The 57,671-nt window shown below is 42.5% G+C and carries 47 protein-coding genes; 11 read left to right on the top strand and 36 right to left on the bottom strand.

All coding sequences use genetic code 11. The annotated features are described in order from the left end of the window. From DW005_RS06395 to aroC, 6 genes are all read right to left on the bottom strand, one after another. Positions 1–246 (bottom strand): hypothetical protein (locus DW005_RS06395; protein WP_207658732.1); only part of this gene is annotated, 246 nt, incomplete at its 3' end. Positions 247–281: 35 nt separating this feature from the next. Beyond that, positions 282–761, bottom strand: coding sequence for a hypothetical protein (locus DW005_RS06400; protein ID WP_117478632.1), 480 nt, complete (start codon positions 759–761; stop codon positions 282–284). Positions 762–782: 21 nt separating this feature from the next. After that, positions 783–3,875 (bottom strand): DNRLRE domain-containing protein, encoded by a 3,093-nt coding sequence (locus DW005_RS06405; RefSeq protein WP_117478633.1) that lies wholly within the window; start codon positions 3,873–3,875, stop codon positions 783–785. 128 nt (positions 3,876–4,003) lie between these two features. Further along, positions 4,004–4,522, bottom strand: coding sequence for an ADP-ribosylglycohydrolase family protein (locus tag DW005_RS06410; RefSeq protein ID WP_117478634.1), 519 nt, complete (start codon positions 4,520–4,522; stop codon positions 4,004–4,006). Between the two features lie 149 nt (positions 4,523–4,671). Then, positions 4,672–5,298, bottom strand: coding sequence for an HAD family hydrolase (locus DW005_RS06415; protein WP_117478635.1), 627 nt, complete (start codon positions 5,296–5,298; stop codon positions 4,672–4,674). Between the two features lie 369 nt (positions 5,299–5,667). Beyond that, positions 5,668–6,774, bottom strand: coding sequence for a chorismate synthase (aroC, locus tag DW005_RS06420; protein WP_117478636.1), 1,107 nt, complete (start codon positions 6,772–6,774; stop codon positions 5,668–5,670). 91 nt (positions 6,775–6,865) lie between these two features. Here aroC and DW005_RS06425 point away from each other — a divergent pair, with 91 nt between their 5' ends. Both DW005_RS06425 and DW005_RS06430 read left to right on the top strand, forming a co-directional pair. Next, positions 6,866–7,735, top strand: a complete 870-nt coding sequence (locus DW005_RS06425; protein WP_117478637.1) for a chemotaxis protein CheX — start codon at positions 6,866–6,868, stop codon at positions 7,733–7,735. 18 nt (positions 7,736–7,753) lie between these two features. After that, entirely contained in the window at positions 7,754–8,113 is a 360-nt protein-coding gene (locus DW005_RS06430; protein ID WP_022376396.1) for a response regulator, read from the top strand. 213 nt (positions 8,114–8,326) lie between these two features. Here the strand turns inward: DW005_RS06430 and DW005_RS06435 are convergent, their stop codons facing one another. The 8 genes from DW005_RS06435 to DW005_RS06470 form a co-directional block, all read right to left on the bottom strand. Then, positions 8,327–9,094, bottom strand: a complete 768-nt coding sequence (locus DW005_RS06435) for a hypothetical protein (RefSeq protein ID WP_117478638.1) — start codon at positions 9,092–9,094, stop codon at positions 8,327–8,329. Between the two features lie 32 nt (positions 9,095–9,126). Then, positions 9,127–10,332 (bottom strand): homoserine dehydrogenase, encoded by a 1,206-nt coding sequence (locus tag DW005_RS06440; RefSeq protein WP_117478639.1) that lies wholly within the window; start codon positions 10,330–10,332, stop codon positions 9,127–9,129. 28 nt (positions 10,333–10,360) lie between these two features. Beyond that, positions 10,361–10,837: a chemotaxis protein CheW gene (locus DW005_RS06445; RefSeq protein WP_117478640.1), complete on the bottom strand. Its 477-nt coding sequence runs from the start codon at positions 10,835–10,837 to the stop codon at positions 10,361–10,363. 13 nt (positions 10,838–10,850) lie between these two features. Continuing rightward, positions 10,851–11,955, bottom strand: a protein-coding gene (prfB, locus tag DW005_RS06450; RefSeq protein ID WP_117478641.1) for a peptide chain release factor 2 whose coding sequence is annotated in 2 segments (ribosomal slippage) — positions 10,851–11,879 and positions 11,881–11,955 — 1,104 coding nt in all. Because the reading frame shifts where the segments join, the coding sequence is not laid out codon by codon here. 46 nt (positions 11,956–12,001) lie between these two features. Continuing rightward, positions 12,002–14,551 (bottom strand): preprotein translocase subunit SecA, encoded by a 2,550-nt coding sequence (secA, locus tag DW005_RS06455; RefSeq protein WP_117478642.1) that lies wholly within the window; start codon positions 14,549–14,551, stop codon positions 12,002–12,004. A 530-nt stretch (positions 14,552–15,081) separates the two neighbouring features. After that, positions 15,082–15,609, bottom strand: coding sequence for a ribosome-associated translation inhibitor RaiA (gene raiA, locus DW005_RS06460; protein WP_022376390.1), 528 nt, complete (start codon positions 15,607–15,609; stop codon positions 15,082–15,084). Positions 15,610–15,949: 340 nt separating this feature from the next. Beyond that, positions 15,950–17,440, bottom strand: coding sequence for an SH3 domain-containing C40 family peptidase (locus DW005_RS06465; RefSeq protein ID WP_181974962.1), 1,491 nt, complete (start codon positions 17,438–17,440; stop codon positions 15,950–15,952). Positions 17,441–17,643: 203 nt separating this feature from the next. Next, positions 17,644–18,021 carry a RidA family protein gene (locus DW005_RS06470; protein ID WP_022376388.1) on the bottom strand — a complete coding sequence of 126 codons (378 nt, stop codon included), beginning with the start codon at positions 18,019–18,021 and terminating at the stop codon, positions 17,644–17,646. Between the two features lie 127 nt (positions 18,022–18,148). Here DW005_RS06470 and DW005_RS06475 point away from each other — a divergent pair, with 127 nt between their 5' ends. Together DW005_RS06475 and DW005_RS06480 are read left to right on the top strand one after the other, a co-directional pair. Then, positions 18,149–18,868 carry an acyl-ACP thioesterase domain-containing protein gene (locus DW005_RS06475; RefSeq protein WP_022376387.1) on the top strand — a complete coding sequence of 240 codons (720 nt, stop codon included), beginning with the start codon at positions 18,149–18,151 and terminating at the stop codon, positions 18,866–18,868. A 1-nt stretch (position 18,869) separates the two neighbouring features. Continuing rightward, positions 18,870–19,712, top strand: coding sequence for a S1-like domain-containing RNA-binding protein (locus tag DW005_RS06480; protein ID WP_117478643.1), 843 nt, complete (start codon positions 18,870–18,872; stop codon positions 19,710–19,712). A 10-nt stretch (positions 19,713–19,722) separates the two neighbouring features. Here DW005_RS06480 and DW005_RS06485 read toward each other — a convergent pair whose 3' ends face one another. The 10 genes from DW005_RS06485 to DW005_RS06530 form a co-directional block, all read right to left on the bottom strand. Then, the gene (locus DW005_RS06485) at positions 19,723–20,136 is read right to left on the bottom strand and encodes a flagellar protein (protein WP_117478644.1); all 414 of its coding nucleotides are present in this window, start codon (positions 20,134–20,136) and stop codon (positions 19,723–19,725) included. 14 nt (positions 20,137–20,150) lie between these two features. After that, the gene (locus DW005_RS06490) at positions 20,151–20,879 is read right to left on the bottom strand and encodes a ComF family protein (protein WP_117478645.1); all 729 of its coding nucleotides are present in this window, start codon (positions 20,877–20,879) and stop codon (positions 20,151–20,153) included. Between the two features lie 60 nt (positions 20,880–20,939). Next, the gene (locus tag DW005_RS06495) at positions 20,940–23,183 is read right to left on the bottom strand and encodes an ATP-dependent RecD-like DNA helicase (RefSeq protein WP_117478646.1); all 2,244 of its coding nucleotides are present in this window, start codon (positions 23,181–23,183) and stop codon (positions 20,940–20,942) included. A gap of 78 nt (positions 23,184–23,261) precedes the next feature. Then, positions 23,262–23,606 carry a rod-binding protein gene (locus DW005_RS06500; RefSeq protein WP_022376382.1) on the bottom strand — a complete coding sequence of 115 codons (345 nt, stop codon included), beginning with the start codon at positions 23,604–23,606 and terminating at the stop codon, positions 23,262–23,264. A gap of 22 nt (positions 23,607–23,628) precedes the next feature. Further along, a complete protein-coding gene (locus tag DW005_RS06505; RefSeq protein ID WP_117478647.1) occupies positions 23,629–24,438 on the bottom strand; it encodes a flagellar hook-basal body protein in 810 nt (269 codons plus the stop codon). 24 nt (positions 24,439–24,462) lie between these two features. Further along, positions 24,463–25,239 carry a flagellar basal-body rod protein FlgF gene (gene flgF, locus DW005_RS06510; RefSeq protein ID WP_117478648.1) on the bottom strand — a complete coding sequence of 259 codons (777 nt, stop codon included), beginning with the start codon at positions 25,237–25,239 and terminating at the stop codon, positions 24,463–24,465. Between the two features lie 41 nt (positions 25,240–25,280). Then, positions 25,281–26,282, bottom strand: a complete 1,002-nt coding sequence (locus DW005_RS06515) for a rod shape-determining protein (RefSeq protein WP_022376379.1) — start codon at positions 26,280–26,282, stop codon at positions 25,281–25,283. Positions 26,283–26,423: 141 nt separating this feature from the next. Beyond that, positions 26,424–27,827, bottom strand: a complete 1,404-nt coding sequence (gene scfB / locus DW005_RS06520) for a thioether cross-link-forming SCIFF peptide maturase (RefSeq protein ID WP_117478649.1) — start codon at positions 27,825–27,827, stop codon at positions 26,424–26,426. Positions 27,828–27,945: 118 nt separating this feature from the next. Then, complete coding sequence (gene scfA / locus DW005_RS06525) at positions 27,946–28,086, bottom strand: six-cysteine ranthipeptide SCIFF (protein WP_022376377.1); 141 nt, start codon at positions 28,084–28,086, stop codon at positions 27,946–27,948. A gap of 657 nt (positions 28,087–28,743) precedes the next feature. Continuing rightward, positions 28,744–29,115, bottom strand: coding sequence for a TIGR04086 family membrane protein (locus DW005_RS06530; protein WP_022376376.1), 372 nt, complete (start codon positions 29,113–29,115; stop codon positions 28,744–28,746). A gap of 302 nt (positions 29,116–29,417) precedes the next feature. On the opposite strand from DW005_RS06530, the gene DW005_RS06535 reads away from it, so the two are divergent. Further along, complete coding sequence (locus DW005_RS06535; protein ID WP_117478650.1) at positions 29,418–30,263, top strand: PHP domain-containing protein; 846 nt, start codon at positions 29,418–29,420, stop codon at positions 30,261–30,263. Here DW005_RS06535 and thiE read toward each other — a convergent pair. From thiE to DW005_RS06560, 5 genes are read right to left on the bottom strand one after another with little or no spacing between them, the layout of a single operon-like run. Then, entirely contained in the window at positions 30,238–30,867 is a 630-nt protein-coding gene (gene thiE, locus DW005_RS06540; protein ID WP_022376374.1) for a thiamine phosphate synthase, read from the bottom strand. The genes DW005_RS06535 and thiE overlap by 26 nt on opposite strands. Before the next feature lies 1 nt (position 30,868). Next, positions 30,869–32,014, bottom strand: coding sequence for a hypothetical protein (locus tag DW005_RS06545; RefSeq protein ID WP_022376373.1), 1,146 nt, complete (start codon positions 32,012–32,014; stop codon positions 30,869–30,871). Between the two features lie 12 nt (positions 32,015–32,026). Further along, positions 32,027–32,791, bottom strand: coding sequence for a hypothetical protein (locus DW005_RS06550; protein WP_117478651.1), 765 nt, complete (start codon positions 32,789–32,791; stop codon positions 32,027–32,029). Between the two features lie 20 nt (positions 32,792–32,811). Then, positions 32,812–34,008, bottom strand: a complete 1,197-nt coding sequence (locus DW005_RS06555) for a DUF5716 family protein (protein ID WP_117478652.1) — start codon at positions 34,006–34,008, stop codon at positions 32,812–32,814. A 29-nt stretch (positions 34,009–34,037) separates the two neighbouring features. Beyond that, complete coding sequence (locus DW005_RS06560) at positions 34,038–37,580, bottom strand: DUF5717 family protein (RefSeq protein ID WP_117478653.1); 3,543 nt, start codon at positions 37,578–37,580, stop codon at positions 34,038–34,040. 140 nt (positions 37,581–37,720) lie between these two features. Here DW005_RS06560 and DW005_RS06565 point away from each other — a divergent pair, with 140 nt between their 5' ends. Beyond that, positions 37,721–38,815 carry a histidinol-phosphate transaminase gene (locus DW005_RS06565; protein WP_022376369.1) on the top strand — a complete coding sequence of 365 codons (1,095 nt, stop codon included), beginning with the start codon at positions 37,721–37,723 and terminating at the stop codon, positions 38,813–38,815. Between the two features lie 476 nt (positions 38,816–39,291). On the opposite strand, the gene DW005_RS06570 is transcribed toward DW005_RS06565, so the two are convergent. From DW005_RS06570 to recJ, 3 genes are all read right to left on the bottom strand, one after another. Continuing rightward, positions 39,292–40,566 carry an adenylosuccinate synthase gene (locus DW005_RS06570; protein ID WP_117478654.1) on the bottom strand — a complete coding sequence of 425 codons (1,275 nt, stop codon included), beginning with the start codon at positions 40,564–40,566 and terminating at the stop codon, positions 39,292–39,294. Between the two features lie 211 nt (positions 40,567–40,777). Beyond that, on the bottom strand, positions 40,778–41,731 hold the full coding sequence (locus DW005_RS06575) for a glycosyltransferase family 2 protein (protein WP_117478655.1): 954 nt from the start codon (positions 41,729–41,731) through the stop codon (positions 40,778–40,780). Positions 41,732–41,742: 11 nt separating this feature from the next. Then, a complete protein-coding gene (gene recJ, locus DW005_RS06580; protein WP_117478656.1) occupies positions 41,743–43,500 on the bottom strand; it encodes a single-stranded-DNA-specific exonuclease RecJ in 1,758 nt (585 codons plus the stop codon). A 192-nt stretch (positions 43,501–43,692) separates the two neighbouring features. Here recJ and DW005_RS06585 point away from each other — a divergent pair, with 192 nt between their 5' ends. Next, positions 43,693–43,887 (top strand): hypothetical protein, encoded by a 195-nt coding sequence (locus DW005_RS06585; protein ID WP_117478657.1) that lies wholly within the window; start codon positions 43,693–43,695, stop codon positions 43,885–43,887. Between the two features lie 402 nt (positions 43,888–44,289). Further along, positions 44,290–45,243 carry a 50S ribosomal protein L11 methyltransferase gene (gene prmA, locus DW005_RS06590; protein ID WP_117478658.1) on the top strand — a complete coding sequence of 318 codons (954 nt, stop codon included), beginning with the start codon at positions 44,290–44,292 and terminating at the stop codon, positions 45,241–45,243. Positions 45,244–45,314: 71 nt separating this feature from the next. Here the strand turns inward: prmA and DW005_RS06595 are convergent, their stop codons facing one another. The 4 genes from DW005_RS06595 to DW005_RS06610 all read right to left on the bottom strand — a co-directional run bounded on the left by DW005_RS06595 (position 45,315) and on the right by DW005_RS06610 (position 55,543). Then, positions 45,315–47,720, bottom strand: a complete 2,406-nt coding sequence (locus DW005_RS06595; RefSeq protein ID WP_117478659.1) for an endo-1,4-beta-xylanase — start codon at positions 47,718–47,720, stop codon at positions 45,315–45,317. A 193-nt stretch (positions 47,721–47,913) separates the two neighbouring features. Then, positions 47,914–50,277, bottom strand: a complete 2,364-nt coding sequence (locus DW005_RS06600; protein ID WP_181974963.1) for an endo-1,4-beta-xylanase — start codon at positions 50,275–50,277, stop codon at positions 47,914–47,916. A 169-nt stretch (positions 50,278–50,446) separates the two neighbouring features. Continuing rightward, on the bottom strand, positions 50,447–52,921 hold the full coding sequence (locus DW005_RS06605) for an Ig-like domain-containing protein (protein ID WP_117478661.1): 2,475 nt from the start codon (positions 52,919–52,921) through the stop codon (positions 50,447–50,449). 90 nt (positions 52,922–53,011) lie between these two features. Beyond that, complete coding sequence (locus tag DW005_RS06610; protein ID WP_117478662.1) at positions 53,012–55,543, bottom strand: Ig-like domain-containing protein; 2,532 nt, start codon at positions 55,541–55,543, stop codon at positions 53,012–53,014. A gap of 232 nt (positions 55,544–55,775) precedes the next feature. Here DW005_RS06610 and DW005_RS06615 point away from each other — a divergent pair, with 232 nt between their 5' ends. Genes DW005_RS06615 through sigH form a run of 3 tightly spaced genes read left to right on the top strand, consistent with a single transcriptional unit; the run spans position 55,776 to position 57,626 of the window. Continuing rightward, on the top strand, positions 55,776–56,216 hold the full coding sequence (locus DW005_RS06615; protein ID WP_117478663.1) for a ribonuclease III domain-containing protein: 441 nt from the start codon (positions 55,776–55,778) through the stop codon (positions 56,214–56,216). 19 nt (positions 56,217–56,235) lie between these two features. Beyond that, positions 56,236–57,000: a 23S rRNA (guanosine(2251)-2'-O)-methyltransferase RlmB gene (gene rlmB / locus DW005_RS06620; RefSeq protein ID WP_117478664.1), complete on the top strand. Its 765-nt coding sequence runs from the start codon at positions 56,236–56,238 to the stop codon at positions 56,998–57,000. 14 nt (positions 57,001–57,014) lie between these two features. Continuing rightward, positions 57,015–57,626, top strand: a complete 612-nt coding sequence (gene sigH, locus DW005_RS06625; protein WP_117478665.1) for an RNA polymerase sporulation sigma factor SigH — start codon at positions 57,015–57,017, stop codon at positions 57,624–57,626. Positions 57,627–57,671: the final 45 nt, after the last annotated feature.

Consider the following 57,671-nt stretch of genomic DNA (forward strand, 5'->3'; position numbering starts at 1 on the left):
AAGGTCGGTACGGGAAAGCATGAGCCGCCCGCTTGGCGTGTCGACACCGTCCGGGTTCTCTGCCTCTAACGGGGAACCGGCAAGATAGTTCTCATAGACGCCACGGAAAGTATCTCCATAGGCTGCCTCCACTGCTGTCTGATAAGTTTCTCCGGCAGCTTTACTGATGGTGCTGCAGGAGAAAACTGCCACGCCACACAAAACTGCTGTTGTAATTCCGTGAATCACTGCTCTTAAGTCTCTCATAAATTTAAACTCCTCTTCTTCCTGTTATGTCTTTTTTATTTCGGAACCTCGGCCGTTTCTGCCGCCTGCAGTTCCTCTTTCTTTACCACATCGGACCACTTCCGATTGTCCGAGGCTTTTCCTTTTGCCCGAATCAGTTCCATCGCTTTTTTTCCGGTCTGTACCGACAGTTTTTCCGCCTTTTCCAAATCTTCTAAGCGGTAGCCTTCTTTCTGCATCTGGTACTTTATATTTTCATCGATTGTAAAAAACTCTTTTTCCAGCTGTTTGTTTGTCTTTTCCCAGTCGTTTGTCTTCTTCTGTATTCTGGCTACTTCTTCTTTGTCGGTTTCATACAAGGTGGCATATACGTCTGCCACCTGTCGGTCATCTTTGGAAAGGGACCGGTAAATCTTATCCCCCTGCCCCTTTGTAGAGGGCTCTTTTCTCTGCAGTAAAAATAATCCGGCGAAAACGCATAAAATTACTGCAGCTGCCACAAATATTATCTTTTTCCCATATTGCTTTTGTTTCATTGTTTTCTCCCTCCCTGTCTCTTATGACTGCTCTGTCATGGTATAAGCAATCTCCGTCTTACCATCTTTTTTTGCCTCTACCGGAATGGACTGATACGTTTCACAAGATTCACCACGCTCCAGACTTCCGGTTAATTTCCAGACCATTACACCTTTTTTCGGCTGGTATTTTAATAACGTGACGCCCTCCACGCCTTCTTTTAAATCATCTTCCTCAGCAAAAGAAGATGCGTTTTGAATCTCCAGTTCCTTTGGATTTACGGAAATCGTAACGACTTTACTTTGTCCTTTTTTTAAGTTTCCGGCGTTGATTTGCAATTCATAATGACTGCCCTGTCTGACTTCCATCTGTTTTTTGGTCGTCTGCACTTTGACGGTGTACTGTTCAACCACATCCAGTACACCAAAGCCTGTCATTTCACCACCAATGCTGTAAAGCTCATTGCCACAGGCCGCTAAAACAGACTCCTGTTTCTTCAGATTCATGGCAGATACTTCGCTCCACTCATCCAGATAAGCGTCGTATACATAAACGTCTTTTGTCTCACTTTCTTTTACCAGATAAATTTTACCGCGAATCACTACCGGTGCCGCAAAACGGTCAGAAACCGTATACGGACACACCGTTCCCGGCTCTTCCCATGTATTTTCTTCCGGCAGATACTCTTCAAAAAATAAACTTGATTCTTTCTCTTTCAAAACAAACACACGATTATCTACGGCTGCCGCTCCAAGAATCGTACTGGTTCCCGGCATAACGGTTGTTTCCCATGTATCTGTATTCATATCATAAACATCCACCCGGTCTGTAGCTCCTGCTTTTGAAAAAGCATATACTTTCTTGTCGCAAACGGCTGTGGAAAGATTCGTTCTTCCCTCTTTCATGGCTGCCTTTTTCTGCCACTGCTTACTCTCTGTATGATATACATAGACATTTTTCAATGCTTTCGCATCTGTCTTTGTGCTTGTCTGTCCACCGATTACGTAAATATCTTTGCTATCTGCAATCATGGCTGCCTTGCAGATACCGGAGACATTTCCCGGATAATCCGGCAAACTCTCCCATGTTTTCTTTTCCGTATCAAATGCAGCAAAGGAGGAAAGTGAGCCGGTTTCATTCTCACCGCCAAGTACATATAATTTCTCACCTGCTGTTACAACCGATGCATTTTTACGTGATTTCTCCATCGGTGTCTGATAAACCCATTCCGACTGACTTGCCGTGTTGTAAACCATACGTGAGGATTCTCCGGTCAGCGTTTTATTTTCTCTTGCCGTAACGGTAAATCCAAGTGTTTTTCTAACTGTATCATTTGTATACAGATACTCATAACTTGTGCCGGTCACAATCGTTTCTCCGATTTTTCTGCTTCCATCGTAAATACAGACAACATATTCTTTGGCATGTTCGACCGGCTGCCATGTCAGTGTATAACTATCCTGTCCTTTTATCCCTGTCACTTCCGGAATGGCAAAACGTTTTTTCAAATGCAGCGTATAACTGCCGGTTGCTTTGTTTTTTGCACTAACCTTTATGTAGCGTCTTTTGTTGTAACTGCCCACAAAGGAAAAGTTTTTGTTCGTTCCGGTATTATCCGCATAGCCAACCCGCTCTTTACTCTCATCATACATGGTTGCCTGCGTATCCATGGCAGAATCGGTATATACCTCATACGCAATGCCCGGTTTCGTGTCAAAGTAGAAATAGTTTTCCTGACCTTCTTTGATAATGTCTCTGGTAATTGGCTCATTTTCCTTTAACTGAACAGCTCCATCAAATCCTACTACTTCATAATTCACGGTAAAATACGGATTTCTGTCTAATTCCGCCTGATATGTGCAATTTGTGTTTTCTGCAACCAGAGTGGCACCATAATTATTCTCCCCCTGATGCCATCCTTTCACAAGCGCCGTCACATCCAGTGAATAACTTCCTTTTTTCTGGATGCCGATCTTGGCTGCTGCCTCTGCCTCATAAGCCGGACGGTTGTTGAACGTCAGTTTTTTCGCAGACCATTTATCTTTTACTTTGTGCACAGAAATATCAAATGTTTTTCCTGCTCCCATTTTTAATGTCTTTTTATTTTTGATATGTAACGCTGCACTTCGTATCTGTGCATTCGGCTTTTTCAAATCCGCTATCGCTGACATCTGAACAAATCCAATACATTTATTCGCCTGTAAAAGCAGTGATTTATCATAGGTAAATGTTCCGTTTGGTGCTCCGCTGTAGGCTGCTCCTACTTTTACATTTCTGCTGTGTTTGTCTGTCAGATAACTGGTTCGCATCTCCATTGGGAATTTTCTCTTTTTACTGTTCCACCATTTCTTTGACGGCGTCACGGTAAGAGTCTTTTTCTTCTTGTTATATTTGACTTTTACTTTAGAAGTAGAAACTCCGTTTGCATCGGTCACAATTGTATGCAGACGCTGGTATTTTTTCTTGCCCTTTTTCGTTTTGAAATATACCTGATTTCCCTTTACCTTGATTTTCATTTTTCCTGCATTGATTTTGAACGTCCACTTCTTTGCCTTCTGCTTTTTCGACACGGTAATGACTTCCTGCACACGTTCCGGGAAAATGTTATAGGTGATGCTTGTGTTTTTTAACACTTTGGAGTAAGAAACAATATTTTGGTTTAATACATCGGTTTGTTTGGATTTCTTGGGATTGCTGATTTTACCATTCACCGCTTTCATCTTTTTCCCATTCAATGACCAGGATAAGCAAGCAGAGCCTCGTTTTAAGGAAATCATTGACTTTTTATTCGCCTTTTTGGACACTTTAATCGATAAATCTGTAGATTTTGTTTTATATTGTTTCTTTCCTGATTTCACAAGTGTCGTATTAATTTCTTTCCAGACACCTTTCTTTTTATAGTGAACCGGCATCGAATACGCGACTGCCGTAAAACTTCCATCGGATAACGCAAACTGTTTAAGGAACCGGTTTCTCTTATTGATTAGCTCCTTGGTAATCTTCGCATTGACTGATACGGTATCCGCTTTTACCTCTTTCCATGCCGCCCCCGGTAAATGCACTCCCGATAGCAGCAGTGCCGCCGCGGCCGCTCCGCCAACAATTTGTTTGCATTTTCTTTCTGTTATTTTCATAATTAAACTCTCCTCTCTATTTATTCGTTCATTTTTTTATTATAATAGAGAAAAGTTTATTTGAAAAGGAACAGTAGCTCCATTTTCAGGAACTACCGGTAATGTTTTTGTATGATTTTGTCGAAAAATTACATTTTTTCTGCAAGTTCCATAATCCACTCTTTTTTCGGAATAACTGCGAGCCAATCCTTTGGAAGATCGTCCATCCCATAATAAAGTGCTGCCGGAAGTATCCGCATCAGCGAGCCATTTCCATTATCAAACTCTCCCTTTTCTCCACACAATAGCGGTTCTGTTCCTCTGCCGTAATTCATAATTGCTTTGCAGGTAGAGATACCACAATCAAAATTTTCCTGATACGGTATGTAATCGCCATATAAAATCCAATTACTAAATTTGTCCATCAACCGTTTGTAATCTGGCTGTTGTGTTTCTATCTCTCCCAACCACTCCATCGTTGCAACTGCCATACTGGAATCATCTGACCATGTACCGGCCGGCTGATTATGTGTTCCGTATCCTATCATGTCCGTTACCGGAGTTTCTTTCAATTCGTCACGGGACACAAACTCCACCGGAACTCCCAGGGCATCTCCGATGACCAAGCCCATTATGGAGGCTGCATATTTCTTTTTTAATTGGTTCATTTTATATCACCCCTATCAACACAATAAGTCCTGCCACCGCAAAAGCAAGAACCAAATACATTATGGTAGCCAGTCCTCGTTTTATCAAAATTTTCTTCCACGGGTCAGTATAGTTGACGCCTTCCATTCCTTCAATAAGCCATATTTTACTATGTCCTACCCATAAGCACTTTCACAATTTCACCTATATTCTCTATGATATAATCTGGTTTTTCATATTCTTTTTCAACGCTCTGATACTTTGCAAATCCCTGACGTACCCAGATCGTTTTCATACCGAGCTGCCTTGCCGGAACAATATCATTTTCAAGTCTGTCTCCGACCATTATTGCATTTTGTGGATTACAGCCAGCCTGCTCAAGCGCCAACCTAAAGATTCTCAAATCCGGCTTTTCATACCCCGCTTCTGCGGAAGCTGTGACAACATCAAAATAATGCAAAACTCCCCAATTATGTAATCTCTTTTTTGTCCCCGCTAATTGATTTGCAATAATGCCCAATTTATATTTGCCTGACAAAGCTTTTAGCACATCTTCTATTCCTAAATAAAACTTTTCTAAACTACTGTCCCATTCCGGCAAAGTGACTCCGTAAGCCTGTGCCGCCTGTTTTATCGGTGTAGGACTTACTTTTGCCGCCTGATGCACTTTTTCCATAAATTCATCACGTTCCAAGCCCTTCGCACTTATCACGTAACTGCATCTGCTTTCATAAACATCCGATTCATCAACCAGTGTTGAACCAACATCTAAAAAAACCCATTTTATCTCACTCATTCATACCCGCCTCCTATTCCTCGGACTATTATTTCATAAATCCACCAGATAATTGACTGAAAATTCAAATTTCGTTCTAACAGTCAACCTTTTTCGCTGTCTCCGTTGACTGCTTTTAAGCTTTTTCTTGACTAGGTCACCCTTTTTCGCTGTCTTCGTTGACTGCTTTTAAGCTTTTTCTCAACTAGGTCAACCTTTTCGCCCTTTTTCGTTGACTTGAATCCACAATATTGAAAAACCAGTCAACCATGATGTATGATTGGGATGACTTATTTGACAAAAACTTGTTTTTAGGTCAACTTTCTCGCAAATATCGTTGACTTATTTTACGTCTTTTGAAATAGCAGTCATCACATCCCCAAATTCTACTTACTCGCCTTTATAAAATTCACGAATCTTATCCATGCGTGCGGTCATTCCGACGAAAAGCCGATCAACAAGCGTAATGGCTGCCATGGATTCTACCACAACAACCGCACGAGGCATAATCACCGGGTCATGGCGGCCCTTAATCTCGATTTGTACATTTTCACCATCACGGTTTACGGTTTCCTGCGGCTGGAAAATCGAAGGCGTTGGCTTGAATGCAGCGCGAAGTACAATATCATCACCATCGCTCATACCACCTAAAATTCCACCGGCAAAATTCGTATGTTTTTTCACCTTGCCGTCCGCTCCCATATAGAAACCGTCATTATTTTCGGAACCACATTTATCAGCAACGGCAAAACCGGCACCGATTTCAACACCTTTTACCGCACCAATGGAGAAAATCGCTGCGGACAGCATAGCATCCAACTTGCCAAAAACCGGCTCTCCGATTCCTGCCGGCATGCCGCTGATTACACATTCAATCATACCGCCTACGGAATCATGCGCCTCCATTTTTTCTGCCAGATAATCTTCAGCAAGAGAAGACTTTTCCAAATCCGGCATGCGCAGCGGACTCTTTTCAATGTTCTCCAAAGACATCTTTTCTTCCTCGCATACAAATGGTCCAATCTGCTTTGTGTAAGCAGTTACGGTAACTCCAAGCTCGCTTAAAATTTTCATGGCAATGGCACCGGCTGCCACACGTCCAATAGTCTCACGCCCGGAGGAACGTCCACCGCCTCTGTAATCGCGGAATCCGTATTTGGCATCAAACGTAAAATCCGCATGGCCCGGACGAAATACATTTGCAATGTTGGAGTAATCACCGGATTTCTGCGAGGTGTTCACGACAACCATGGAAATCGGTGTTCCGGTTGTCTTTCCTTCAAATACACCGGACATAATTTTTACTTTATCGCCTTCTTTGCGGGGCGTCGAATATTTCGTCTCGCCCGGTTTTCTTCTATCAAGACACTTTTGTATATCCTCTTCAGAAAGGGAAATGCCAGCCGGCGCACCATCGACAACAACTCCTACTCCCCCGCCATGAGATTCTCCCCATGTCGACACGCGAAACACTTCTCCCCATATTGAACCTGCCATACGACAAACACTTCCTTTCTCTACATTTCTTCATTGAACTTTTCTGCGTTCTATTGTATAATAATTTTACAACAATTGAAAGGAGATTTTTATGTTTAGTCAGTTTTTTGGTCAATATTTATTAGATAACCAGAAAATCACCGCTGAGCAATTTTCCTCCTGCATGAAATACATTAAAGACAATCGCGTCAAACTGGGGTTAATTGCAGAGAACGAGGGGTTATTAACTCGCAATCAAGCGAATGAATTGAATTATTTGCAAATGCAGACAGACAAACGTTTTGGTGATTTGGCTGTGGAGAAGGGTTACTTAACGGAAGCAGATGTAAATTATCTGCTTGGTCGCCAGGGAAATCCGTACCTGATTTTCATTCAGGGGCTGGAAGAAAACGGCATTATGAGCCGTGATGAAATTGAGACAGCTCTTGATGCATTCCAAAAGGAGAATGGTTTCTCCGATGAAATTTTAAAAGCAATTCAGGATGGTAATATCGAAGGTATGATTCCTGCATTTGTTGATGCGAAAGATTCTCGTTACCAGTCGTTGATTGGTCTTACATTAAGAAACATTGTACGTTTTGTAAGTTCTTACATACGCATCGAGAAGGGACAGTTTGTCACCTCTCACAGTGCAAAGTATATTGCTTACCAGCATACAACCGGTGATTATGATGGTTTTCTTGGTTTCACCTGTGATGATGACAGCATTTTAGCGCTTGCCGACGGTTACGCAAAAGAAACTTTTGATACGGTCGATGAAGACGCTTTGGATTCGGTTTGTGAATTTACAAACTGTGTCAACGGACTGTATGCTACTGAATTAAGTTATCAGGATACAACCATCGATATGCAGCCGCCGGAATTTAAATTTGATTCATCCATTGATGGAGAAGGCGAGTTCTATGTATTGCCGGTTTACATTGACGGCAAACATTCAGACCTTATTGTAAAATTAGGCTAGATAAAGGAGATTGGAACTATGGCAAAAATATTGATTGTTGACGATTCCCGTACGTCGCGTCGTATGCTTCGCAACATTCTCGTCGAGAATGGACACGAAGTCATCGGGGAAGCAGAGAATGGTCAGATTGGATTTGAAAAGTATATTGAATTAAAACCGGATATTGTAACACTGGATATCACGATGCCGGTTCTGGACGGTCTTGGTGCATTGGAGAAAATCATTGCTTATGATGAAAATGCACATGCAGTAATGGTTACTGCTGCCGGACAGAAAAACAAAATGGTGGATGCCATTAAATTAGGTGCAAACGAATTTGTTCAGAAGCCTTTTGAGCCGGACCAGATTTTGAGCGTCATAGGGAATATTACAAAATAATAACTATTCAGGACACAAGGTGTAGAAATGAATGAAACGTCGTGCTTGCACGTAAGAATCATTCATTCCTACACCTTGTGTTCGAATAGGGCTCTCCACCTCAAAATGAGCATTTTTAGCCTTGTCAAAGGCGATATAGAACACGAAGTGTTCGAAATGCGAATTGATAGGTGGAGAAGTCCTGAATAGTTATTATTTCGCTAATTTTAAATCTCAACTTTTTACTTGTTTCTCTGATTGATACCAGTTTCTTACCATCCACACAGATACGGCGGCAACGAATGCGAGTACAACCATATACACAATCTTAGCGACAAGTGCCGGTGCATAAGTATTTAAAATCACGTCAGTGAATCGGATAAATACATACACAATGATTGGCGTAAGCCATGCGGCAAGTCTCTTCTTTTCCAAGTAATTCTTTCCAACCAAAAAGGCAACGCCCATGTAAACAAGTACCACTAAAATGTTGCGGATGGCGTCCAAATATAACGATGCGGTAGATGTCGATAAAATACTCGCTTTTGCCATATCCGTTCCGGTAAATGCTCCTACGTTAATCCGTATCGCATAATAAAGCTGGAATCCATAAGTAAGAAGTGCGGCTCCAAGACCAAAGCCAAGTCCTACCGTTGTTGAGCGGTACAAGGAACGCTGCTTGGTGTTTGTCAAATAAACACCCCAGTACAATCCTGCTGCAACAAAAACACTGCCCGCAAGTGCTTCAACAAACGCAACTACAACCGCATTTCCACCGGTCGCATTCAAAACATCCCGCATTTTTGTAAGTGCAAGGAGCCCCAAGAAGCTGTAGATAATTTCCTGCCAGAAATATCCCATGATTCCGTAACCAATGGCTCCGAGCATTCCACGCTCCACTTTACTGGACTGTTTCCATAAGATATAAAAAGGAATCAAAACGGCAATCAGTGGCAGCAAAATTGCCATCACATAGCCCATCATTTGTCCTGTTGATACCATAGTTTCCTCCTTCTCAGTGAGTCTCTCTTTTGCTAGAATCCAACACGAATTCTCGTAATAAATGTATCAAACTGAGAAATAGTTTCGTTAAATTCTTTTTCTGTCATGGTTCCTGTCAAAAAGCCAAATTCATCTGCAATTCCACCATCTACCGGTGTAACTTCTTCAAACAAATCTTCTGCTTTGGCTTTTTCACTTGTACCGATGCGGACGAAGAAACGGTTTTTCATTTCATCCATTGGAGCAACTTCCTGTTTTTCATCTTCCCAGATTGTCATCACATTGACATTCATATGTTTTACTGCGTCTACCACATCCGATACAACCGCACTTGCTGTTGCCTCTTTTCCGGCACCTTTACCATAAAACATAACATCACCAAGCATGTTCCCCGTCACACAGATTGCATTAAATACATCATTCACTGCGTACAGTGGATTGTCTGCCTGAATCATCTGTGGTGCAACCATTGCATACAATTTATTTCCTTCTTTACGGCTTGTGCCAAAGATTTTAATAGCAGCGCCAAGGGCTTTTGCATATTTGAAATCTTCTGCCGTAATTTTGGTAATTCCTTCGGTATAAATATCCTCGTAATCCACCTGCTGTCCGTATGCTAAAGAAGTCAAAATCGCAATCTTACGGCAGGCATCATATCCTTCCACATCTGCGGTCGGGTCTTTTTCTGCATAGCCAAGTTCCTGTGCCTCTTTCAAAACGTCGGCAAAATCAGAACCTTCCTGCGCCATCTTCGTAAGGATATAGTTTGTCGTTCCATTTAAAATACCATTAATCTGCTCGATTCGGTCAGCAGTCAGACTCTGGTTTAACGGTCTGATAATCGGAATACCACCGCCGACACTCGCCTCAAACAAGAAGTTTACCGTCTTGCTCTTTGCGATATGCACAAGTTCTGCTCCATAAGCAGCCACCAGTTCTTTGTTGGATGTACATACACTTTTTCCGGCTAACAGAGATTTTTTCACAAATTCATAAGCCGGTTTCGTTCCGCCCATGGTCTCTACAACAATGTCCACTTCCGGGTCTTCTAAGATAACATTAAAATCATGTACTACTTTGGACTGAATCGGGTCGTCCGGGAAATCACGAAGATCTAATACATATTTCACTTCCACTTCCTGTCCGGCTCTCTTTGCAATAATTTTTGCATTTGTCTGAATCACCTTAACAACACCGGAACCAACCGTTCCATAACCTAACACTGCAATTCGAATCATTTTTTCCTCCATTTCCAAATCAAAAGTCTTACTCTTCGTTAGACTCTTCACTTTTGCTTTTCAGCACTTTATCAACTTCCTGCCATTCTTCTTTTGTGAGAAGGCTTCCCGGATTAATACTAAGAATCAACCGTCCCTTGTGGTTTACCACAAAGTCGGCATACGCCGTCTTTTTCGTGTGCACAAGTGCCGGGAAATCCTGTATTTCATCGCCATCCGCCTGAATAATATTCGAAACACCATCCACTAAAACGGCTGCTTTCCCCTGCGGCAGCTGAAACACCAGATACTTGGTCTCCCCTGTTACGGGCACCGGCGGCAGAACCAGTTTCTTTTTCAGATTTAGCAAAGGAACCCACTCATCACGGATTGAAACAATGCCTAAAAAGCCATCGGAAAGCCCGGGCTCCTTTGCGTATTCCACGTAATTTTCAATTCCCTGTATCTCGGAAACATCTGCTCCGTATTCTTTGCCACTCAAAAAAAATGTAACGACTTCTTTCATACCTTATCCCCTTCTAACTGTTAATCCATTTCAAATAGGCATTCATAAACATGTCAATATCACCATCTAATACCGCAGAAACATTTCCGGTCTCTGCATTGGTCCGATGGTCTTTTACCATCGTGTACGGCTGCATAACATAAGAGCGAATCTGACTGCCCCAGCCAATTTCTTTGACTTCACCACGGATATCGGATTCTTTTGCAAGATTTTCCTGTTCACGCAAAATCAAAAGTTTCGCTTTGAGCATCTGCATCGCTTTATCCTTATTCATATGCTGTGAACGCTCATTCTGACATTGTACCACAATACCCGTTGGAAAATGGGTAATTCGGATTGCCGATGACGTTTTGTTGATATGCTGTCCACCGGCACCGCTCGAACGGTACGTGTCAATTCGGATATCATCATCTGCGATTTCAATATCAATATCCTGCTTAATATCCGGCATGACGTCACACGACACAAACGAAGTCTGTCGTTTTCCCGCCGCATTAAACGGTGAGATACGCACCAGACGATGAACGCCGTGCTCACTCTTTAAATAACCATAAGCATTATCTCCTTGAATTTCCAATGTGACGGATTTCAGTCCTGCCTCATCACCATCCAGTGAGTCTAAAACTTCTACGGTAAAGCCGCGTTTGTCTGCCCATTTCTCATACATACGGCACAACATACTTGCCCAATCGCAGCTCTCTGTGCCACCGGCTCCTGCATGCAGGGTAAGAATCGCATTCTCGGCATCATGCTCACCGGTAAGCATCGTTGTAATTCGTAAATCTTCAAATTCCTTCTGGAATTGCACAAACTCATTTTCAACTTCCGGAACCAGTGACTCATCCGCCTCTTCATTCCCCATCTCAATCAGCGTCATAATATCGTCATACGCCATGCTGAGTGCATCGGCACGTTCAACAATACTCTTTAAGTCCTTTAATTCCTTCATATCCGCACTTGCCTTCTCGGCATCGTCCCAAAAGTCAGGTGCTTCCATATTTCTCTCAAGTTCTTCAATCCTTAACTTTTTCTCTGCTAAGTTAAAGTGAATCCCTTACTTCCAGAAGTGGTTTTTCAAAACTGCTCAGTTCGATTCGGATGTTATCCAATTCAACCACAAAATCACCACCTTAATTTTTTTATGCAAACGCAGTCATTCACTGCTTATCTGCCACAGCAATATTTGTATTTTTTCCCGGAACCACATGGGCACGGTGCATTTCGGCTGATTTTTTCCGATTTACGGACAATCGGTGCATTTGCCGAATCATCTTTATTGGTTCCTGTCACTTCAGCAACCTGCTCACGCTCAACCTTCTGCTCAATGCGGACATGCATCAGCATCTTAACCGTCTCTTCACGAATGGACTCCGTCATATCGTTGAACATATCATAGCCCTGTAAACGATACTCGACAACCGGGTCTCTCTGTCCAAATGCCTGAAGTCCGATTCCCTGACGAAGCTGATCCATATCGTCTATGTGATCCATCCAGCGGCTATCCGTTACTTTTAAAATAACGACACGCTCAATCTCACGAATCTGCTCCGGCTCCGGAAATTCTGCTTCTTTTGTCTCATACAGACGAAGAGCCTCTTCTTTCAAATTCTGAATCAATTCCTGTTTTGAACCGCAACCCTCTCCGGTAACCGGTTTAACCGGAATCATCGGAATGAGAATTTCATTCAACTCCTTCAAATTCCACTCGGAAGGTCCCTGATCATCGCCAATTACCATATTGACATATTTTTCAACCAGTTCATCAATCATGCTGATAATAGTATCACGCATGTCATCGCCATCGAGCACCTTGCGGCGCTCTGCATAAATAATCTCACGCTGCTCGTTATTAATCTGGTCATATTCCAACAGATTTTTACGGATTCCATAGTTGTTGCTCTCAATCTTCTTCTGTGCACGCTCAATCGCTTTATTCAGCATCTTGTGCTGAATCTGCTCGCCTTCCGGCATACCAAGCGAATTAAACATCTGCATCAGATTCTGGGAACCGAACAAACGCATCAAATCATCTTCCAGCGAAATGTAGAATTTCGATTCACCAGGGTCTCCCTGACGTCCGGCACGACCACGCAGCTGATTATCAATTCGGCGGGATTCATGACGTTCTGTACCAATAATTTTCAAACCGCCAAGTTCGGTTACGCCCTCGCCCAGTTTAATATCTGTACCACGTCCAGCCATGTTTGTCGCAATCGTAACTGCTCCAATCTGACCGGCATCTGCGATAATCTCTGCCTCAAGTTCATGGAACTTTGCATTCAATACTTTATGTGGAATTCCACGTTTTTTCAACAACTGTGACAATTCTTCCGAAGCGTCAATCGTAATCGTACCAACAAGTACCGGCTGTCCTTTTTCATGACTTGCCACAATATCTTCAACAATTGCATTCAATTTCTCGCGTTTTGTTTTATATACGGAATCGTTGTGGTCAATACGTTTTACCGGCAGGTTTGTCGGCACTTCAACAACGTCCATGCCGTAAATCTCACGGAACTCTTTTTCCTCTGTGAGAGCGGTACCGGTCATACCACATTTCTTATCATATTTATTAAAGAAGTTCTGGAATGTAATTGTGGCAAGAGTTTTACTCTCTCTCTTCACTTTTACATGCTCTTTTGCTTCAATTGCCTGATGTAAACCGTCCGAATAACGTCTTCCCGGCATGATACGTCCGGTAAATTCGTCTACGATAAGTACCTGGTCATCTTTTACCACATAATCCTTATCAAGATGCATCAACGCATGTGCACGAAGTGATAAGTTTACGCAGTGCTGAATCTCTAAGTTTTCCGGGTCGGCTAAGTTTTCCAAATGGAAGAAACGCTCTACCTTTTTGATACCCTGCTCGGTAAGATTTACTGTCTTTTCCTTTTCGTTTGCAACATAGTCACCGGTTTCGTTATTATCTTCTTTCATGATAATGTCCATCTTGGACAATTCTTTTTCAGTACCTTTTTTCAACTGGCGCACTAAGTTATCACACGCCTCGTAAATCTTTGTCGATTTTCCGCTGGAACCGGAAATAATAAGTGGTGTTCTCGCCTCGTCAATCAATACCGAGTCAACCTCATCGACAATGGCATAGTGTAAATCACGCTGTACTAACTGCTCTTTGTAAATAACCATGTTGTCACGCAGGTAATCAAATCCCAGTTCGTTATTTGTCGCATATGTAATATCACAGTTATATGCTTCTCTTCTCTCGTCATTGTCCATGCTGTTCAAAATAACACCGACTGTCAAACCAAGAAATTCATGAATCTGCCCCATCCACTCTGCATCACGCTTTGCCAGATAGTCGTTTACTGTTACGATATGAACACCTTTTCCTTCGAGCGCATTCAGATAAGCCGGGAGAGTAGATACGAGCGTTTTACCTTCACCGGTACGCATCTCGGTAATACGTCCCTGATGTAAAATGACACCACCAATCAACTGTACACGAAAATGTCTCAGTCCGATGGTTCTCTTAGAAGCCTCACGTACAACCGCATACGCTTCCGGTAAAATGTCATCCAAAGTTTCTTTATCTGCTAAACGTTTCTTAAACTCCGCCGTTTTGCCACGAAGTTCTTCATCAGATAACTTCTCCATTTCTGGTTCAAGTGATTCAATTTTGTCAACAATCGGAATCACACGTTTCACTTCACGTTCACTATGTGTTCCTATAACCTTACTAAATAATCCCATTTTGTCACTCTCCAATTATTTTTTTAGCATTTTCTCGCTGCTACATGCCATACATCCTAACAAGAGACGTTACTGTCTCAATATGGTATTTTATCATTAGTCGGGGGAGAATGCAACCTTTTCTATTTCTTTTCAGGGTTTGTCTTTGTTTGTGACAGATGTTCGCTTAATTTTTTCAGTTTCCGTAATTTAGAAGAAATGCTTTGCGTCTTGTGGGCGCTTTCGCTTGTTGAGTGCGTAACGGTATGGGCACTGAAACTACCAGTGCCACATACCGACGTACTCAAAACCCACAATCCACAAAGCATTTCTTCTAAATTACTGGAATCTCGAGCAACTTTAAGCAAAAATCTGACAACAAATAAAATTAAAACCCGAAAAGAATAGAAAAATACATTTTTAGGAAGAGATTCTTCCCTTTTCTATTTCTTCTCTTCCTTTTTTTGTGAAAAATAAAATCACCCCCGGGGGAAGCTATATTTGCGAAGCAAATATCCTGCTTGCCACCGGGGGTGATTATTATTTTTCATTTAGAATTCCGGCTCAATCAAACCGTATGTATTGTCTTTTCTCTTATAAACAACATTTACTTCGTCGGTTTCCGAGTTGCGGAAAACGAAGAACGTGTGTCCGAGAAGTTCCATCTGTACACAGGCTTCTTCCGGATCCATCGGCTTCATCGCAAATTTTTTAGAACGAATAATAGAAATTTCTTCTTCATCATATGTGTCCTCATCAACAAATCCTTTGCTAAACTGTGCTACGTTCTGCTCTTTCTGAATCAGCTTGTTCTTATATTTACGAAGCTGGCGTTCGATAACTTCTTCCACCAAATCAATCGATACATACATATCGGTGCTTGTTTCTTCTGCACGGATAATGGTTCCTTTCATCGGTACCGTAACTTCAATTTTCTGACGATTCTTCTCTGTGCTCAATGTAACATGAACTTCTGTTGAATCATTGAAATACCGCTCGAGTTTTCCAATCTTCTCCTCAACTGCTGCACGCAATCCTTCCGTTATGTCAATGTTTTTTCCACTTATTACTAAGTTCATACTAATCAGCTCCTTTGCCCATAAGTTTCAAGATGTCCATTGGCTCATCTCGTAATCATATTATACAACAAAAACCTCTGTTCGGCAACATAAAAATCCATAAATCAGATAAACATTTTAACCTTGTGCCATCAAGTTGTCATACAATTAATTAACTTGTCTTATAGTCAAAAACATGCTACATAAGTCTACTTAAATTGTTGACAATGTTTATAACTTTGTTCACAACTAACAAATATCGCAATTTCGTCGTTTTAATTGTTGATAAATAACGCCTGCACACATGACTACAATTGTCTGCGTACAGGCGTTCGTTTTCGAGTTGTATGACTTCTTAGATTTAACCAAGAACTCGTCTCGCACAATATGGTTTACGATAATACATATTACTTGTCTTGATTCCGGTACGTGGGTTACTTGCGTGTACAACCCTGCCGCCGCCGATGCAAAGTGCAACGTGGTTGACATGTCCACCACTTGCATAGAAAATCAAGTCACCGGCTCTTGCGCTGGATGGGCTGATTTTCTTACCCACTCCCGACTGTGCGCCGGAAGTACGTGGCAAACTGATACCAAATTTCTTAAATACTGACATGGTAAATCCGGAACAGTCCGTACCATGAGTCAAACTGGAACCGCCATATACATATGGGTTTCCAACAAATTTCAAAGCATAAGAAGCAATTGCAGAACCGTCACCGCTTCCCAATGTGCTGCCGCCATCGGAGGATGAGGAACCACCGCTTGCACCACCGGAACCATTGCTGGAGCCACCGGAGCTGCTGTTTCCACCTGCACCACCGGAACCGTTACTGGAGCCGCCGGAACTTCCTTTCGCACCACCGCCGCCATTACTGGAGGATGCACTGCTTGATTTATGACTTCCACCGCCACCATTCGAAGAACTCTTTCCTGAGCTTGATGACGATTTATGACTTGAGCTGCTTGAAGAACTGCTGCTTGACGAACTATTTCCTGAATTCGATGAAGACTTCGCCGGACGTTCACTTTCTGCCGCCGCTGCCTCTGCTGCCGCTTTTCTTCTCTCTTCTTCGCGTTCTTCCTCAATCGATACAGCCTTTTCAAACTGAACTGAGATTTTTACATAATCATCTCTGACATAACCGGTTGTATCGCCATCGACACGAACCTTTACCCAGCCGGATTCATGTTTTAGCACTTCATAACTTTCATCGCCGGCCAAAAGGTCAAGAATCTTACTCGATTCACTTTCTTTCTCGCGGACACGAAGCGTCTCCGTGGTAACTGTCGCCCACTTCGTACCAAACTGGTCTACCAGTTTTTCTGCACTGTAGCCGATTGCCAAATAATCTTTCATAATATAACCGGAAACCGAACCGGACTTAATGTATACCCAGTCCCCTTCCGTCTTAGCAATCGTAGCTGCGCTTCCGCGGTATAATTTACCAACGATTTCCGCATCCGTATTTGGTTTCTTACGAATATTTACATAATCTGCCGCAATGGAAATACCAACATTGGCATATTCCGATTCCGGTTTTGGTGTCGCCGTCGCTGTCGCTTCTTTCGTCGGCTCCGGTGTTGCATTCGAGACAGCAGAACCACTTACTGCGCTTGTCCCATTATTGGTGTTACCCGGCATATCCTCAAACGCTACAATTGCTTCCGGATTTGACTGTGTTGCACCAACCTGAATCGTACAGTATTGGTCTAACATATAAGCCATACCGGCAAGTTCTGTCTCAGAACCCATCGTAGTTGAAGATGAAACCATATACTTGCCAAATATTCCAAAGGATAAAACAAGTCCTGCCCCCAACGCACATTTCACAAGCCTTGTGTGTTGCATACTTTTCTTCCCTCCATTGTCACTCATCTGCCGGCCTCAAACTCATCCGGCATTCTAAATGTTACAAATTTGTTAAATACTTGTTTCAGTATAACAACTCTGTCCGCATCTGTCAACCTTTGTAAACTCATTGTTTCTACTAATTTTTACCACAATTTTACCGAGAAAATTAATTTTACATTTATTCTACAGGATTCGACTATTTATTTCGCAACAATCGCCTCAATCTCAATCAGAACATCTTTTGGCAGTCTTGCCACTTCCACGCAGGAACGTGCCGGGCAGTCTCCCGTAAAAAAGCGGGAATAAATTTCATTTACCTTGGCAAAATCATTCATATCTTTAATGAATACAACTGTTTTAATCGTGTCCTCAATTTTTGCACCACTTGCTTCAATCAGCGCCTTCAGATTACCGATTGCCTGCTCCGCCTGTTTTTCAATACCGCCTTCAACCAATTCACCGGTCTCCGGAATAATCGGGATCACACCTGATGTAAATACAAGACCATTTACCTCTACTGCCTGAGAATAAGGACCAATTGCTGCCGGTGCCTTATCTGTTGAAATAATTTTCTTCATATAAAAACACAACCTTTCTATTCATTGTTTTCATAGCTGATATTACCACATTTTCAAAAAAAATTCACTAGTTTTTTTCGGGTAAGGGTAGTATAATGAAACTGTTTGAACGAAGGGAGGAAATCGTATGTATTCCTATCATGATAGAGTATCTTACAGCAGAATTGATAAGGATGGACTGCTCGGTGTCTCCGACACTGTAAATGCAATGCAGGACTGCTGCCTGTTTCACAGCGAGGACGTCGGACATTCTGCCTTAGATTTATTAAAGAAAAACCGCGCTTGGTTAGTAAGCGCATGGCACGTTGTATTCAAACGCCGTCCGGTTATGGGCGAGCGTTTCACGGTGCATACATGGCCGTATCAGTTTAAAGGCATTTTCGGATGCCGTAATTTTTTAATGGAAACGCCGGACAAAGAGGTTCTTGCCTACGCCGATTCAAGATGGTTTTATTTTGACCCGTCTACCGGTCAGCCAACAAAAATTGATGACAGTGAAAAGGCCGCCTATCCGACAGAACCTGCTTACGACATGGAATATTCTTCCAGAAAGGTAAAATGTCCGGAAAACTTGACACTTGTCGAAGAAGTCGATGTGTGCCAGAATTATCTTGACACAAACCACCATGTAAACAACGGACAGTATATTCGTCTGGCTGTGAATGTTCTGCCAATTGATTTTGAAGTTTCCGAATTCCGTGCCGAATTTCGTCTGGCTGCCAAAATGGGAGACACCATGTACATTCGCACAGCCAGTGAAAATGGCAAATTTTATGTAGTCTTTACGGACAAAGAGGAAAATCCTTATTTCCTCAGCGAATTTACCCCGACAAAGAATGGAGAATAATATGAACGAATCAAAAGTTCTTGGCAAATTTGCCAGATTGTATGTTTCAAAAATCACAAAATTCGGTGTGATGCTTCGCTCTTTTGAAGAAAAAGATTTGGAAGTACTGCTCCCGAATAACCAGGTAAAAAAAGGGACCGAAAAAGGCGATTTTTACGAGGTGTTTTTGTACAAAGATTCTGAGGACCGCTTAATTGCTACCACACAAAGACCGTATCTTTCACTCGGTGAAACTGCGGTTTTGGAAGTCAAAGACGTAACCGGCATTGGTGCTTTCTTAGACTGGGGACTTGCCAAAGATTTGCTGCTTCCTTTTAAGGAGCAGACAAAAAAAGTTCACTTGGGTGAATGCGTGTTAGTCGCTTTATACATCGACAAAAGCAGCCGTTTATGTGCAACTATGAAGGTGTATGACTATCTTTCCTGTGACAGCCCTTACCAGAAAGGGGATCACGTAGAAGGTTTGATTTATGAAATTTTGGATTCTTTTGGTGCATTTGTTGCTGTGGACAATCAGTATTCCGCTTTAATTCCACACAACGAAATGACAAGAGAACTTCACATCGGCGATGTCGTGAGGGCACGCATCAAAGAAGTTACCGAAGAAGGAAAATTGACCTTAAGTTTACAGGAAAAGACAAAAGTGCAAATGGGCAAAGACGCTGAACTTATTTACGAGAGGTTACAAAAAGAAGGCGGTTTCCTGCCATTCCACGATAAAACCTCTCCGGAGATTATCAAGCGTGAATTCAAAATCAGCAAAGCCGCCTTCAAACGAGCCATCGGCCGGCTGTTAAAGGAAGGAAAAATCAAACTGACCGATAGCGGAATTGAACGTATTTAATTTTAATAAATTAGTTATCTAAAAAGCGCATACGGCTATCCGCGGCGCTTTTTCTTGGTGCCGGCTGCGGTGCCGGTCTTTTATCCTGTCCTGCCGCATGGCGGAATCCGGTCGCTAACTCTGCTTTACATTTATCACAGAAACGTCCGGTCTTAATTGTTACGCCACAGCTCTCGCAAGGAAGTCCGACCGGTGAATCATCCGAAAATACCAGTCTCTCCTCACGCACCCAGCGGTTAATCTGACGGATAGAAACATCCATTTCCTCCGACAATTCCTTTACATCTACATTGGGATGCTCTCTGACATATTTCTTTACTTCCATAAACTTGTCCTCTAATTTACGGGAGCACGCCGGACAGACTCGCTGCCCACGTATAAAATTAAATAATTTTCCACATTCTTTACAAGAAACAATTTCCATTGTACCTTCCTCCTCTAATAATCTCTACCAATGCAAAGGCAGGCAGAATATATTTCACTAACACCGGCTTTTTTTAATTCTCCGGCGCACGCTTCTAACGTTGAACCGGTTGTATAAATATCATCAATTAATACAACCCGCTTGCCATTTAACTTATAACCGGCACTCTCCGGAACATAGAAAGCACTTGACATATTCCGGTATCTCGCCTTATCATCCAGCTGCTTTTGCGGACTCGTATCGAGACTTCGACACAAGACATCGGTTTCTACCGGAAGATGTAACCGCTTCCCGATTTCCTCCGCAAGAATCTCTGCCTGATTATAACCGCGAAACCACCTTCTGTGTCTGTGCAGCGGAACAGGAATCAGAAAATCCGGCTTCCATGCCAGCAGTTTTTCTTTGCGGAATCGAATAAATTCTTCCGCGAAAAATGCTGCATTTTCATAACAGCCTTCGTATTTGAATGACGCCATTGCTTCCTTGAGCGAATCCGTATAAACCCACAACGCTGTCCCTTGACGTAGAAAGTCATACTTTCCCCGGCGTTTCTTTTCGCAGTCTACGCAGTACTCCGTCTCAATCTCCTCTAACGGCTTTCCGCACCGGGCACAGGCAGGTTCTGTTACACGCGCTTCCGATAATTTTCTGCGGCAGGATAAACAAACCTTTTTCTCTGTCTTTTTCAATACTGTTCCACAAATCGGACAAGCCGGTGGAAATAAAAATCCAAATGGATTCAAAGGCACTCCTCCCCTTCTTCTATCATAGCAAATTTTTCCTCATTTTGCATCCTTTTTTTACTACTTTTCCAATGACTCCTGCTCCAATTCCTGCAGACGGCGGCACAGCGAAGAATAGCGCATCTGCTCGGATTTATTTTGTATCATTTCACGCACAGTATCCTTGTTTCCGACAATCGTCACACACTTTTTGCCACGTGTAACCGCTGTATACAAAATGTTTCGATTCATTAACGGCCGTGGTCCCGATAAAATAGGCAACACAACTGCCGGATACTCGCTTCCCTGCGACTTATGTATGGTAATGGCATACGCCAGTTCCAGTTCATCCAGATTTCCCTGCGGATAAGTGACATATTTTTCATCATCAAAACGCACCGTCACCTCTTTATTGAATGTATCAATTTCGGTAATGATTCCGCAGTCGCCATTAAACACGCCACTCCCCTCTTCAATCATCATATGATTGTACCCGCGGATTTCCCATTTAATCTGGTAATTGTTTTTCATCTGCATGACTTTGTCACCTTCACGGAATAAAACACCGTGAAGTTCCATTTGATTTTTCCCTGGTGCTTCCGGATTCAAATACCGCTGCAAAACTTCGTTACATCGGCGAACTCCCAGTTCTCCCTTTTTCATCGGGGTCAAGACCTGCACATCAAACGGCGTGCAATGCGTATATTTTGGCATCCGGTCTCGGACAAGCCAGAGCATCACTTCAAGCACACCATGGCTGTCATCCCGTTTTAAGCAAAAGAAATCTTTACTCTGATTATCCAGCGCAATCTCTTCTCCGCGATGGATGCGGTGGGCATTTACAATAATATCACTTTCCGCTGCCTGACGGAAAATATGAGACAGCCTCACAACATTAAAGCAGTGAGAATTAATTACATCCCGCAGCACATTTCCCGGTCCCACACTCGGAAGCTGGTTTACATCGCCCACCAAAATCAGACGGGTTCCAACAGCAATCGCTTTCAATAAATTATGGAACAGGAAAATATCTACCATCGACATCTCATCAATAATTACGACGTCGGTTTCAAGCGGATTCCACTCATTTCTGCCAAATAAATCCGAGCGTTCCTCGCTCACATTTTCCTGTTCTGCCGCCGCTCCATTATACTCTAACAGACGGTGAATGGTCTGTGCCTCCTGACCGGTTGCCTCTGCCATTCGCTTAGCGGCACGTCCGGTTGGGGCCGCAAGCAAAATCGACAACCCTTTTTCCATAAGACACGCAATCAACGTGTTAATCGTCGTTGTTTTACCGGTACCGGGTCCACCGGTAATTACTAAAAATCCACTGGTGAGAGCTTCTCTCACCGCGATTTTCTGCTGGTCATCGAGTACAATTTCCTGACTTTTTTCAACACGCGAGATTAGTTCATCCAAAGCCTTCGTCGGACGCTCCACCGGCACATTTAGGTCAAATAACATTCTGGCACAGCTCATTTCCGAATAATATAAGGACGGCAGGTAAACATCCCGCTCCTCAGTCACAATCACGGATTTATCATATACCAATTCTTCTAAAGAATCCATCAGCTGTTCCATCGACACACCAAGCTGATAAACCGCCTCCTGTAAAAGCAGTTTTTCCGGCATGTAGACATAGCCCTCTTTGGTTCCCGCATTTAACACATACAAAATACCTGCACGGATTCTCGGTGCAGAGTCCATCGCAAAGCCGCTTTTTCTTGCAATTTCATCCGCAATTCGGAATCCGACGCCGCTGATATCTTCTGCCATCCGATACGGATTTTCACGGACAATTTCATAAAGTGCGCTGCCATAGGTCTGATAAATTTTTACGGCAAGCGCATTTGAAATTCCATACTCCTGTAAGAAAAGCATGGCTCCGCGCATTTCTCTTTTTTCCTCAAACTGCTCGGAAATTGCACGTGCTTTCTTTTCCGTAATTCCTTTGACCTCCGCAAGCCGCTCCGGCTCTTTTTCTATGATTTCAAAGGTTTTATCCCCGAATTTATCCACAATCCGCTTTGCCAGTCCGCCACGCACACCGGCAATCGCACCGGACGAAAGATATCTGAGCATCGCCAGTTCATCATCCGGTTCCTGCACCTCACAGGACATCACCTTCAACTGCTCCTGATAAATCGGGTGCGTAACAAGTTCTCCCCTCACACATACATATTCTCCCTCGTTTAGAAATGGAACATTTCCGACGCAGGTTTCCTCCACATCTTCATCGGGATTTTCCAATTCAAATACCGTGTACCCATTTTCCACGTTGCGATAGACGATGTGTGACACATACCCTCTTCTTTCCTCCATGAGTGCCTCCTAAATATGTAAAAAGCCCTTGACTGTGTTTCTTTTCGTCAAAGGCTTATTCTTTCTTTGATTTTCGCATTATACTTTGTTGTTCACCATTGATTCGTAAAGTTTGTCTGCGATGCCAAGTCCCTGACCGCTGTTTACCATCTGGTCAGCGATGGCAGATAAATAATTGTCCTGAAACATATTAACGTAGTCATTGCTGTTATCCTCGTCATCATCCGAAAATACTTTTGCAGATTCTTCCATGGATTTAAACATCTGCTGCACCAGATACGATTCAAACTGCTTGCACGCATCTAACATTTCTTCATCCGTTTCGGCATCCTGAATCTGGCTTGTCATTTTCTGCGACACTGCATCGTTTGCCTCGGTCGAATAATTTGTGAAATAAGTATCACCAATTGAAGATACTGCCATATGTCTCACCTCGCCTTACTTATCATGAACGTAAATTATTTGCCTGCTGAAGCATCTCATCCGATGCTGTGATTGCTTTTGAATTCATTTCGTAAGCACGCTGGGCAATAATCATATTTACCATTTCATCGGCTGCCTGTACGTTTGAGCTCTCCAAGTAGCCAGATACAATTTTCGAATTTAATTCTGTTGCCGTGTAAACCGTAGGTGCTCCTGACGCTTCCGACTGCAGATAATTCGAGTTTGATGTTTTCTCAAGCCCACCGGCATTCGGAAAATATGCCAGCCCAATCTGAATTCCGATATTCTGCTGGTTGTTATTCGCATCCGGATAAGTCAAATTACCAAACTGGTCAACGCCAATTTTACTGGAACGGTATGTATTCGGAACAGTAATTGCTTTTCCGTTTACATCGAGTACCGGATTTCCCTCACTGTCTGTCAGGGCAATGCTGTCGCCCTGAATGGACATATTAAAATGACCATTTCTCGTATAAGCAATACTTCCGTCTGCTAACTGTACACGGAAAAATCCCTCGCCCTGAATGGCGTAATCAAATGCGCCATTTGAAGCATTTAAGGCTCCCTGTGTAAAATCAGAAGAAATTGAGCCAACACGGACACCAAGTCCAACCTGTGCTCCTACCGGCTTTGGTTCTCCGGTCGTTGTCGTTGACTTTGCCTGCAAATTCTGATAAATCAGTGATTTAAAATTTGCTTTCTGAGTCTTGTATCCGGTTGTATTAATATTTGATAAATTGTTTGCAATCACGTCAAGATTGCTCTGCTCGCCAATCATTCCACTGGCTGCAGTCCATAAAGAACGCATCATCGGCTGCCACCTCCAAATAAACTATTACTTAAGTGCTCCTACCTGATTAACCGATTTGTCTAACATCGAATCGTATGAACGAATCACTTTCTGACCCGCTTCATAGGCACGGGTTATAGTAATCATATCGACCATTTCGCGCACAACATTAACATTTGACTGTTCGGTATAACCTTGCAAAATTTCTCCTTCTGCATCTTTGGTCGTGGCTCCGTCCACTGGTTCATACATAGTATCTCCGTATTTTTTCAAATAATCGTAGTCCTCAAAATCAACAATATTAAGAGTATCTACAAGTTCGCCGTCTGCCGTAATCTGTCCGGTCGCCGAAATTGATACGTTTTTCGACGAAGGGTCGATGGTAATATTTCCATTTTGTCCCTGGACGGCATTTCCATCAGCATCTACCAGCAGGCCGTCTTTCGTCAGATGAAACCTTCCGTCTCTTGTGTAACGCGTATGAACCTCTCCTGCCTTGTCCGTTACACTCACTGCAAAGAATCCACTGCCACTCAATGCCAAATCATATGTACCACCGGTCTGTCTGACCGAACCCTGCGAATAATCGGTATAAGTTTCTCCGATTTTTACGCCAAGGCTTAAACTTCCAATACACTCATTGTGATATGCCTGTGAGCCGTCTCGAATCTTAATTCCAAGCACCTGGTCAAATGCCTGACTGGCAACTTTTTCATCTTTATAGCCAACCGTATTTGAGTTCGCCATATTATTGGAAATAACATCCAGTCTTTTCTGTTCATTTGCCATACCGGTCCACGCTGTATAAAGACCTCGGAACATATCATACCTCCTGTTCTTTTTGTGACCTGTAACCGGAAAACTTAATTAGCATCCCCTATAGTCACTTCTCCACTTAAAAATTCCACATAACGACCGGTACCAATTGCAACTGCTGTCATCGGATCTTCTGCCGTCATCGTTGTAATTCCTGTTTTGGATTCAATCAATTCTTCTAATCCATACAACAAACTTCCGCCACCAGTGAGTACGATTCCGCGGTCTGCGATATCGGCTGCCAATTCCGGCGGTGTTTTTTCCAGTACACTATGTACTGCTTCTACAATCTGTGAAGTTGTATCTTTTAATGCTTCTTCTGTTTCCTCAGAAGTAACGGTAATGGTCTTTGGCAGACCGGTCACCAAGTTACGTCCGCGGACATCTACTGTCACACTTTCCGGCCGTGGATAAGCAGAACCAATGCGAATCTTTATATCCTCAGCGGTTCTCTCACCAATCAGCAGGTTGTGTTTCTTTCTCATATAACGGACAATCGCATCATCGAAATCATCTCCGGCAATCTTAATCGAAGCACTGACAACAGTACCTCCCAAACTGATTACCGCAATATCCGATGTACCACCACCGATATCTACAATCATATTTCCACAAGGACGAGCAATATCAATACCGGCTCCAATTGCAGCTGCAATCGGCTCCTCAATGATCTTTACATCGCGTGCACCTGCCTGAAAAGCAGCATCTTCTACAGCTTTTCTCTCAACCTCTGTTACCTGGCTTGGCACACAGATACTAATAAGCGGTTTACGAAATCTCTGTTTACCAACCGCTTTCTGAATGAAATATTTTAACATCTTCTCCGTTACGGTGTAATCAGAAATAACACCCTGACGAAGAGGACGAACTGCTACAATGTTTCCCGGCGTACGTCCTAACATCAGACGCGCCTCTTCTCCAATTGCTTTAATCCGGTTTGTGTCACGGTCAAAAGCAACAACACTAGGCTCTTTTAATACAACGCCTTTTCCTTTTACATATACCAATATGCTGGCGGTACCCAAATCAATTCCAATATCAAAAGCCACTTTACTAATCTCCTTTCACTATCTCCTGTATACCTGTATAGCATTCCCATTATCTATACATATTATAAACGTATTTCCAAATATTTCAAAGTTTTTTTTGCAAAATTTCCATCTTTTTGAAACGACGAAGGCTATGCTGTCCTAATTTCCCTCATCATAGGCTTCTGCTGCCTTGAGCATAATCGCACATTCCACACGTTTGCGCTGCAATTCACAGCCGGTTTCATACGGTTTGTTAATGTCACCGTGGCAGTGATAAGCATTTGCCGCACAGCCGCCGCTGCAATAGAATTTGGCAAAGCAGTTCCTACACTCCTCTTTTGCATATACATTACACAATTTAAATGTATCGCGCATATCCGTATTTACAACACCGTCATCTACATTTCCCAAGCAAAATTGTTCTTCACCCACGAACTGATGACAAGGATACAAATCGCCCCACGGTGTAACCGCTAAATATTCTGTTCCGGAACCACATCCGGACAAACGTTTGTAAACACATGGACCGCCACTCAAATCAATCATGTAATGGAAGAAATTAAATCCTTTTCCCTGCTTTTTGCGGGCAAGCATCTCTTTTGCAAGAATGTCATAGCCCTCACAGATTTGAGGAATGTCTTCCGGCTGAATGGCATACGGTTCATTCGGGTCTGCTACAACCGGCTCAACCGAAATCTGTTCAAAGCCTTCATCTGCCAAATGCAGCACATCTTCAACAAAATCCAGATTATTATGGGTAAATGTTCCACGCACATAGTATTTCTGCTGGTTTCTCGATTCTGCTACTTTTTTGAATTTATCAATAATAAAGTCATAACTTCCGGTTCCGTTTTTGAACGGACGCATGTGGTTATGCACTTCTTTACGTCCATCAATACTTAAGACAATGTTGTCCATTTCCCGATTCGCAAATTCAATGATGTCATCGTTTAACAAAACACCGTTTGTCGTTAAGGTGAAACGGAAATGCTTGTCTTTTTCTTTTTCAATTTCTCTGCCGTAAGCTACTAATTTTTTTACAACATCAAAGTTAAGAAGCGGCTCTCCGCCAAAGAAATCCACTTCAAGATTTCTTCTGCTGCCGGAATTGGCTACCAAAAAGTCCAATGCTTTTTTTCCTACTTCATAACTCATAAGAGAGCGGTCGCCCTGATATTCTCCTTCACCGGCAAAACAGTAACGGCATGCCAAGTTGCAGTCATGGGCAATATGCAGGCAGAGTGCTTTTACTACCGTCTGTCTCTTTTTGAAATCAATGACGCCTTCTTTGTAAACATCTTTTGTGAAAAGTGTTCCGTTCTCTTCTAATTCCTGTAAGTCGGAAAAGACGTCTTTTAAATCCTCTTTCGTAACTTCTTCTTTATAATCATTCTTCAAAATAACGTCGGCAATACGTGAAAATTCGGCTTCTCCATAGCGATCTGCATTTTCTTCATCCATCAGAGAAAGCACGTCATAAACAACGTCATCCACAACATGAATGGAACCGCTGTTTACATCTAACACAATATTATATCCATTATTCTTATACTGATGTATCATCCTTGACCTCTCATTCTGTAACGGTGACGCTATAACGTGCAATGAGGACTAGACCGAAGTCTCCTTCGATCAGCCCTCCATTGCTCATAATCACCGTTTATTCAAACAGTTTCCTTGCTTATTTGTTTTCGCAGCTCTGGTTTCCTACTGTACAGGATGTTTTACAAGCTGACTGGCAGGATGTCTGACATTCTCCGCATCCACCTTTTTTCAATGTTTCTTTTAAATTCTTTGTTGTCAAAGTTTTAATTCTTTTCATGATTGCCTCCATTTAAATCCATCGTTTCGTTTTCGTAACTCTTATTGTAGCATAGGTTTTTGTGTTGTGCAAGTAGGAATAATTGTTGGTTTGCGACAATTATTCGCTAGCACTTTTTTGTTTTCCGTAATTCCGTAGAAAAATTTTGCGTCTCGTGGGCGTTTTCACTAATTGAGTGCGTAGCGGTATGGGCACTGAAACTACCAGTGGTCTCCGCTCCGCTTCGGTCGTTGCATAGCAGAAGTCCACCGGACTTCTTGCAACACATACCGACGCCCTCAAAACCCACTCGTCACAAAGGTTTCTACGGAATTACGGGAATCCAAGGGAACTGACAGCGAACATTTATTGCAAATCAACAATTATCCCGCTCTGCCTGCTCCGGAAGTTTCGTTCTTTGACTGTGTGAGTGACGGAAAAAGCTTCTCAGACAACGCTTTTTCCGGTATTTGTGGTAAAGAGTTGCATTTTTTGCTTGATTTAACGTTATCGAATGAAAAACTACGCTACACATGCAACTCTTTTTGTCAGATTTTACGCAAGGCGTTGCTTTTGGAAGAAATAGCGAGGATTTTTCTCCAAAACATGCAACGCTTTTTTACATTCAAACCGATTTACGTTGCATTGAGACCACGTAACGCTCTAGTTCTACAAGATTTACTTTCTGCCTGCCTGTGTCATGCCTCCTAACATGCCACCGAATGCGCAGAGAAATAATGCAGGGAAAACGCCCGGGATTCTTGTGAATGCTTCCCGGTTCAGTATCATGGAAACGGCAACTAAAATGACATAGTACAAGATTCCTGCTAAGAGCCCCCACAAATATTTTTTTCCTTCCTGCTTTCCGCTCACTACCATGCCGCCAAGGAAACAGGAAAACACATACGAGAAAATAATGCCACCCCGCAGCACGCCTTCCGGCAGTTCAAACTGAAACAATAAAAATGCCAGAATCAGCAGGCAGATACCAGATATCAGATAGGAAAAAACAACACCTTTTGTCAATGTCAACACACTCGATTTTTTCATAACCCCTCCGTTCCCGGCGAACCCCCGCCGGCATTACCGTGTACTCTCTTTTCTTACAATATGATACTTTTCAAAAAAATAGAACTGTGGTACACTGGACTTTGAAACCCGCCCGAACATGAGGAAGGAGCGATTTGCTGTGCAAATCTGCGGATTCCGAATGTTTGACCAAATTGCGGGAGCAGCTTGCTGCGAAGCAATTTGTTGACATCCATGTATGTCTTGAAAGGCGTTCCTTATGCGTCCACGCAGGAAAGGGCTGTCTTTCAAAACATACATGAACACTACATCAGGAGGCAATTATGAAATATATTGATTTACATGTTCACTCACTTTTTTCAGACGGCACCTGCACTCCGGAGGAACTGGTAGACAAAGCATCTGCGCAGGGACTGGTTGCTTTTGCCTTAACCGACCACGATACAGTTGGCGGCGTTGAACGGGCATTGGCGGCTGCAAAAGATAAGCATCTGCAGGTTATCCCGGGCGTCGAATTATCTTGTGAGTATCAGATTACACCGACACGTTCCAAAGAAATTCATATTCTTGGCTACAATATTGACTGGAAACAAAAAGAACTTCTTGATACATTAGAAGCTGTCGCAAAAGAGCGTGACGACCGCAATAAGAAAATGTGCGAAAATCTGCAAAAAGCCGGGTATCCGATTGATTATGATTCCTTAATCGAGCGATTTGGAGACACAATACTTACCCGTGCACATTTTGCCCGCTTTTTATTGGAAAAAGGAGCAATTCCAAGCATTGATTCGGCATTTAAAAAGATTCTTGCAGCCGATGGTCCTTATTTTGTAAAACGGCACTATCTGACACCCAAAAAGGGAATTGAATTAATTAAAAATGCAGGAGGACTTCCGGTTCTTGCTCATCCCCTGTTATATAAAATGTCCGTGACCGAACTTCATCATTTACTGGATGAGTTATGCGGCTACGGTCTTCGCGGAATCGAGGCAATGTATTCGAGAAACCGCGGAAACGACGAAGCTTTTGTGCGGAAATTGGCAAACGACTATGGTCTTTTCATCACCGGCGGCACCGATTACCATGGTGCAAACAAACCGGATTTGGACATCGGAACCGGCGAAGGAAATTTACGGGTGCCGGTTATGCTCCTCGAAAATTTGAAATAAGTTCTTCTGCTGCGGCCGTAATATCTTTTTGTCCGACAATGGCAGAGATAACGGCTGCACCGTCCACACCGGTTTCACGCAAAAGAGCAATATTATCTTCATTTACCCCGCCAATGGCAACAATTGGTATTGGTACGGACTCTTTAATTTCTTTTAATTCTTCTAATGTAATATGACGGGTATCCGCTTTTGTGGTCGTGCCAAACACATCCCCAACGCCAAGATAATCGGCACCTTCACGCCATGCTTTTTGCGCAAGTTCCACGGTATTGGCTGTCGCCCCTACAATTTTATCAGCACCTAAGAGATTTCTGGCTGCATCAAGCGGCAAATCACTTTGTCCCAAATGAACGCCATCCGCACCTACTGCCAAAGCAATATCTATGCGGTCATTAATCAAAAGCGGCACTTCATACGCATCGGTAATCGTCTTTACGGCCTTTGCCATCTCATAAAATTCTCTCGAAGAACACTCCTTTTCCCTCAGCTGGACAACACTCACGCCGCCCTTAATTGCCAGTTCCACTGATTCCTCGATGGTCTCCGTTGTCATAATATTTCGGTCGGTGCATAAATACAACGTATAATCAATATCCGGTTTCATGTTACATTCCTCCTAAAATTCGTTCCACTTCAACTGCATACTCCGGTTTCTTACTCCGGATTTTATCAATTTCATCCAGACACTGTTCCATAATGCCGGTGTTATAATCCATCTGTTCACGCAGTTTCTGTCTGCGCACATTCAAATCATGCCTTACCTCAACCATTTCCTTTGGCTCGACTAACGCTTCCACCTGACCTAACCAGATATCACAGTCCTTAACCTCCAACTTGCGAAGTTCCTGCAAAACCACCTGATTCGCCTCATGAATCCGGATACTGCTCTCACGCTGTCTTTCCCATTCTCTCTTGGCACGGACATACTGCGTGCGGACAAAAGAAAGCTCAGCCGCGTTGCGCACCTGATATTTATGATACATATAATCCAGTGTGCGGACATTATTTACATATTTAATTTTGACACGGTTCAAAAGAAAAATGGCACGGTTGCCTTTCTTCTCCGTAATCACCATATCAATCCGGTTTTTTCTGGCTTCATTCAAAATAATAGCCGCAAATACAAACGTCACAAAAACCGTCACGACAAACGCAACATTAATATTCACCTTAAAGCATGCCATCAAAACCGCAAGCATTGCAAAGGTTGCAATCAAAAGTGCTGTCAGGCATTTTCCAAGTACCTTTAACATCCCCTGCCTGTGAATGATATCCTGTTTATCCGCAAGCAAAAGATTTTTCTCACCGGAAAGCTGACGCAAATCCTGTTTGATTTTCATCTGGTATTCTTCGTATTCCGTTAATTTTTTAATATCATCTTCCACCACGTCCTCATAATTGTCCATGGCACGGCGCTGGGCTTCCGTAAATTTGTATTCCTGTTTCTGGCTCTTTTTGCGCTCTTTCGTCAACTCTACAATCTGCTTTGCCGCAGCCAGAAGTTTTTCCTGCTCCTCTTTTGGTGCGCGGTCAATAAGCTGAATGTCCTTTAAATACGATGTTACCTGTCCATATTCAAACTTAATATCTTCACACTGCTTTTTTGCCTCTTTAATGTTCTCGCAGAGGTGCTCCAAATAAGCAATGCGCTCCTTGTCATTGCGCAAATCCACTTTTTCTTTTTCAACACGAACCATTTCCTGTTCCAGTTCATTTAACAGTTCCTTCGTATCCTTTTTCTCCTTCACCATGTCACCTCCTGCCTAGTAAGCAAATGCCCTTCGCAGCTGCTCTTTGTAATCATCCATCATCGATTCCGTTTCTTCCGGCACATAAAAACCGGCAAGCACTTCCTGATACTTTAACCGTATCTGCTCAATTTCCGACGGTTTTAAGCCAAACGACAAACTCTCCTCCTCAAACGTTTTATCTTTTTCTTCCATCAGCAAAATCCACAAATAATGCTGCAGCGATTCTCTTTTATTGTTCCGGATATAGGCTTCGCGGAAATCCTCCCCCGCCTCCAAAAACGAAGACGTGTAAAAATGAGCAATTCCCTCATTATGTAAAATATCTCCATACTCTTCCGGTGTAAACGAAATCGCATCCGGTCCCTGCAAAAGTTTCCGGTAAGCCATCACTGCCTTTCCGTAATGTCCGGTGCGCACATAATTGTCCGCCTTAATCTTCTTTTTCTGATAAGACGGCAAATGGTCAATCTCATCTAATACCTTAACAATCCCGCGGATTTCTTCTTCGTTGTAGTAATCACAGCCGCAAAGTGTCGTAACAACCAAATCTTTCAGTCCATGCTCTCCCACAATCATTGCCTCTAATTTATCTGCTAATTCTTTTAATCCCAGTTCTTCCTTCATCCATTTTGCCAGAGAGATCTGAAAAAATTCCTCGTTTATGCCGTAAATATTGTGGTAAATGACATAGCACAATTCTTCGATGGAATAAATATTTTGCCCTAAATACGATAATTCATATGGCTTTTTGGCTATTTTCCCTTTGGCAAGAATCATTTTTTCCTCTCCTTTCTCTTTTACAGTTCTACCTGTTTTTCCCAAATCCGGTTTGACGTTGGAAACAGCTCTCCGAATCCTTCATCCTTTATTGTCACAATGCATTGGCTCGGTGACTCAAAACGAATGCGTAACATCAGCCGGCAGTGCCTGTCAAGCCGTCCGGTAAGTGGGTCAAGTTCTATCATAAACTGCTTTTCTTTTTGGGTTAATACATTTTTTGTCTGCAAAGCAAGCTCGGTCTCACCCGAAGGAATCAGTTCCAATTCTTCATCGACTAAATACCAGGGAACTCCTGCCTCTACAAGAACTACCTTCTGCTGCTTAGCCTCCGCATATAAGTTCACCGCAACCTGCGAAGTCACCATCTGCTCATCTAACAGAAGATAATCTCCTAACCGCTTTTCTTCTGCCATCTCACGCGCCATCAGACAAGCACCGCTCACATACAGATTTCTTCCTTTGAAAAGCCTTCTGCCCACACACAATTTACGGAACAGCGAATCTGCCCATCCGCCTTCGAAGCCCTCTCCGGCCATGTAAAGCGTTGACAAAAGTTTTTTGCGAATCGCACCATACACAACATTTTCAAAAACGGCCGCCTTGTGCTCTTTATTTTCCTCCGGTAGAGAAACCGCCCCCGAATAATCGCGTTCGGAAACACCAACCAAAATCGGACTTTTGCTTCTATCTACCTGCATCTGATAATATGTCAGCGTATTTCCCTCATAATCAAATAAGCCGACATCATTCATCCACAGTTCTTTCTTTTGGTTTAGCACATAATACGGAAATGCCTGCTTGTGGCTAATCACCATCGCACGCTCCCTGCCAATTCCAAGTTGTTCAAGTGCCGCATAAATGAGTTCCATATATTCTCTATCCGCATCCTTTACCGTAACAACGAGCTGCTTAATCGTTTCGCCAGGATAATCTTTTCTCGTAAGGGAAAGTGTTTTCCGAAAAAAGTAAGACAGCATATTCAGAGGTTTTGAAATTTTGCCGTCAACAACCACATCTTCCTGTCTGCGAATCCGCACAAGAAAATCCCGCAAAGGCTTTTCGCCCGAAAGTGCAATCTCGGTCGGAATCAGCCCTTCCTGATTTTCTTCCGTTTGTCCGATAAGCACCGGTATATTCTTTTCTCTGTCATAGACAGCCATCTGTGATTTTTCTTCGCCCAGGTCAAACCCAAGCAGCAGTGTTCGTTCACTCATGTGCTCTCTCCATTTTCCTTCCCTTTTCTTTACTGAAGCGTAAATAATTTCTTAGCCGCAAAGCGGTCTTTTTCATAACGTCTGCGCAGACTGCCATACAACTCCATATCACCGGTATTCTTTGCTGCAATCATATCGTTAAGCATATGGAAAAATCCCAGCGCGCCTTTCGCCTGCTCTGTGCGGCGGGCGCACATCACTTCCGTTCTCTCTCCCGTTGTCTGCTCCTCAATGTAACAATATTTTTCTTCGCCGTCAAACAACAGCATTTCATACACATAAACACCCGAAAAAACCTGCCGCATCGGCATTGTTTTTTTCACTTTGCCGCCACGGTCTGTCTCACAAAGGAGAATTTCTCCCGGTGCGCCGCTATAATACTGGATAATCACGGTATTTTCAATTTCAAACGGAACATTCACCTTGCCAATATAATCTTTCATAAAGGCGAAAACAGTTCCCTCGCTCGCAAATTTTTCCAGATTCATTTCCACAAATTCTTTTTGCTTGCTGGCAAAATGCTCCTCTAACCGGTAATGGCGCAAAACAGCCAAAACCATAACCGCATCTTTTTCATACATCGCTTCTTTTTCAATTTTAACAAACATTGGTTCCGACAACTCCTGCCGCTCCACGACATAATCATAAGCGAGCTGCGACAAAAACGCCTTCACTAACATCCGGTTTTCACCCGATTCCATATATTCAAGATAAATCGGCTCATACGGCTCCTGACTGGCACCGACAAACAAAACCTGTGCCAAAAGACGCTCCGTAATATCTTCATCCGCCCCGACTTCCGGCATTTTCCGGCACTTTTCGTAAAGAGAAGTAAAAGTAATTAAATCTCCGGTATAATAGCGGCGCAGATATTTCATTGCATCCTTTCCGGCACAGCCCTGATGATACAAGTAAAGCGCCCATTTCACGAGCATTGGCTCTGACTCGTCCTTATGTTCCTTCACAAGCGCCTCTACGAGCGTGGAAAATGCATTCTTATCACATTCCGGCACACCATAGCGCAGCAGCATAACCTGTGCTTTTTCGTATTTTCCCTGTGCAATGCAGTCCGCCGCCACATCCGCAATCCGTTCCCTCTTAAGTGTAATCGGATTAAACTGCTCAATCAGCGAAAACAATGGCTCTGCCATGCCCTCACGGTGATAATAATCATATAAACAAAGCAAAATTTTCTCCCGCATTTTCCGCCGTAAACAATCCATTTGCAGTGCATCCTGTAACACCAGCGCCTGCATATCCGTCATTTTTGCAGAACGCTCTGCCTTATATGCCAAGTGCGTAATCAGCTTTGGATTTTTTGCGCCAAGTTCATAACACACAGGCGCTAACTTTTCCATCGAAAGCATTTTTTCCATCCGGTAATCAACCGTACCCGAATAATAAAGCCCTCTCTCATCCACGAAAAACAGCTGTGTGTTCGGAGTATAAAGCGAAACTACCGCTTGTCCATTTTCAAAGGAATAATAGGTCTGATCCTTCGTCTCACGGTGCACAACCGCCACACCGTCCATCCGGTCATTGCCGCAGGTAATCCGATGTGAAAACATCACTTCAGAAAGGTCATCCGCCATTTCCTTTGTCAGCGTTTCTTCTGTTACACACGCTTCATAGAGCAGCGCCAAATCCTCTGTAATCCGGTGGTGTGCAAGATTTCTCTCTACAAATTTATGAATCTGCTCGCCATAAGCCTCTAAAACTTCCGGTCTCTCACCGGCATGTTTTACCAGATAAGCATACAGAAACGCTTTGCATCTGTCATTCAAATGGTTCTCATATTGAAAATACGATAAGACCGCATCCGGAAGCGTCCGAACTTTCTCCGTATCTATCGTATACATATAATATTCATACAAATCCGTCAGCCGCAAATGCTTGTTGACACCTTTTTCAAACCACGAGAAATATTTTGCATCGCGGATTTCATTTCGGATGAGCATTCCACAGATGCCATGGAGCGTATCGGTCATGACAAAGAACTCATACAGTTTTTGTAAAATGGAAAACACTCTGGCATCAAAGTGTGGCAGACGTTCTCCAAGAAAACTAACGGCAAGAGATACTTCTTTCGTAGTTAAATCACGTTTTAACCCATAGTTTACTGCGTTAATTGTCACGTCATCCAGACTGGAAATCAGGGTGGAATCCTCGCGGTAAGCAAGCATCATCGCCGAATATAAAAGCGGGCTGTTGCTGCCACTCTCCAACTGCGCGCGCAAATCTTTCTCTAGCAAATGCCCAAAGCGGTAACGCTCGTCCACCTGCGTTAAAAGGTAAGTCAGTAAATCACTCTGATATCCGTTTTCCGCATACGAAGAAATCAGATTTGCCAGTCCGATGCGGTCCTCTTTGCGCTCAGAATCCATAATCTTAATAAATTGAATCAAGATATAATTTTCTACCTCTTCCAACGATTCCCCTAGCGGCGGCATTTTTAAATTTTCCGTCTCCTGGAAAAAGGAAAGAATATTTTCCTTCTCGCGCAGAATCACGGCAATATATCCGCGCACCGCCTGCTCATATGTGCCACTGATTTTTTCGAGAATTTCACGATTCTTTTTAAGGAACTTTCCGAATGCCTCTCTCGTAACCCGCTTCTCCTGATATGATAAAAACATACGAATTGCCATGGCAATCGCTTTTTTTCTGGCTCTTTGAATCTTTCGCTCTTTTTCGCCAATTCGGTTATGCGCCGTAATATGTATTACTTTTTTCTCATACGGCGTCTGCAAAATCAAATCACCGTGGCGTCTGCCGGCCGGTACTTTATCTGCACAAATCGTAAATTCCAAAACGTCTCGTCCATCCACAAATTCATCCGTCCACAGAACATGCGTCTGCACTTCAATAAAATCTGCCGTTGTGCGGACATGAATCCCCGCATGTCCCCATGTATTCACACGAATCGAAATTGCATCGGCTTTGTCTGTTCCATCTAATTCATATACCAGTTCTCTGCCGGATGAATGCTCTGTTTCAAAGCGGATGGCTTTCTTTTTCTTCATCGCCACCAGAAATTCTTCCAAGCTTTGAAGTTTTGTATTTTTCTTTAACAGACAGTCGTATAAAATGCGCCCGCTCTCATCCCGATATAAAAAGGCATCCCGAAACTCCGGTGCCAAAAATAAATCAACGCCATGTTCCGGATTTTTCTCAATCCGCTTCTTTAAAGTCGGATAATCCCGAATCTCTCCTTCTTCATCCCGAAGCACAGGAGACACAATTGTAATCTCATACGGCAGCTTTTCTTCGCCGCAGTCAGTAATTAAATCTAGATTTCCCTTTAGTTTTTCCCCCGGATTTAATTCGCCGGCATCCACATCAACCGTCAGTTCATTCTTTGTCCCATCAAAAAAAGGCAGGAAATCAATGCACATCTCCTCGACAGTGCCAAATCCTTTCACTCTTGTGCCGAAAGAATTTTCCAAAAAAAAGCTTGCCGTCCCATGTGTTCCCGCTGTTACCTCAAACACCAATTTTTCAATTGATAAACAAAGTTTTGGCGTTTCATATATGAAATTTCCTTTTGCCAATGACAAAATCTTTTCTCTCATTGATAACCTCCTAACCTCAATTCTATAGTATACCATTTTTTATGCATTCTGTGAATAGTAAGAATCAATCTATTTTTGTATTGCTAAGTTCATGCAGTATGTCTATAATAAGGAGAGGACGAAAGAGAGGAGTGACTCAAATGGCACTAAAACCAAAAGAACATTTTCACGGAAGCGATTTAGAGAAAATCGAGGCCGTCTATGGAATAAAAAAAGAAGACATTATAAGTTTTTCTGCGAATGTAAATCCACTTGGTGTTTCATTTCGTTTAAAAGAAACTTTAACAAATCACATTGACGCTATCACGACCTACCCGGACCGTGAATACACATCCCTGCGCAAATGTATTGCAGACTATGTACACACAAACTATAAAAATATTGTTGTCGGGAATGGTTCGACAGAATTAATTTCGCTCTTTATCCAGATTACACACCCGATGAAGGCACTGATTGTCGGCCCGACCTATTCCGAATACGAGCGGGAAGTCGCAATGGGCGGCGGACGCTCCCATTACTTCAGCCTCACGGAAGCCAGCGAATTTGAACTGGACACAAAAGCACTCACTGAGGAACTTTCCGCCAATGTCGATTTGCTGATTTTGTGTAATCCAAACAACCCAACGTCATCTGTCATCAAACGCCAGCAGATGCGTGAAATTCTGGATTACTGCAAACGCAAATCTATCACCGTGCTTGTCGATGAAACTTATGTGGAATTTGCCGAGGAACCAGATGAAGTAACCGCGATTCCACTTACCGAATACTACAATAACATTGTCATTTTGCGCGGTATTTCAAAATTCTTTGCAGCACCGGGACTCAGACTTGGCTATGCCATTTGCGGAAACCGTGATTTGCTCAATGAAATCAATCAGAAAAAGAATCCTTGGACAATTAATTCCCTGGCTGCAATCGCCGGAGAAATTATGTTTCAAGATGAGGATTATATAAAGAAAACGAGAAGATTAATCTCTTCAGAACGAGCACGAATCTGTGCATGCCTTGATGAGAGTCCGAACTTTAAGGTTTATCATGCACACGCTAATTTTGTACTCGTAAAAATTACAACCGATAAATTTACTTCGGAGGACGCGTTTGACGCCTGCATACGCAAAAATCTGATGATACGGGACTGCTCTACGTTTCCGTTTCTGAATAATAAATATATCAGACTCTGCTTTATGATGCCGGAGCAGAATGATGCGTTGCTTGATGTTTTGCTGGGATTATAAAAAGATTGTATTAACGGTTGGCTTGAGGCTATTTTAGGTTCTACATTACGTTTTTATTCCTATGCGCTTCGTGTGCCGCTCCCACTTAACAAATACGAAAATATCGATAGACAAAAGACGTCTATCTGATATTTTCGTATTTGTAGCACACTCACCACATAGGAATAAAAACGTAATGTTTGAGCCAAAAAAGTCAAGCACCCGTGATACAATCTTTTTCTTTTCCTCCCAGATGCAAAAAATCCAAGTAACTAGTAACTCTACTACTGTACAACCCCTGCATTCATTGTACAACAATTGAATTTTGTCAGATATTTTGCTGCTAATCTTTTGGATTCCCGTAAATCAGAAGAAACTCTTTGTGACTCGTGGGTTTTGAGTACGTCGGTATGTGGCACTGGTGTTTTCAGTGCCCATACCGCTACGTACTCAGCGAGCGAAAGCGCCCACGAGACGCAAAGAGTTTCTTCTAACTTTTATCGATGAATAATCTCATGTCTTCCCGGTCCATTGGAAACCAATTTAACCGGAACACCTAATTCTTTTTCAATAAACTCGATGTACTTACGGCAGTTTTCCGGAAGTTTATCGTATTCCGTAATGCCGCGGATATCTGTCTTCCAGCCCGGAAGCACTTCATATACCGGTTTTGCCTTTTTCAAAGAAGCTGTTGTTGGGAAATCTTTTGTTACTTTACCATCGATTTCATAGCCAACACATACCGGAAGTTCATCCAGATAACCAAGTACGTCAAGCACAGTAAGTGCAACCTCTGTCGCACCCTGAATCCGGCATCCGTAACGGCTTGCTACCGCATCAAACCATCCCATACGTCTTGGGCGGCCTGTCGTAGCACCGTACTCACCGCCGTCACCACCGCGGCGTCTTAATTCATCTGCCTCTTCTCCAAAAATTTCACTGACAAATTCACCGGCTCCAACAGCACTTGAATATGCCTTAACAACCGTAACAATTCTCTTAATCTCATATGGTGGAAGTCCTGCTCCCACTGCACCATAACCTGCGAGTGTAGAAGAAGATGTAACCATCGGATAAATACCATGGTCAGGGTCTTTCAAGGAACCAAGCTGTCCTTCTAACAAAATTCTCTTGCCCTGCTCTCTTGCCTCAAAAAGGAAGGCAGACACATCACATACATATGGCTCAACCATCTTGCGGTACTCGCGCAGTGTATCCATCAATTCGTCAACATTCAACGTTGGTTTGTGATACAAATGCTCTAAAATAACATTTTTCTGAACACAAATGCGCTCTAACTTCTCACGTAGAAGTTCTTCATCAAAAAGTTCGGAAACCTGAATTCCGACTTTTGCATATTTATCAGAATAGAATGGCGCAATACCGGATTTTGTCGAACCAAATGATTTTCCAGCCAGACGCTCTTCCTCATACTGGTCAAACAAAATATGATATGGCATCACAATCTGGGCGCGGTCCGAAACTTTAATCTTCGGCATCGGTACACCACGGTCAACAATTCCCTGAATTTCCTTAAATAAATCCGGAATATTCAGCGCAACACCATTTCCGATAACACTTGTCGTATGGTTATAAAAAACGCCGGACGGCAGAATATGAAGGGCAAATTTACCATAATCATTTACAATAGTATGACCTGCATTACTGCCTCCTTGAAAGCGTACGATAATATCGGACTCTTCACCGAGCATATCCGTAATCTTTCCTTTTCCTTCGTCTCCCCAGTTTGCTCCTACAACGGCTGTTACCATAGCCATTCCTCCTTAATGTCCCGCTTTCGCGGCACCGATTATTTGCATCAAAAAGCACATGCGTTAATATTATACATGAAAACACGCCGCACTTCAACTTCTTTCGCAAAATTAATCCCAATTTACAACAAATAAACAAGGAACAATTTTGAATTTTATCAGTTATAACTGATAAAATAATAAATCGCTCCTTATTTATTCGATATATCTGCTATTTTTCAATCTCCGCCAGCCGTTTCTCCGGCCAATCCGTCGACGTATGAATATTCAATATGCTCGGTGCCTCATGCATCGCATTGTAATACCACAGTGACGCCTCGGAATCATCGCCTCTCTCGTGGAAATACTCGCCCAGTTCAAAACACATTTCGGCGGAGCCTTCGGTGAGCATATCTTTCAATGCCATTTTCATCATAATGCCCGCGTCCTTCCGGATTCTTGCCGCACGGCAGACCACGCATGCAGCTTCCTTCATCTCATCCGCACTCCGCTCCGGGTCCATGACAGACGCCGCAAAAAATTCTTCCGCTTCCAAAAAATCTTCATCATCCCCGGAAATATACAACTCCATCGCATACATGTGATGCAGCCGTTTTGACAGCCGAAGTCCTTTGTGAATGTGTTTCTGAAAAGTTGCAAAATCACGCTTACAGTGGTTGCTCTCCGGATAGTGCCCAATAACTATATCCGAATCAAAAACGACCGGATCTAAGCGAACCATCTCGTGAATCGGTTCAATCCATGTAAATTCCCGAAGTCTTTTAAAAAGTTTCGGACGATACTCTTCGTCAAAATTATATGCAGTTCCATGAGACAACTGATTGCCATACTTCATCTGCACAATTTCAATTTCCGGCAAAAGCACTTCCTTTAATTCACGAAAGTGTTTTCTGTTTTCCTCGTCAATTACCTCATCCGCATCCGCTGTGTAAATATAGTCTTTTTCTGCCTTAGAAAAAGCAAAATTCCGCGCTGCCGAAAAATCATCCACCCACGTAAAATCATATATTTTATCTGTATAATTTGCCGCAATTTTCTTTGTTGCATCCGTGGAGCCGGTGTCAACAATCACAATTTCATCCACCAAATCCGCCACACTATCTAAACAGCGTGTGAGAATTTTCTCCTCATTTTTCACAATCATACATAAACTAATCTCAATCATATTCTATCCTCCTATCGTGGAATCCGGCACCAACCGGCAATTTGTATCTGTAACTCACGGCGTCCATTATATTCATTCACCGACGGATAATATGTAAATGCAATGTCTAACAGATTTTCGCGCCCCTCGTACATCCGCTTTAACTCAGCTTCTCCCCACTCCGCAATGACAAACTGCTCAAACTCCTCCGTCCGCCGGAAACAGACCGCTCCGATGCGATTGCCGACATCGTTTTGCACCTGCAGCTTTAACACTGTCCCCTCAACGCCAAATTTGCGCCCCGACAAAATACGAAAATGCTGTTCTGCAAAAATCGGCTTTGGATTTCCCACGCCAAACGGCTCCATTTTTTCAATTTCACTTAACAAAGTTTCTGTTATGTAGCCAATCGGCATCGGTGCGTCAATTCTTACGACCGGGCGAAAATCCTCTTCTGTCAGCACACAATTTTCATTTAACCGCTTTTCTAACTCCGGCAAATCCTTCCTGTGAAGTGTCATGCCTGCCGCCATTTTGTGACCACCAAACCGCTCCATTAAATCTTTGCACGCCATCAATTCGTGAAACATGTCATACACCTCAATCGAGCGCCCAGAACCCTTCACAAGACCATCTTCCGTTTCCGTAAAAACAATCGTTGGGCGGTTGTACCGCTCCTTCACCCGTCCGGCAATAATACCAACAAGACTCTCATGCGTATCCTGCAGTAATACAATCAGCACCTTTGGCAGCTTATTTTTGACCGCTTTCTCCTCCAGTTTTAAATAGGCTTCTTCCGCACCGTCTTCTGTCATTTGCTTGCGGGATTCATTAATTTCCTTCAACTTCTCTGCTTTTTCTAACGCCTTTTCTTCATCCTCTTCCATCAAAAGAGAAAAGGATTCTGTCACGGTCGCTATACGCCCTGCTGCATTAAAGCACGGTCCCAGGATAAATCCAATATGTCCTGCCGTAATCTCTTTATCGTCCAATCCCTGTACTTTAAGCAATGCGCGAAGCCCTATATTTTTCGTATGCGAAAGTGCTTTCAAACCATATTTTACCAAAATCCGGTTTTCCCCCTGCAGTTCCATTACATCAGCCACCGTTGCAATCCCGGCGTATTCTAGCAATTCATCCTTAGCTTCCGCCGGAACCTGCTGCACATCATACAGTGCACAAATCAGTTTAAACGCCACACCGGCACCACACAACCCGTGAAATGGATATGTTTCATCATCCCGCTTTGGGTCTAATATAGCATCCGCATTCGGCATCTGCTCCTGCACCTCATGGTGGTCGGTAACAATTACCGTCATACCAAGTTTCTTTGCATAATCCACTTCCTCATTCGCCACAATTCCATTATCGCACGTAACAAGAAAATCACGTCCGCCCGCGAGCGCCTCATCTACAATACGCCGGTTCAGTCCGTACCCTTCTTTTACACGGTCCGGCGTAAAAATTTCAGAATCCAATCCAATCTTTTGAAATCCCTTCCACAAAATATATGCGGAAAAAATTCCATCGCAGTCAAAATCCGAGGCAATTGCCACCTTGCGCCCCTGCTCTTTCGCCTTTACAATCTCTCGAACCGCCTCATCCATCCCTTTCATCAAAAAAGGATCATGCAAATCATCAAGCGTACCATATAAAAACTCCCGCATCTCCTGCTCACTTTCGACACCGCGGTTCATAAGACACCGCACCGCCAGAGGCGAAACCTTTAACTTCGCCGACAAGCCATTAAAATCTCCCTTTTTTGTTTCCACAATCCATTTTTCGCGCACAACTTTTTCCTCACTTTGCTAATTTGCTTTCGTATATGTCAAGTATAGTTGATTCACAGTGGATTTTCCAGTAGATTTTAAGGTTAGTTTGTGTCAAGTGTTGTTGGCACTTTTTTTGTATTCCTATAATTCCGCAAATAAACTTTGCGTCTCGTGGGCACTCCCGTTTAACAAACGCGTAAGGGTATGGGCATGCAAAATACGCAAGCCTCATACCCACGTGTTTGTACCTACGAGTCACAAAGTTTATTTGCGGAATTACTGGAATACAAAGGAACCGGCAGCAAACATTTGACACAAACCTGTGAGGTTCTGAAAGCCTACGATACAGAGCTTGCAGAAAACCGTGACAAAAAGAGTTATCGGGGAAAAGAAATTGATATGTAGAATTAATGAGAGGCCATGTGCCGTTAATAGATGCAGCAACAAGCGCATCCAGGAAAATATTCCGAGACGCGTTTATAAGATGATAAAAAAACTGAGTTTGGAATGACGGGTTTGTGACAAGTGTTCGCTGCCAGTTCCTTTGTATTCCTGTAATTCCGTAGAAAAACTTTGTGACGAGTGGGTTTTGAGTACGTCGGTATGAGGCACTGGTGGTTTCAGTGCCCATACCGCTACGCACTCAATTAGTGGGAACGCCCACGAGATGCAAAATTTTTCTACGGAATTACAGAAAACAAAAAAGTGCCAACGAACACTTGACACAAACGATTTTAAGGTTAAATTTGACTTTCCACCTGCTTCTCTTTATAATATCCAGTATACGACAAGAAAGGGGTACCCTCTATGAAATGGATACGTTTTACACTTGATACACATACAGATGCCGTGGACATGCTCAGCTATATGCTTGACGAAATCGGCGTGGAAGGAATTGAAATTGAAGACCATCTTCCATTAAGCGAAGAAGATAAGAAAAAAATGTTTGTCGATATTTTACCGGACCCGGAAGATAACGATGGGACTGCAAAAGTTCACTTTTACATGGAGCCGGAAAACTGTGACCCGGAAAAAGTCATGATTCAGGTACAGAATATTTTTCAGGAAATCAAGCCTTTCTGTGAAATCGGAAAAGGAACCATTTCTCTTTCTGAAACGGAAGACAAGGACTGGATTAATAACTGGAAAACATTTTTCAAACCGTTCCGTGCTGCCGACGATATCGTCATCAAGCCAACCTGGGAAGAATATAAAAAAGAAAAAGATTCCGATATTCTTATCGAAATCGACCCCGGCATTGCTTTCGGCACCGGTTCCCACGAGACAACGAAGCTTTGTATTCAGGCACTTGATAAATATGTAAAAAACGGAGACTCTGTCCTCGATGTCGGATGTGGCAGCGGAATTCTCTCAATTGCCGCTTTGAAACTCGGCGCCAAGCACGCCACCGCAATTGACATTGACGAAGTAGCCGTAAAAGTTGCTGCTGAGAATATGGCAGTAAATCATATTCCGTCTTCTGACTACACCCTTTACGACGGCGATTTGATTTCCAACGCTTTTTTGAAGGTGAAAGCCGGAACCGGTCACGACATCGTGGTAGCAAATATTCTTGCCGACGTCATCATCCCGCTCACAGGCGTTGTAAAACCTCACCTTAAAAAAGGCGGTCTTTACATTACATCCGGCATCATTGATACGAAAGAAGCCGAAGTACGTGAAGCGTTACTTGAAAATGGATTTGAAATTCTTGATGTAACCTATATGAAAGAATGGTGCTGCTTTATTGCGACAGTCTAATGTAACACAAAAAATACCACCCGCCAAAATTATTTTGACCGGGTGGCATTTTTATTTTAAGAATCTCTTATTTACTTATAAGCATCCTTTGCGTTTGCTACTGCAAAGAAAGCAGATTTTGGTGAATACAAGCCATTGAACAAGCAAGGTACACTGCTTGCACGCCATGAAACACCATCATACAAACTCCAGATAACAAGGGCGCTAATCTTTGTTCCCTTTGCTTTACTCTGCAAAAGAGCACCCATAATCTGGTCATAGTAAGCAGCCTGATCCTGATCTGTCACTACTTTATCTGCTGTCGATGTGTAACCGGCATCAATCTCTGTGATATGAATGTCCATATCCGGCATATTTGAGCGGAAGCACTCAAGTGCCTGTGCATACAAATCCGGGCTGTGTGCTGCATTGCCAACCGTCAAGTGACTCTGCATACCAAGACCATCACAAATCTTTCCATCCTCGTTAATAAAGTCAATCAAAAGAACTTCATCTTCCGGACAAAGATAAGTATTAAAGTCATTGTACATCAATTTCACATCGTCGCGGTCATATTTTTTACAAATTTCATCTGCCCACTGGAATGCTTCTTTGACAAACTTCGGACGAAGCGTTACTCCGGTACTTGACATATAACCGGCATTTTTCTCTTTATCCGTAATGCCATAAATCGTATTCCAGAATGTTCCCTTAGGACTTCCGCTATGCATATACTCATTTACTACGTCATAAGCATAAAGAACGCATTTGCTCTTGTCGCCACCGGCAAGTTCCAAATCTTTCTTCAAAATATGCTCCATCACATTCTTTACAAAATACTCAAGACGCAAATCCATGTTTTCTTCAGAAGTATTCTTACTCTTGTTATTTACAACAGAGAATCCTTTCTGGAAGAAATAGGTAGGAGTCTGCGCATGCCACAGTAACGTATGTCCACGAAGCTTCAATCCTTTTGCGTGGCACTCGGTCAAAATCTGGTCGATTTTATCGAACTTCAACTTAGGAACAACGACACCTGTCTTTTTAACAATTGTGTCTTTTCCGTCTACAGTCTCTGTTACGTTATAAGTTGCAGAGTTATCTGCCTGTTTGTCATATCCTTCCGGAATATACAAACCTTGTGCTTTGGCATCTTCAAGTGGCACTGCATCAATTTTGTCAGAATCCATAACGGCATTCGGTTTCATCTCATTACCAGGAGTAATGCCATTGTACTGTTCATTCAAGAACTTAGAAGCTGTATCTCCAAGAAGATCATTTGCCGATGCACCAACCGCTACCACACCAAAAGTATCACTGTAAATATCTTTCAGTTTCGGAATATCCGTTGCCTTGGATGGCTGTGCCGTTTTTACAATCTTCATGTTATCAACATACATATCACCGGTTGTACCATCATCACTCTGTAAATAGAATCCATAGAAGTACATGTCATCCGGCACAGTGATTTCATAGTCGAAATCTTTCCACTGGCCTTTTGTTGTTTTCCAGCGGGTTTCCGTGATACGAGTCGGCATATAAGCATACGACTGATCGCCACCTTCAATCGGAATCACCTGTTCGTTAAAGTTCAATGAAGACACTTCACTGTAGGCAGTAAAGGAAACGCGGTAAGTAGCACCACCTTCTAATTTCTTGGACAGATTAATCATAGCTCCCTGCCAGCTCTTTGAATTTGCTTCACGGTGGCATTTGAGAACTTTCTTGCCAACTGCACTGTTGCCGGTTGGAAGTGTACTCGAATCAACAACCTCCAGATAATCTTTTCCGGTGTTGTTATCATCTGAGAACGCGCGAAGAATCCATCTTTTCAATCCTTCCGGATCCGGAGTATCCTCGTTTACGCAGTCCGTCGACTTTGTACCCGTTTCTACATCCTCAAAATCTTCATCATACACAGTTGCTGTTGCCGGGTCAACCTTTGCTTCCGGCACTGTTGTAGGGAATGTATCCGGGTCTTTTGCTTCCGGTGCCTTTGCCGTTTTGTAACCCTGGTCAAGTGCACGCAGTGTAGGAACTGCTGTCGGAGCAGCCGTCGGTGTAGCCGTAGCTTTTGCTCCCGGTGTATCAGTTACCTTTGCCGGTGCGGTCGGTGTTGCCACCGGTGCTTTTGTTACTGTTACTTTGCCTGCTTTTTTGACTGTAATCTTACAAGTCTTTTTGTAGGTCTTTTTACCTACTTTGATTTTGGCAGTCAAAACTGTCTTTCCTGCCTTTTTACCTTTGATTGTTACGCTGTTTTTCTTTTTCTTAGAAAGCGTGACAACCTTCTTGCTTTTCACAGACCAAGTTGTCTTCTTAATCTGCTTTGTCTTAACACCTTTCACTGTAACTTTCTTTGTTTTACCTGCTTTTACAGAAACCTTTTTTACCAAAGATGGCTTCTTTGCAGCCTCTGCCTTTGGTGCGCTAAGCGCAGGAATAACAAGAGAAAGAGCTACAGCGGAAACAATGAGTTTCTTCATCTGTCTCTTCAATGTCTTGACCTCCTTTTTTATGTTTTTATAAAAAAAAGCACTACCCGATTCGAGTAGCGCTTTTTTATCTGTATAAGTACTCGTATACGTACTTATATTTTATCATTTTAATAATGAAATAGCAATCACTTTATAAGATTTATGGTATATATAAGCAACATTATATGTGTGTATCACCATATCTCTATATTAGCTAATCCCAATACTGCTTTTTCGCATCAATTACAGCATAGAATGCAGCTTTTGGCATATACAAACCATTGAACAGACATGGGAATTTTGCCGGTCTCCATGATACACCATCATACAAACTCCAGATAATCAATGCTGTGATGTTGCCGCCATTTTTCTTGTTAGTCAAAATCGCATTCATAATCTGGTCATAGTATGCTGCCTGATCCTCATCTGTCAATGGCTTGTCCTCTGTGCTAACCATTGTTGCATCAAGTTCAGTAATCTGAATCTCCAAATCCGGGCAGTTCAGACGGAAGTACTCCAATGCCTTTGCATAGTTTGTTGCACTGTGGAACGAGTCCGTAATGTCCAAGTGTGACTGCATACCAATACCATCACATACTTTACCCTCACTATTAATGTAATCTACCAGGTGAATGATATTTTCCGGATTCTGATAGCAGTTATAATCGTTATAAATCAGTTTAACATCCAAACGGTCATATTTTACAAGCATTTCGTGTGCATATTTGAAAGCATCCTTTACATAAGAAGGACGAAGTGTCACACCATGGTCTTTCACAGACTTATCATATGTGCCGTAAATCAATCCCCAATAAGTAATATTCTTGGAGTCTTTCTCCGCATTTGCACTGTGCAGATACTCATTTACTACATCGTAGGAGTATAAACAATCTGCATACTCACTGCTCAATACATGGTTCATAACTGTCTTAACATAGAACTCAAGACGCGTATCCATGCACTCTTTGGATGTGTTGTACTTCTGTCCTGTCGTAATTTTATAATTCTGCTGGAAGAAATACTTCGGTGTCTGCTGATGCCATACTAAGGTATGTCCACGCAGTTTCACGCCTTTCTCATGAGCAGCTTTCATAATCTTATCTACATTATCAAAATTCAGTCTCGGCACGGCATACTCACCCGTAGCTGATTTAAAACGGTTGTCATCATAAGAAATGTAGTTATCCGGAATAATATATCCCATGGATTTTGCATCCTCTACTGTGATGAAATCGGTCTTATCCGCAGAAACTTCATCGGTTGGTTTCACAAGTTTACCAATCGTAGAACCAAGAATTGCATCCGGTTTCATTTCGTTACCCGGTGTAACGGCATTGTACTGCTGAGAAATAAACTCGGAACCATTCTTACCAAGAATCGAAGCAATTCCTGCTCCAACGCCGACAATCGGGAATACATCTTTGTAAGTATCCTTCAAAGAATCAATTGTTTTGTCCGGATTTGTCTGCAATGTCTTTGTCAAAGTAATGTTGTCAAGGTAAATGTCATCGTTACCATTTCCGTTATAAGACTCAAAATACAGTGCATAATAAAATTTATCATCCGGTACGGAAATCGTAAATGTTACTGTATTCCATTTTCCTTTCGGAATCTTTGTAATTGTTCCGGAAGTCGGACCAAAGTTACCATAACTTGGTGACAGTTCTTCCAGAGTCTGCTCCTGATAAGAACACATCAAATCGGTGTTCTGGCAGAATACATCTGCCTTAAGTTCATAGGTACATCCTTCATCCAGTTTATCGGTGATGTTCATCATCGGCCCCTGCCATGTTTTATCTTCACGGTGAAGGTGAAGTACATGTGTATTATTTCCTTCAACCGGAAGATCACTTCCGTCTACTACATCCAAATAGTCTTTTGATGTTCCGACGCCACCGTCATCAGCCTTTTTATGTCCACGAAGCACAACTCCTTTGATACCATCTCCGGTAATTGCATCTTCTGTTTTTGTTCCGATTGTAACATCTTCAAAATCTACGTTATAACCAACTTTGGTAGCCGGATCAATCGTAGCTTCCGGTTTCGTAGTTGCAAATGAGTCTGCACTCTTCTTTGGTACTTCTGTCATATTTGGTGTTGCCAACGGTCGGAATGTAGCCACTGGTGTTGCCGTAGGTACCGCTGTTGCAGTGTTTGCCGGTGCTGTTGTTGCCGGAGTCTTCGTTGCGCCCTGTGTTGGTTTTGCAGTAATAACTGCAGTTTTCTTTACTACAGTAATTTTCGTCTTTAATTTATAGGTCTTTTTGCCAACTCTAACTTTCGCAGTCAAAGTTGTTTTTCCTGCCTTTTTACCTTTTAATGTAACGCCTGTCTTTTTCTTTGCCGAAAGAGAAACGATTTTCTTTCCTTTCTTTGGCAATGACCAAGTCGTCTTTTTGATTTTCTTTGCTTTTACTTTTTTTACAGTTACTTTTTTCTTTGCTCCTACTATCACTTTAACGCTTTTCGCACTCAGCTTTGGTTTTGCTGCAGCTTCTGCCTTTGGAGCCAAAACCGCCGGAACCAATAAAGATAAAGCCATAGCAGAAACAATCACTCGTTTCAAACTCTTATTCATGCTTTTCCCTCCAAACATAAATCCTTACATATATTTCCTATAACAATTGTGTTATAAAACACTTTTTCACTACACGTCCAAATTATAATATCTTTACATGAAAAGAAGCGCCACTCTTACGAGCAGCGCCTCCCATGATTCAATTTTAGTCAGCCTTATCAGCAATTAATTATTTTACAAGAGTAATGCTCTTAATAACAAAGTGCATATTTGCTGGCAAGGACTGTAACTGAAGGTTAAATCCTGCTACTGTTGCAAGTTCAGAAGGATTTGTCTTAGCAATCGTTAATGTGCAGGTTTCTCCAGTAAATGGAGAAGACAACCATGCTGTGTTTGCTTCTGCATCATCTTCACCTGTCCAGTTTGTATCAATACCATTGTCGAATCCATTCAGTTTTCCAGATGCCACATATGCAATTTTACCATATGTTGGAGCACCTTCTGCACCTGCGTAATCTTCTACTTTCTTGCCATCTGCATCCTGTACTTCCCATGCAATCTGCAATGCAGTAAAGTCTGCAAGGTCAAGATTGTTGTCTGTAAGATATTTAGAGAAGTCTACATATGTCATTGCTTTTCCAGCCATGAACTCAAGACCTGCTGCAGAACTTGTAGCTGCTACACCAGCGCCTTCGCCAGGATTTGTTTTAGCAACAACACCATCACTTGTCAAATCAACATATACGTTGTTGTCTTTGTAAAGAGTAATGCTCTTCAAAACAATATGCATATTAGCCGGAAGAGACTGTAACTGAAGGTTAAATCCTGCTACTGTTGCAAGTTCAGTAGGGTTTGTCTTAGCAATCGTCAATACAGATGTCTGTCCTGTATATGGACTAGCAAGCCAAGATTTGTTTGCTGTTGTATCATCTTCACCTGTCCAGTCTGTATCAATACCATCTGAAAATCCATCCAATTTAGCTGTTGCGGCATATGCGATTTTACCATATGTTGGAGCACCTTCTGCACCAGCGTAATCTTCTACTTTCTTGCCGTCTGCATCCTGTACTTCCCATGCAACCTGCAATTCATCGTAGTCAGCCATATCAAGGTTTTTGCTTGCGAGATATGCAGAGAAGTCTACATATGTCATTGCTTTTCCAGCCATGAACTCAAGACCTGCTGCAGAACTTGTAGCTACTACACCAGCGCCTTCGCCAGGATTTGTTTTTGCTACGATATCAGCACTTGTCAAATCAAATTTATGAGTTTCGATTACAGTAGGCTCTTCCGATGGCTCTTTAACTGTAATATCAACAGAACCAGTTACGTTGCTTCCATCTGTAGATGTTGCAGTAATTGTTGTTGTACCTTCTGCACCCTTCTTAGCTACTACAGTACCTGCGAAGTTTACAGTTGCTACGTCTTCGTTGCTGGATGTCCATTTAACGATCTGACGTGTTGCATCAGCAGGTGTAACTGCAGCTGTTACAGTTGTAGTCTTACCAGGAGCAATCTCTGTCTTAGCAGCTTTTACATCAATACCTGTAACAAGTTTGTCATATTTAACTTTTACGAAGTCAATTCTGTGAATTGTTACTTCAGCACCAGAAGACTGTGGGCAGAATGCGATAGCTGTCAAATTCTCTGGGTTCATTCCTTTACCCATAAGCATAGAAATAGGAATGAAGACTGTACGTGTCTTGTAAGCTGCTTTTACTGTGTTACCGGCAGTGAAAGTAGATTCAGCTTCCCAAATCTCATCATCTGTGTGGATCCATCCGCCTTCATATGTCTCAGAAGAAGAAGAACCTGGGAAACCAGCGGAACGAAGCTGGTCATTTCCGTTATAAGTACGGCAGTTCATCTCGTTCTCTGATGTTACTTTAACACGAACGTAGTCATAAGCAGACATGTCTTTTGTACCATTGTCATAACCCATGAATCCTTCACCACGTGTATCAGAGATATCAATGATGTCATCATCTTTGGTTGCCGGGTTGATGTAGTAAGATACACCGGAGTTATAATCTTTTGTGGATGTGAATGTTACAGAACCGTCTTTGTTGTACAAAGTACCATCTTTAACAGTCTCACCATCAGAACGTTTAGCATCACAAGTAAATGTAGTCTCATTAAGTTCTGTCAATGGAACATTGTATGTAGCAGACTCATCTACTGTGTAAGTGCCGGCTTCTGTTTTGATTACGCTTACAGGAGCTTCTGTAGGTTTTGGTGTAGCAGTTGCTGTGCTTCCACCATTGTTGTTATTGTTGTTTGCCGGAGTTGCTGTAGCTTTTGCTGCATCTGTCTTAGCAGGTACCGGTGTTACATTAACTTTGCTTGCCTTCTTAACAGTAATCTTGCAAGTCTTTTTGTAGGTCTTCTTACCTACTTTGATTTTAGCAGTCAAAGTAGCTTTACCAGCTTTTTTACCTTTAACTACTACGCTTTTAGCTTTTTTCTTGCTAAGAGAAACAACTTTTTTGCCCTTCTTATTGAGAGACCATGTTGTCTTCTTAACTTTTTTCTTAGATGTTACTTTAACTGTTTTTTTCTTACCAACAGTTACGGTTACTTTCTTCGTAAGCGTAGGCTTTTTAGCTGCTGCCTCAGAAGAAGTGTTTGGTGCGATTCCTGCCAGACTGAAAGCCATAACTACAGCCATTGATTTTGCAAGAACGGATTTGATACTTTTCTTCAAAACTCTTACCTCCTATTTTATAGTATTGTTTTGGTTTTTATTTGCAAAGCATGTTTCCCGCTTTCGCAGGAAACAGCTTTTACAACATGATTATTTATATTCCGGATATTTTTCCGGGTTTGCTTTGATTTCTTTATCAGTAGGATTTGTATTTTCTTTCCAATCTTTACTGAATACCAAAGACTTCAATTCATATACATGTTCTGGTTTGTTAGCATCAAACTTATTAGCTTTCAATACAACATAACGAACATTCGTAAGATTTCCTTTCGGTGTTGTACCATCCACTTTTACATTCTTTGAATCAACGCCATCAATCCAGTTGCACCACCAGTTTTCTTCTACACCGGCTTCACCATAACTTGTTCCCTCATAAGAACGAATTGCATGAGATCCTTCGAAGAATGGATAAGTAGCGAACTGTACCTGTTTGGTCCAGTATTTATCCTGCTGGAAATCTGCTGTATCCGGATACAATTCAATCGACATCTGCTCTGTTGCTTTACCACTTAATGCAACACCTTTGTAGTTTGACAAATCATATGTCTTGCCAAGATCCAGTACATACATATCTTTGTTTGCCTGAGTAAACGCAAGACTTAATACTCCACCAGCCTGTTTAGCACCATCTACTGTAGAATATACTTTTGTTGTCTTATCATCGTCAGCTTTCTTAGGCATAATCTTCAATGTAGAAAGATCAATTGTAAGATCAGACGCTGCAGCAGTTCCTTCAACAACTTCTACATCAAAGGATGTCTTAACACTAGGATTCTTTGTTACAGCTGCCGTCAAAGTAACCTTACCGGTGCCAACTGCTTCCAGTACAGGATCCGTTTTGGAAGAATCAACTTTCAAAACTTTTTCATCACTGGATGTCCATGTCAACTGAGTCTGAGTTGTATTATCCGGTGTATAAGCAAAGTTATCAGCAGACATACTCAATTTCATGCCCTTAACCATCTTAGTTGGAGCATTTTCAATTTTAACTGCTGTACAAGGTGTCTCACCTTCCAATACAGATACATTATCAATATAAAGTGTCAAACTTGCGTTAGTGCTTGGATATCTTCCTGTATAAGTACTTCCAAGTACCAAAGAAACATTCTTTTGGTTCAAAAGACCGGTCTCTGTGATATTACCTTTAGTCAGGTTCATCTTATTTGGATGCCATCCTGCTTTGTATTTATCACTTTCGCTCTCTTTGAAACCAATGGTACGGTTTTCATTCTTCTTCTCTTTTGCCCAGTCATCATACATCATTGGGAGAGAGTGGTTATTGTATACCATACCCTCGAACTCATCGCCCTTATTTGGAACGGTGTAGTTCTCATCCTTACCGGATGCATGAGAAGAATCAGCGGAGAATTTAATCAGTTCTTCAGAGATTCCCTTCTTCTCAGCGTCTGCTTTCTTAAGAGAAGTTGCAAAGTAATACTCCGGTGTAATTTTACCATATTTTGCAAAGTAAGCATATGCTGTCTTGTACTTCACATCACCAGTGTTGCTTGCTACCACGCGGGACTCGAACTTAATACCGGAATACTCATCGAGTTTTTTCTGCAGTTTCAAGTTGAAGATAGGTGCATAATCGTATGCCTGTGTATCACCGGTATACTCAATCTTTAAGCACTTGTTCTTAGGATTTTCAGGGTCAGTTGCAACTGTCATTTTACCAACGTTGCTGTTCACATACTCTTTACCCTTAGTAGCTTTACCAGCTGTTCCCTGCTCTTCATCGCTCTCCCAGTTATATCCTACCGGATAGCTCTCGAAGTCTTCTACAACGGTCTGAGTTCTTGTGTCTGCCGGCTCATAGTTTGGAGTCGGAGTAGCTGTTGCAGGTTTTGCATTAATTTTAACATTAATCGTAACCTTCTTATTTGTACCGTCTTTGGTGTATCCGTAAATCTTTGTAGTACCAGCTTTAACCGGAGTAACTACACCGTATGGAGATACATAAACAACCTTAGAATTCTTTGCTTTCCATTTCATTCCTTTATAACCAACTTTTGTTGGGGAATATTTTACATAAAGCTGTGCTGTCTGCTGATTTGTAGTAGCAGCTGCTTTATCATCGTACTTAACTGTCATAGTAAGTACACTCTTCTTGGTAGAAACGAATTTTGTCGTTTTCTTCGTTTTCTTTGTACGCTTTGTTGCGTCAGCCTCTTTTGTGTTTGTTACACTTGTTGTAACAACAAACTTGCTAGGCTTAACGGATTTGATTGGTGTACCAATCTTAATTCTCAACGTAGCTTTCTTTTTCTTATTTGCTTTGGAAGCAATTGTAATCTTAGCAGTTTTGTTTTTCTTACCTACTGCCTTGACATAAACTTTTCCTTTAGATTTAACAATCTTAGCAACTTTTGGATTACTTGATTTGTATGTAACCTTTTTGCTAATCTTGCCGGATTTTGTAACTTTTACTTTAATCTGTTTTTTCTGGCCTTTTTTCAAAACCAGTTTACCGCCGTTTACAACGGGGCTTTTCACTTTGACAGACTTGATTTTTGCTTTTGCATCAGCTGTCGTTCCTGTGATTGACAAAGATGTCACAACCATAGCCAGGGAAAGCACGCCGGCCAATGTCTTTGTGACAATTTTGGATGTCTTGCTCATGATTATCCTCCTTTAATATATTTAGCATGTACAGACACTTGTACACATTGAATGTAGTCTCATTGTACCATCCTTTATGGGAAAATGCAACCAAAATAAATAAAAAATACCCACTTTTTTGGATAAGTTGCACATTATTTTTTCTCATTTCTTGACAAGAACTAGGAAACTGTTACAATGGGGACAGATACAAGCGGTCACACGCATTTTGACCGGTATGAGAGGAGAACGAATGGAACAAGCACATCATTTATTAGACCTGATACACTCGTATTTTCCACATGAGTCTGCCGATATCCGGACGATATCACCACTGAAACTGGCTTATCTGGGAGATGCTGTCTACGAAATCATTATCCGCACATTAATCATGGAACGAACAGGTGGTCCTGTGAAAAATCTGCACAAAAGAACGAGTGAGTTTGTCAATGCCGGCTCACAGGCAAAATTGATTTTGTGTCTGCAGGACGATTTATCTGAGGAAGAAATCCGCATTTACCGTCACGGGCGCAACGCGAAAACGTCTTCTGTGGCAAAGCACGCAGACATTCATGATTACCGCAACGCTACCGGTTTAGAAGCTTTGTTTGGCTATCTTTATCTGAGTGGCAGATTAGAGCGCGCCATTGAATTATGCAAAATTGGTTTCGAGCGGCTGGATATTTTATTATAGAAAGAAGAGGATTTTAATCATGAAAGAAGAATATAGAGAAGAAAATACAACAAGTTCACGAATTGAGGGCCGCCACAGTGTCCTTGAGGCTTTGCGCGCAGGCAGCCTGATTGAGCGTCTTTTTGTACAGAAAGGCTGTCAGGACGGTCCGGTTCTTACTATTTTAAGAGAGGCAAAGAAGGCAGATGTCATGGTGGACTTTGTTCCAAAAGAGCGTTTGGATTTTATGAGCGAGACAAAAAATCACCAGGGCGTGGTTGCCGTTTTGTCCGCTTTTGCTTATTCCACGATTGATGATATGTTTGCACTCGCAGAGAAAAAAGGTGAGACACCGTTCTTTTTTATACTGGATGGTATTGAAGACCCGCACAATCTGGGTGCCATCATCCGTACCGCAAACCTTGCCGGTGCCCACGGCGTGATTCTTCCAAAGCGACGTGCTGCCGGATTGACTGCTACGGTAGTCAAAGCGTCTGCCGGTGCCATTCATTACACCCCGGTCGCTAAAGTTACTAATATTGTGTCCACGATTGAACAGTTAAAAGAAAAGGGAATGTGGTTTGTCTGCGCTGATATGGATGGCGAGCTGATGTACCGCCAGAATCTCACCGGACCAATTGGCCTTGTAATCGGCAACGAAGGAAAAGGCGTCAGCCGCTTAGTAAAAGAACACTGCGATTTCATTTCATCCATTCCGATGAAGGGCGATATCGACTCACTTAACGCATCTGTAGCCGCCGGCGTTCTTGCTTACGAAATTGTACGTCAGCGTATGAACCACTAATTGAGGAGGATTTTATGTTTGATTATCACGCAGCAAACGATGAAACAATCATCGCCCGCTCCCACGACGGCGATGATGCTGCCACAGATTTTTTACTGGAAAAGTACAAGCCCCTTGTCAAGAAGAAGGCTCGTACTCTTTTTCTGATTGGCGGCGACAATGATGACCTAATTCAGGAGGGAATGATTGCCCTCTATAAAGCCATCCGCGCTTTTAGGGCAGACCGCGAAAGTTCCTTCGTACACTACGCTTCTCTTTGCATTGATAATCAATTATACAACGTAATCAAGGGCGCAAACCGACTCAAGAATTCGCCGCTCAACACCTACGTTTCCCTTTACTCGCCGCTCAACTCCGACACGGAAAACAATTCCCGCGAGACACTTGCCGATACACTCCAGCCTTCCGAACTTATAAATCCGGAAGACATCGTAATCGACAAGGAAAATGTAACGGACATCGAGAGTCACATCGAAAAGCACCTGAGCAAGTTTGAAAAAGAAGTAGTAACTCTCTACCTTGACGGCAACGATTACCAGCAGATTGCCGTAGTCCTTGGGAAGTCTCCAAAATCCATCGATAACGCTTTGCAAAGAATCCGGGGGAAGCTGTTGAAGATTCGATAAGAAGATGAGAAGCTGGCTCGTTGGTTTTTGGCGGTTGCTTGCGCC

Source organism: Clostridium sp. AF36-4 (assembly GCF_003435975.1).
Classification (GTDB): Bacteria; Bacillota; Clostridia; order Lachnospirales; family Lachnospiraceae; genus Eubacterium_F.

What these genes read in the sequence shown, in the direction of transcription:
- DW005_RS06400 (WP_117478632.1), bottom strand. Translation starts at nt 761, where the DNA reads ATGAAACAAAAGCAATATGGGAAAAAGATAATATTTGTGGCAGCTGCA.
- DW005_RS06405 (WP_117478633.1), bottom strand. Translation starts at nt 3,875, where the DNA reads ATGAAAATAACAGAAAGAAAATGCAAACAAATTGTTGGCGGAGCGGCC.
- DW005_RS06410 (WP_117478634.1), bottom strand. Translation starts at nt 4,522, where the DNA reads ATGAACCAATTAAAAAAGAAATATGCAGCCTCCATAATGGGCTTGGTC.
- DW005_RS06415 (WP_117478635.1), bottom strand. Translation starts at nt 5,298, where the DNA reads ATGAGTGAGATAAAATGGGTTTTTTTAGATGTTGGTTCAACACTGGTT.
- aroC (WP_117478636.1), bottom strand. Translation starts at nt 6,774, where the DNA reads ATGGCAGGTTCAATATGGGGAGAAGTGTTTCGCGTGTCGACATGGGGA.
- DW005_RS06425 (WP_117478637.1), top strand. Translation starts at nt 6,866, where the DNA reads ATGTTTAGTCAGTTTTTTGGTCAATATTTATTAGATAACCAGAAAATC.
- DW005_RS06430 (WP_022376396.1), top strand. Translation starts at nt 7,754, where the DNA reads ATGGCAAAAATATTGATTGTTGACGATTCCCGTACGTCGCGTCGTATG.
- DW005_RS06435 (WP_117478638.1), bottom strand. Translation starts at nt 9,094, where the DNA reads ATGGTATCAACAGGACAAATGATGGGCTATGTGATGGCAATTTTGCTG.
- DW005_RS06440 (WP_117478639.1), bottom strand. Translation starts at nt 10,332, where the DNA reads ATGATTCGAATTGCAGTGTTAGGTTATGGAACGGTTGGTTCCGGTGTT.
- DW005_RS06445 (WP_117478640.1), bottom strand. Translation starts at nt 10,837, where the DNA reads ATGAAAGAAGTCGTTACATTTTTTTTGAGTGGCAAAGAATACGGAGCA.
- secA (WP_117478642.1), bottom strand. Translation starts at nt 14,551, where the DNA reads ATGGGATTATTTAGTAAGGTTATAGGAACACATAGTGAACGTGAAGTG.
- raiA (WP_022376390.1), bottom strand. Translation starts at nt 15,609, where the DNA reads ATGAACTTAGTAATAAGTGGAAAAAACATTGACATAACGGAAGGATTG.
- DW005_RS06465 (WP_181974962.1), bottom strand. Translation starts at nt 17,440, where the DNA reads ATGCAACACACAAGGCTTGTGAAATGTGCGTTGGGGGCAGGACTTGTT.
- DW005_RS06470 (WP_022376388.1), bottom strand. Translation starts at nt 18,021, where the DNA reads ATGAAGAAAATTATTTCAACAGATAAGGCACCGGCAGCAATTGGTCCT.
- DW005_RS06475 (WP_022376387.1), top strand. Translation starts at nt 18,149, where the DNA reads ATGTATTCCTATCATGATAGAGTATCTTACAGCAGAATTGATAAGGAT.
- DW005_RS06480 (WP_117478643.1), top strand. Translation starts at nt 18,870, where the DNA reads ATGAACGAATCAAAAGTTCTTGGCAAATTTGCCAGATTGTATGTTTCA.
- DW005_RS06485 (WP_117478644.1), bottom strand. Translation starts at nt 20,136, where the DNA reads ATGGAAATTGTTTCTTGTAAAGAATGTGGAAAATTATTTAATTTTATA.
- DW005_RS06495 (WP_117478646.1), bottom strand. Translation starts at nt 23,183, where the DNA reads ATGGAGGAAAGAAGAGGGTATGTGTCACACATCGTCTATCGCAACGTG.
- DW005_RS06500 (WP_022376382.1), bottom strand. Translation starts at nt 23,606, where the DNA reads ATGGCAGTATCTTCAATTGGTGATACTTATTTCACAAATTATTCGACC.
- DW005_RS06505 (WP_117478647.1), bottom strand. Translation starts at nt 24,438, where the DNA reads ATGATGCGTTCTTTATGGACTGCAGCCAGTGGAATGATTGGCGAGCAG.
- flgF (WP_117478648.1), bottom strand. Translation starts at nt 25,239, where the DNA reads ATGTTCCGAGGTCTTTATACAGCGTGGACCGGTATGGCAAATGAACAG.
- scfB (WP_117478649.1), bottom strand. Translation starts at nt 27,827, where the DNA reads ATGATACATCAGTATAAGAATAATGGATATAATATTGTGTTAGATGTA.
- scfA (WP_022376377.1), bottom strand. Translation starts at nt 28,086, where the DNA reads ATGAAAAGAATTAAAACTTTGACAACAAAGAATTTAAAAGAAACATTG.
- DW005_RS06530 (WP_022376376.1), bottom strand. Translation starts at nt 29,115, where the DNA reads ATGAAAAAATCGAGTGTGTTGACATTGACAAAAGGTGTTGTTTTTTCC.
- DW005_RS06535 (WP_117478650.1), top strand. Translation starts at nt 29,418, where the DNA reads ATGAAATATATTGATTTACATGTTCACTCACTTTTTTCAGACGGCACC.
- thiE (WP_022376374.1), bottom strand. Translation starts at nt 30,867, where the DNA reads ATGAAACCGGATATTGATTATACGTTGTATTTATGCACCGACCGAAAT.
- DW005_RS06545 (WP_022376373.1), bottom strand. Translation starts at nt 32,014, where the DNA reads ATGGTGAAGGAGAAAAAGGATACGAAGGAACTGTTAAATGAACTGGAA.
- DW005_RS06550 (WP_117478651.1), bottom strand. Translation starts at nt 32,791, where the DNA reads ATGATTCTTGCCAAAGGGAAAATAGCCAAAAAGCCATATGAATTATCG.
- DW005_RS06555 (WP_117478652.1), bottom strand. Translation starts at nt 34,008, where the DNA reads ATGAGTGAACGAACACTGCTGCTTGGGTTTGACCTGGGCGAAGAAAAA.
- DW005_RS06560 (WP_117478653.1), bottom strand. Translation starts at nt 37,580, where the DNA reads ATGAGAGAAAAGATTTTGTCATTGGCAAAAGGAAATTTCATATATGAA.
- DW005_RS06565 (WP_022376369.1), top strand. Translation starts at nt 37,721, where the DNA reads ATGGCACTAAAACCAAAAGAACATTTTCACGGAAGCGATTTAGAGAAA.
- DW005_RS06570 (WP_117478654.1), bottom strand. Translation starts at nt 40,566, where the DNA reads ATGGTAACAGCCGTTGTAGGAGCAAACTGGGGAGACGAAGGAAAAGGA.
- DW005_RS06575 (WP_117478655.1), bottom strand. Translation starts at nt 41,731, where the DNA reads ATGATTGAGATTAGTTTATGTATGATTGTGAAAAATGAGGAGAAAATT.
- DW005_RS06585 (WP_117478657.1), top strand. Translation starts at nt 43,693, where the DNA reads ATGCAAAATACGCAAGCCTCATACCCACGTGTTTGTACCTACGAGTCA.
- prmA (WP_117478658.1), top strand. Translation starts at nt 44,290, where the DNA reads ATGAAATGGATACGTTTTACACTTGATACACATACAGATGCCGTGGAC.
- DW005_RS06600 (WP_181974963.1), bottom strand. Translation starts at nt 50,277, where the DNA reads ATGAATAAGAGTTTGAAACGAGTGATTGTTTCTGCTATGGCTTTATCT.
- DW005_RS06610 (WP_117478662.1), bottom strand. Translation starts at nt 55,543, where the DNA reads ATGAGCAAGACATCCAAAATTGTCACAAAGACATTGGCCGGCGTGCTT.
- DW005_RS06615 (WP_117478663.1), top strand. Translation starts at nt 55,776, where the DNA reads ATGGAACAAGCACATCATTTATTAGACCTGATACACTCGTATTTTCCA.
- rlmB (WP_117478664.1), top strand. Translation starts at nt 56,236, where the DNA reads ATGAAAGAAGAATATAGAGAAGAAAATACAACAAGTTCACGAATTGAG.
- sigH (WP_117478665.1), top strand. Translation starts at nt 57,015, where the DNA reads ATGTTTGATTATCACGCAGCAAACGATGAAACAATCATCGCCCGCTCC.